Origin of the sequence: Halorubrum sodomense, assembly GCF_900111935.1 — an archaeon.
Classification (GTDB): Archaea; Halobacteriota; Halobacteria; order Halobacteriales; family Haloferacaceae; genus Halorubrum; species Halorubrum sodomense.
In genome coordinates this window covers 1-56,752 of sequence record NZ_FOYN01000002.1, presented here as the reverse complement: position 1 = coordinate 56,752, position 56,752 = coordinate 1, and the positions used below count along the sequence as shown (strand labels likewise).

At 69.9% G+C, this 56,752-nt stretch carries 53 protein-coding genes, 3 tRNA genes and 1 rRNA gene (1 of these 57 cut by a window edge); 35 read left to right on the top strand and 22 right to left on the bottom strand.

From position 1 onward, the window contains the following. Both BM286_RS05280 and BM286_RS05275 read left to right on the top strand, forming a co-directional pair. On the top strand, positions 1–146 hold the 3' portion of the coding sequence (locus tag BM286_RS05280) for an HIT family protein (RefSeq protein WP_092920550.1). 286 nt of this gene lie to the left of the window's left edge; only the last 146 of its 432 coding nucleotides appear in the window; its start codon lies beyond the left edge, outside the window; the stop codon is at positions 144–146. A gap of 77 nt (positions 147–223) precedes the next feature. Next, complete coding sequence (locus BM286_RS05275; RefSeq protein WP_092920549.1) at positions 224–1,069, top strand: P-loop NTPase family protein; 846 nt, start codon at positions 224–226, stop codon at positions 1,067–1,069. 47 nt (positions 1,070–1,116) lie between these two features. On the opposite strand, the gene BM286_RS05270 is transcribed toward BM286_RS05275, so the two are convergent. Beyond that, a complete protein-coding gene (locus tag BM286_RS05270; protein ID WP_092920548.1) occupies positions 1,117–1,638 on the bottom strand; it encodes a DUF7858 family protein in 522 nt (173 codons plus the stop codon). A gap of 163 nt (positions 1,639–1,801) precedes the next feature. Here BM286_RS05270 and BM286_RS05265 point away from each other — a divergent pair, with 163 nt between their 5' ends. After that, complete coding sequence (locus BM286_RS05265) at positions 1,802–2,788, top strand: transcription initiation factor IIB (RefSeq protein ID WP_092920547.1); 987 nt, start codon at positions 1,802–1,804, stop codon at positions 2,786–2,788. A gap of 23 nt (positions 2,789–2,811) precedes the next feature. Here the strand turns inward: BM286_RS05265 and BM286_RS05260 are convergent, their stop codons facing one another. Continuing rightward, complete coding sequence (locus BM286_RS05260; RefSeq protein WP_092920546.1) at positions 2,812–3,801, bottom strand: arsenic resistance protein; 990 nt, start codon at positions 3,799–3,801, stop codon at positions 2,812–2,814. A gap of 361 nt (positions 3,802–4,162) precedes the next feature. Beyond that, positions 4,163–5,008 carry an HFX_2341 family transcriptional regulator domain-containing protein gene (locus BM286_RS05255; protein ID WP_092920545.1) on the bottom strand — a complete coding sequence of 282 codons (846 nt, stop codon included), beginning with the start codon at positions 5,006–5,008 and terminating at the stop codon, positions 4,163–4,165. 128 nt (positions 5,009–5,136) lie between these two features. Between BM286_RS05255 and BM286_RS05250 the strand changes: the two genes are divergently transcribed. From BM286_RS05250 to BM286_RS05225, 6 genes are all read left to right on the top strand, one after another. Continuing rightward, positions 5,137–6,792: a GTPBP1 family GTP-binding protein gene (locus BM286_RS05250; protein WP_092920544.1), complete on the top strand. Its 1,656-nt coding sequence runs from the start codon at positions 5,137–5,139 to the stop codon at positions 6,790–6,792. Between the two features lie 292 nt (positions 6,793–7,084). Next, complete coding sequence (locus BM286_RS05245; RefSeq protein ID WP_092920543.1) at positions 7,085–8,725, top strand: ABC transporter substrate-binding protein; 1,641 nt, start codon at positions 7,085–7,087, stop codon at positions 8,723–8,725. 249 nt (positions 8,726–8,974) lie between these two features. Then, positions 8,975–9,970, top strand: a complete 996-nt coding sequence (locus tag BM286_RS05240; protein WP_255510254.1) for an ABC transporter permease — start codon at positions 8,975–8,977, stop codon at positions 9,968–9,970. Further along, positions 9,970–10,959 carry an ABC transporter permease gene (locus tag BM286_RS05235; RefSeq protein WP_092920541.1) on the top strand — a complete coding sequence of 330 codons (990 nt, stop codon included), beginning with the start codon at positions 9,970–9,972 and terminating at the stop codon, positions 10,957–10,959. The genes BM286_RS05240 and BM286_RS05235 overlap by 1 nt, the downstream gene beginning before the upstream one ends. A gap of 1 nt (position 10,960) precedes the next feature. Continuing rightward, entirely contained in the window at positions 10,961–12,082 is a 1,122-nt protein-coding gene (locus BM286_RS05230; protein ID WP_092920540.1) for an ABC transporter ATP-binding protein, read from the top strand. After that, on the top strand, positions 12,079–13,437 hold the full coding sequence (locus BM286_RS05225) for an ABC transporter ATP-binding protein (protein ID WP_092920539.1): 1,359 nt from the start codon (positions 12,079–12,081) through the stop codon (positions 13,435–13,437). Before BM286_RS05230 ends, BM286_RS05225 begins: the two co-directional genes overlap by 4 nt. A 66-nt stretch (positions 13,438–13,503) precedes the next feature. Here the strand turns inward: BM286_RS05225 and BM286_RS05220 are convergent, their stop codons facing one another. Together BM286_RS05220 and BM286_RS05215 are read right to left on the bottom strand one after the other, a co-directional pair. Further along, positions 13,504–14,001, bottom strand: a complete 498-nt coding sequence (locus BM286_RS05220; protein ID WP_092920538.1) for a hypothetical protein — start codon at positions 13,999–14,001, stop codon at positions 13,504–13,506. A 69-nt stretch (positions 14,002–14,070) separates the two neighbouring features. Continuing rightward, the gene (locus tag BM286_RS05215) at positions 14,071–14,472 is read right to left on the bottom strand and encodes a dihydroneopterin aldolase family protein (RefSeq protein ID WP_092920537.1); all 402 of its coding nucleotides are present in this window, start codon (positions 14,470–14,472) and stop codon (positions 14,071–14,073) included. A gap of 105 nt (positions 14,473–14,577) precedes the next feature. On the opposite strand from BM286_RS05215, the gene BM286_RS05210 reads away from it, so the two are divergent. From BM286_RS05210 to BM286_RS05170, 10 genes are all read left to right on the top strand, one after another. Next, entirely contained in the window at positions 14,578–15,921 is a 1,344-nt protein-coding gene (locus tag BM286_RS05210) for an amidohydrolase (RefSeq protein ID WP_092920536.1), read from the top strand. A gap of 736 nt (positions 15,922–16,657) precedes the next feature. After that, the gene (locus BM286_RS05205; protein WP_092921303.1) at positions 16,658–17,752 is read left to right on the top strand and encodes a hypothetical protein; all 1,095 of its coding nucleotides are present in this window, start codon (positions 16,658–16,660) and stop codon (positions 17,750–17,752) included. Between the two features lie 142 nt (positions 17,753–17,894). After that, positions 17,895–19,184, top strand: coding sequence for an adenosylhomocysteinase (locus BM286_RS05200; protein WP_092920535.1), 1,290 nt, complete (start codon positions 17,895–17,897; stop codon positions 19,182–19,184). A gap of 52 nt (positions 19,185–19,236) precedes the next feature. Continuing rightward, positions 19,237–19,479 carry an antitoxin VapB family protein gene (locus BM286_RS05195; RefSeq protein WP_092920534.1) on the top strand — a complete coding sequence of 81 codons (243 nt, stop codon included), beginning with the start codon at positions 19,237–19,239 and terminating at the stop codon, positions 19,477–19,479. A gap of 1 nt (position 19,480) precedes the next feature. Continuing rightward, positions 19,481–19,870 (top strand): type II toxin-antitoxin system VapC family toxin, encoded by a 390-nt coding sequence (locus BM286_RS05190; RefSeq protein ID WP_092920533.1) that lies wholly within the window; start codon positions 19,481–19,483, stop codon positions 19,868–19,870. Between the two features lie 141 nt (positions 19,871–20,011). Continuing rightward, the gene (locus tag BM286_RS15480) at positions 20,012–20,161 is read left to right on the top strand and encodes a hypothetical protein (RefSeq protein ID WP_167603324.1); all 150 of its coding nucleotides are present in this window, start codon (positions 20,012–20,014) and stop codon (positions 20,159–20,161) included. Between the two features lie 87 nt (positions 20,162–20,248). After that, complete coding sequence (gene nucS / locus BM286_RS05185; protein WP_092920532.1) at positions 20,249–21,031, top strand: endonuclease NucS; 783 nt, start codon at positions 20,249–20,251, stop codon at positions 21,029–21,031. A 157-nt stretch (positions 21,032–21,188) separates the two neighbouring features. Further along, positions 21,189–21,719: a 50S ribosomal protein L16 gene (locus tag BM286_RS05180; protein WP_092920531.1), complete on the top strand. Its 531-nt coding sequence runs from the start codon at positions 21,189–21,191 to the stop codon at positions 21,717–21,719. Between the two features lie 133 nt (positions 21,720–21,852). Beyond that, complete coding sequence (locus BM286_RS05175; RefSeq protein WP_092920530.1) at positions 21,853–23,907, top strand: DEAD/DEAH box helicase; 2,055 nt, start codon at positions 21,853–21,855, stop codon at positions 23,905–23,907. A gap of 71 nt (positions 23,908–23,978) precedes the next feature. After that, a tRNA-Pro gene (locus BM286_RS05170) sits at positions 23,979–24,049 on the top strand. 402 nt (positions 24,050–24,451) lie between these two features. On the opposite strand, the gene BM286_RS05165 is transcribed toward BM286_RS05170, so the two are convergent. Then, the gene (locus BM286_RS05165) at positions 24,452–25,648 is read right to left on the bottom strand and encodes a DNA cytosine methyltransferase (protein ID WP_092920529.1); all 1,197 of its coding nucleotides are present in this window, start codon (positions 25,646–25,648) and stop codon (positions 24,452–24,454) included. Positions 25,649–25,772: 124 nt separating this feature from the next. Further along, positions 25,773–26,399, bottom strand: a complete 627-nt coding sequence (locus BM286_RS05160) for a beta-class carbonic anhydrase (RefSeq protein ID WP_092920528.1) — start codon at positions 26,397–26,399, stop codon at positions 25,773–25,775. Positions 26,400–26,606: 207 nt separating this feature from the next. On the opposite strand from BM286_RS05160, the gene BM286_RS05155 reads away from it, so the two are divergent. Next, a tRNA-Phe gene (locus BM286_RS05155) sits at positions 26,607–26,680 on the top strand. A 226-nt stretch (positions 26,681–26,906) separates the two neighbouring features. Here the strand turns inward: BM286_RS05155 and BM286_RS05150 are convergent. From BM286_RS05150 to BM286_RS05140, 4 genes are all read right to left on the bottom strand, one after another. Then, positions 26,907–27,413, bottom strand: coding sequence for a metal-dependent hydrolase (locus tag BM286_RS05150; RefSeq protein ID WP_092920527.1), 507 nt, complete (start codon positions 27,411–27,413; stop codon positions 26,907–26,909). A 25-nt stretch (positions 27,414–27,438) separates the two neighbouring features. Then, positions 27,439–27,744: a zinc ribbon domain-containing protein gene (locus BM286_RS05145; protein WP_092920526.1), complete on the bottom strand. Its 306-nt coding sequence runs from the start codon at positions 27,742–27,744 to the stop codon at positions 27,439–27,441. Between the two features lie 109 nt (positions 27,745–27,853). Continuing rightward, positions 27,854–28,021, bottom strand: a complete 168-nt coding sequence (locus BM286_RS15475; RefSeq protein ID WP_167603322.1) for a hypothetical protein — start codon at positions 28,019–28,021, stop codon at positions 27,854–27,856. Beyond that, positions 28,018–28,620 carry a hypothetical protein gene (locus BM286_RS05140; protein WP_092920525.1) on the bottom strand — a complete coding sequence of 201 codons (603 nt, stop codon included), beginning with the start codon at positions 28,618–28,620 and terminating at the stop codon, positions 28,018–28,020. Before BM286_RS05140 ends, BM286_RS15475 begins: the two co-directional genes overlap by 4 nt. 185 nt (positions 28,621–28,805) lie before the next feature. Between BM286_RS05140 and BM286_RS05135 the strand changes: the two genes are divergently transcribed. Continuing rightward, the gene (locus BM286_RS05135) at positions 28,806–29,000 is read left to right on the top strand and encodes a cold-shock protein (protein WP_004599158.1); all 195 of its coding nucleotides are present in this window, start codon (positions 28,806–28,808) and stop codon (positions 28,998–29,000) included. A 270-nt stretch (positions 29,001–29,270) separates the two neighbouring features. Here the strand turns inward: BM286_RS05135 and BM286_RS05130 are convergent, their stop codons facing one another. Next, complete coding sequence (locus BM286_RS05130; protein WP_092920524.1) at positions 29,271–29,585, bottom strand: 2Fe-2S iron-sulfur cluster-binding protein; 315 nt, start codon at positions 29,583–29,585, stop codon at positions 29,271–29,273. A gap of 160 nt (positions 29,586–29,745) precedes the next feature. Between BM286_RS05130 and BM286_RS05125 the strand changes: the two genes are divergently transcribed. From BM286_RS05125 to BM286_RS05110, 4 genes are all read left to right on the top strand, one after another. Continuing rightward, complete coding sequence (locus tag BM286_RS05125; RefSeq protein WP_092920523.1) at positions 29,746–30,825, top strand: DUF7093 family protein; 1,080 nt, start codon at positions 29,746–29,748, stop codon at positions 30,823–30,825. A gap of 90 nt (positions 30,826–30,915) precedes the next feature. Beyond that, positions 30,916–31,299, top strand: a complete 384-nt coding sequence (locus BM286_RS05120) for a DUF5611 family protein (protein WP_092920522.1) — start codon at positions 30,916–30,918, stop codon at positions 31,297–31,299. Positions 31,300–31,501: 202 nt separating this feature from the next. After that, positions 31,502–31,960 (top strand): universal stress protein, encoded by a 459-nt coding sequence (locus BM286_RS05115; protein WP_092920521.1) that lies wholly within the window; start codon positions 31,502–31,504, stop codon positions 31,958–31,960. Positions 31,961–32,136: 176 nt separating this feature from the next. After that, positions 32,137–33,114 carry an ROK family protein gene (locus BM286_RS05110; protein ID WP_092920520.1) on the top strand — a complete coding sequence of 326 codons (978 nt, stop codon included), beginning with the start codon at positions 32,137–32,139 and terminating at the stop codon, positions 33,112–33,114. 51 nt (positions 33,115–33,165) lie between these two features. Here BM286_RS05110 and BM286_RS05105 read toward each other — a convergent pair whose 3' ends face one another. Beyond that, positions 33,166–34,173 (bottom strand): PrsW family intramembrane metalloprotease, encoded by a 1,008-nt coding sequence (locus tag BM286_RS05105; protein WP_092920519.1) that lies wholly within the window; start codon positions 34,171–34,173, stop codon positions 33,166–33,168. Positions 34,174–34,295: 122 nt separating this feature from the next. Between BM286_RS05105 and BM286_RS05100 the strand changes: the two genes are divergently transcribed. The 3 genes from BM286_RS05100 (at position 34,296) to BM286_RS05090 (ending at position 40,275) form a co-directional block, all read left to right on the top strand. Beyond that, a complete protein-coding gene (locus BM286_RS05100) occupies positions 34,296–34,688 on the top strand; it encodes a DUF7532 family protein (RefSeq protein ID WP_092920518.1) in 393 nt (130 codons plus the stop codon). 2 nt (positions 34,689–34,690) lie between these two features. Further along, positions 34,691–36,211 (top strand): DUF402 domain-containing protein, encoded by a 1,521-nt coding sequence (locus BM286_RS05095; protein WP_092920517.1) that lies wholly within the window; start codon positions 34,691–34,693, stop codon positions 36,209–36,211. Between the two features lie 188 nt (positions 36,212–36,399). Next, positions 36,400–40,275: a glycoside hydrolase family 97 catalytic domain-containing protein gene (locus tag BM286_RS05090; protein WP_092921301.1), complete on the top strand. Its 3,876-nt coding sequence runs from the start codon at positions 36,400–36,402 to the stop codon at positions 40,273–40,275. Positions 40,276–40,314: 39 nt separating this feature from the next. On the opposite strand, the gene BM286_RS05085 is transcribed toward BM286_RS05090, so the two are convergent. The 3 genes from BM286_RS05085 to BM286_RS05075 all read right to left on the bottom strand — a co-directional run bounded on the left by BM286_RS05085 (position 40,315) and on the right by BM286_RS05075 (position 41,817). Beyond that, on the bottom strand, positions 40,315–40,650 hold the full coding sequence (locus tag BM286_RS05085) for a NifU family protein (RefSeq protein ID WP_092920516.1): 336 nt from the start codon (positions 40,648–40,650) through the stop codon (positions 40,315–40,317). Between the two features lie 135 nt (positions 40,651–40,785). Continuing rightward, positions 40,786–41,124, bottom strand: coding sequence for a hypothetical protein (locus tag BM286_RS05080; protein WP_092920515.1), 339 nt, complete (start codon positions 41,122–41,124; stop codon positions 40,786–40,788). An 84-nt stretch (positions 41,125–41,208) separates the two neighbouring features. Further along, the gene (locus BM286_RS05075; protein WP_092920514.1) at positions 41,209–41,817 is read right to left on the bottom strand and encodes a 2Fe-2S iron-sulfur cluster-binding protein; all 609 of its coding nucleotides are present in this window, start codon (positions 41,815–41,817) and stop codon (positions 41,209–41,211) included. A 135-nt stretch (positions 41,818–41,952) separates the two neighbouring features. Here BM286_RS05075 and BM286_RS05070 point away from each other — a divergent pair, with 135 nt between their 5' ends. Both BM286_RS05070 and BM286_RS05065 read left to right on the top strand, forming a co-directional pair. Further along, positions 41,953–42,435, top strand: coding sequence for an RNA-binding protein (locus tag BM286_RS05070; RefSeq protein ID WP_092920513.1), 483 nt, complete (start codon positions 41,953–41,955; stop codon positions 42,433–42,435). 431 nt (positions 42,436–42,866) lie between these two features. Continuing rightward, positions 42,867–43,718, top strand: coding sequence for an endonuclease/exonuclease/phosphatase family protein (locus tag BM286_RS05065; RefSeq protein ID WP_092920512.1), 852 nt, complete (start codon positions 42,867–42,869; stop codon positions 43,716–43,718). 10 nt (positions 43,719–43,728) lie between these two features. Here the strand turns inward: BM286_RS05065 and BM286_RS05060 are convergent, their stop codons facing one another. Further along, positions 43,729–44,487, bottom strand: a complete 759-nt coding sequence (locus BM286_RS05060) for a DUF1028 domain-containing protein (RefSeq protein ID WP_092920511.1) — start codon at positions 44,485–44,487, stop codon at positions 43,729–43,731. A 474-nt stretch (positions 44,488–44,961) separates the two neighbouring features. Between BM286_RS05060 and BM286_RS05055 the strand changes: the two genes are divergently transcribed. The 5 genes from BM286_RS05055 (at position 44,962) to BM286_RS05035 (ending at position 53,669) form a co-directional block, all read left to right on the top strand. Continuing rightward, positions 44,962–47,037 carry a PrkA family serine protein kinase gene (locus BM286_RS05055; RefSeq protein ID WP_092920510.1) on the top strand — a complete coding sequence of 692 codons (2,076 nt, stop codon included), beginning with the start codon at positions 44,962–44,964 and terminating at the stop codon, positions 47,035–47,037. A gap of 1 nt (position 47,038) precedes the next feature. Continuing rightward, the gene (locus tag BM286_RS05050) at positions 47,039–49,441 is read left to right on the top strand and encodes a kinase anchor protein (protein WP_092920509.1); all 2,403 of its coding nucleotides are present in this window, start codon (positions 47,039–47,041) and stop codon (positions 49,439–49,441) included. After that, positions 49,432–50,808 (top strand): DUF444 family protein, encoded by a 1,377-nt coding sequence (locus BM286_RS05045; RefSeq protein ID WP_092920508.1) that lies wholly within the window; start codon positions 49,432–49,434, stop codon positions 50,806–50,808. Before BM286_RS05050 ends, BM286_RS05045 begins: the two co-directional genes overlap by 10 nt. Next, positions 50,805–52,877: a SpoVR family protein gene (locus tag BM286_RS05040; protein ID WP_092920507.1), complete on the top strand. Its 2,073-nt coding sequence runs from the start codon at positions 50,805–50,807 to the stop codon at positions 52,875–52,877. Before BM286_RS05045 ends, BM286_RS05040 begins: the two co-directional genes overlap by 4 nt. Positions 52,878–52,955: 78 nt before the next feature. Beyond that, positions 52,956–53,669 carry a hypothetical protein gene (locus BM286_RS05035; protein WP_092920506.1) on the top strand — a complete coding sequence of 238 codons (714 nt, stop codon included), beginning with the start codon at positions 52,956–52,958 and terminating at the stop codon, positions 53,667–53,669. 40 nt (positions 53,670–53,709) lie between these two features. On the opposite strand, the gene BM286_RS05030 is transcribed toward BM286_RS05035, so the two are convergent. The 5 genes from BM286_RS05030 to rrf form a co-directional block, all read right to left on the bottom strand. Further along, complete coding sequence (locus tag BM286_RS05030; RefSeq protein WP_092920505.1) at positions 53,710–54,426, bottom strand: alpha/beta hydrolase; 717 nt, start codon at positions 54,424–54,426, stop codon at positions 53,710–53,712. Between the two features lies 1 nt (position 54,427). Next, the gene (locus tag BM286_RS05025) at positions 54,428–55,042 is read right to left on the bottom strand and encodes a VOC family protein (RefSeq protein WP_092920504.1); all 615 of its coding nucleotides are present in this window, start codon (positions 55,040–55,042) and stop codon (positions 54,428–54,430) included. Positions 55,043–55,265: 223 nt separating this feature from the next. Beyond that, on the bottom strand, positions 55,266–56,108 hold the full coding sequence (locus tag BM286_RS05020) for a hypothetical protein (RefSeq protein WP_092921299.1): 843 nt from the start codon (positions 56,106–56,108) through the stop codon (positions 55,266–55,268). Between the two features lie 107 nt (positions 56,109–56,215). Further along, a tRNA-Cys gene (locus BM286_RS05015) sits at positions 56,216–56,291 on the bottom strand. Between the two features lie 125 nt (positions 56,292–56,416). Continuing rightward, positions 56,417–56,538, bottom strand: a 5S ribosomal RNA gene (gene rrf / locus BM286_RS05010). Between the last annotated feature and the right edge of the window lie 214 nt (positions 56,539–56,752).

Sequence of the window (56,752 nt, the reverse complement as noted above, 5' to 3'; positions counted from 1 at the left end):
TCCCGCACGTCCACGTCCACGTCGTCCCGCGTTTCGAGGGCGACGGCGGCGCGCCGATCCACGCGGTGGCGGGCGAGCGGCCGGACCTCTCCGACGACGAACTCGACGCCGTCGCCGACGAGGTCGCGGCCGCGATAGACGGGTAGGAACGCGACGGAGCCGCGCACCCCGCCCGCCGTTCCGCTTCGGTCTTTTTAAGAACCGGCTCCGGCGACGCGGGAACATGCAGGCGACGACGCTCGCGTTGATCGGAGCGGCCGGCGGCGTGGGAACGACGCGGACCGCGGTCGAGTTGGCGGCGATGGGCGCGCGCGACGGGCGGCGCGTCGCCGTCGTCGACGCCGCGTTCACGACGCAGGGGCTCTCCGAGTACGTGGCCGGGCGGGTCGAGCCGGACCTCACCGCGCTCCTCACCGACGACCCGGACGCGGCGCTCTCGGCGGCGGCGTACCCCCTCATCGGGGCGGGCGACGCCGCCCGGCGTTCCGGATCCGCCGGGGCGGGCGGCGAACGGGACGTGAACGGCGACCCGGACCTCCCGGGACGCGTCGACGCAGTGCCGGCTCGGGCGCCCTTCGAGCGCGTCGCCCGGGCGAAGACGGCGGAGGCCGCTCGGAAGTTAGCGGGCCGGATCGACGAGGCAGCGACGACGTACGACGCGGTGGTCGTCGACGCGGCGCCGGCCGGGTCGAACGAGGCGGTCGCGGCCGCGACGAGCGTCGACCGCGCGGTCGCGGTCCGACCGGCCACGGTCCACGGACGCGACGCGGCCCAGCGGCTCCGGGGGCGGATCGCCGACGTGGGCGGGAGCCTCGACTCGACGCTCGCGGTCGATCGACCCGGAACCGCGGGGTCGGGCGACGCCGTCGACCGCGACGACACGGACGGCGGCGGTTCCGGGGCCGTCCGCGTTCCGGCCACCGATCCCGAGGTGGCGGCCGCACCGACCGCGGCGAAGGGGGACGACGCGTACGCGCGGGCGATCGCGGCCGCCTACGAGGCGGCGTTCGACACGTCGCTCGGCGTGGAGTTCCCGGACCCGGGACTCGTCGATCGGGTCACGCCCTGAGAGCGCGGCTCGCGGCTCGGGAGCCGCGTCCGAAGTGGTACCGGAACTCAACGAAACCCGTCGGTGGAGCCGAGCGCGTCGCCGAGAGGGCCGCCGTCTCCCGGTCCGTCCCCGAGCGGTGCCGACCCGGCGACCTGCGCGTCGACCGCCTCCGCGACGGGGTCGACGGGGTCGTGCGTCTCGACGTACGTGGCCAGCGCGAAGTCGGCCTCGTCGCCGCCGGTGAGTTCGACGGCCTCGCTGCGCGAGGTCCGGCCCGCGAGCCAGTCGCGGACGACGCCGCGACCGGTCGGTGAGAGCGGGCAGACCCCCGCGACGCCGCACCGGTGGAGCGTCTTCGCGGCCGTCATCGGGGTGACGCCCGCCTCCCGCGCCGCGTCGCCGACGGTCCGGCCGGCCGTGTAGGCGTCGACGAGGGTGGCGGTCGCTTCGGGCGTACACGGGAGCGACTCCGCGTGGGCCGACAGGCGATCGACGAGCGGCGTCTCCGTGTCGTCCGCGAGGGCGACCCCGCGATCGCGCTGACGCGAGGTCACCTCGACCCCGGCCGCGATCTCCGACAGCGTCATGCGATCCGGTGGTTCGCACGGATGGTTAAAACCACCGTACTGCGGCGAGGTCGAACGCCGGATCACCGACCGATAATCGGTCGGTTCGAGCGCCGCGATCGGGGCGATCGACCCCCGATTCACCCGGGTTTAAGTAAGGCATCGGGCCGGAGTTCGACGTGTGATGAGTGAGGCACGTTCGACCCGAACCCGTTCGCCCCGGACCGAGACCGACGACGTCGCGACCGCCGACCGCGCCGCGACCGCCGACCGCGCCGCAGCCGCGGACGCGACCGAGGCCGGTCGGGCCGAGGCCGACCGCGAGACGTGTCCGGAGTGCGGCGGCCGCACGCGGGTCGATAGCTCGGAGCGCGTCTGTACCGACTGCGGCCTCGTCGTCGACGCCGACCGGATCGACCACGGCCCGGAGTGGCGGTCGTTCGACGACGACGACGCGGACCCGAAGCGCACCGGCGCGCCCCTGACGCGCTCGCGGCACGACCGCGGTCTCTCGACGGAGATCGGCCGCTCGACGAAGGTGAAGGGGCGCAAGCGCCGGCGGCTCGCCCGGATGCGGACCCAGCACAACCGCGCGCAGATCTCGACGAAGCGCGACCGAAACAAGGTGTACGCGTACACCGAGATCCGGCGGCTCACCGGCGTCATGGGGCTTCCCGACAGCGTCCGCGACGCCGCCTGCGCGCTGTTCGACTCCGCGCAAGACGAGAGCCTGCTCCGCGGGCGCTCGCTGGAGGGGTTCGCCGCGGCCTGCGTCTACGTCGCCTGCCGCACCGCCGACGTGGCCCGCACCGTCGGCGAGGTGTGCGCCGAGGCGAAGGCGACCGAGGCCGAACACCGGGCCGCCTTCGACGCGATGAACCGCGAGCTCGGCCTCCCGATCGCGCCGAGCGGCCCCGCGGAGTACCTCCCGCGGTTCGCCAGCGACCTCGACTGCGACCCGGCCGTCGAGCGCCGGGCGGGCGAGCTGGCCGAGCGCGCCGTCGAGGAGGGGATCGCGAACGGCCGCAACCCGGTCGGCGTCGCCGCCGCCTGCCTCTACACCGCGGCCCGCGAACTGGGCGCCGAGTGTACCCAACAGGAGGCGGCCGACGCCGCCGACGTGACGCCGGTGACCGTCCGCCGGACGTACGTCGACCTGACGGAGGAGTGAGCGGGCGGCGCGGAATCGCGGCGCTACCGGTCGGTCGACGGCTCGTCGAGGCGAGCCGTCCACCGCTCTCTCACCGCGAGGTGTCCCTGTGCGATGACCCCCAACAGCGGGAGCTCCAGCAGCGGCCCGATGACGAGCGCGAGCGGGATCAGCGGCTCGTTCGGGAACGCGACGACGGCGATTGCGAGCGCGGTCGGGGAGTTCCGCGAGAGGATCGTGTTATTGAAACAGACCAGTTCGCCGTACGAGAAGGAGAGCGAGCGCCCGACGAGGAACCCGACCGCGAGGTTGATCGCGTAGAACAGCGCGACGGGGATCGCCATCAGCGCAAGCAGCCGCGGGTTCTCGACGATCACGTCTCCCTGCGACGCGAACATCGCCCCGATGGCCAGCGCGAGGAAGCCGACCTGGACCGGGCCCATCCGGGGCAGGAACCGGTCTCGGAGCCACGTCTCGCCCTTCGTGCGGGTGAGTCCCCACCGGGCGAAGGCGCCGACGGTGAGGGGAACGACCAGCACGAGGAGGACACTCTCGGCGAGCAGCGCGAGCGGCAGGTCGACGAGCGTCCCGGCGAACGCGTAGAGGTACACCGGCAGCAACACCAGTTGGAGGACGAGGTTGTACGGCAACACGGAGGCGGCAAGCGGTACGTCGCCGTCGGCGACGTCGGTGAACACGAGGTACCAGTCCGTACACGGCGTCACGAGGAGCATGATGAGTCCGACCCAGAGCGCGGGCTGGTTCCGGAGGAAGAGGGCACCGAGCCCCACGGCGAGCAGAGGGCTCCAGACGAAGTTGACCAGCAGGCTCGACCCGACGACGCGGCGGTTGCCGAACGCTTCCCGCAGCCGAGAGAGGGGGATCCCGACGAACGCGGCGAACAGCATCACCATCAGGAACGGGACGATGAGCCGGTCGGCGACGGGGGCGACGCGGTCGATCTGGCCGGCGGCGAGGCCGACCGCGACGGCGGTGAGGACGAGCATCGACTGGTGTTTCTCGACGGGATTCATCGCCTCGTCTCGGTACTGCGCCGGCGACGTGCTAAGGCTGTGGGTCGGCGTCAGAAGGGGGAGAAAACGACGGCGGCCCCGTCGTTTCGTGACGATCCGTCGGGCGGGCGCGGCGGCGTCAGCGGGGACCGATCGCCGCGAGAGGGGGCCGCGGCGACCGGGATCTGATAGCGGACAGGCGGTGTGGAGGGCAGGGAGGGCGCCCCGACCGCCCGGCGGGCGTCACGCACCTGAATCGAGGTGCGGGGGATAGTTCTACGTTAGCCGTCGACAGTACGGACGGACCGAACAACACGTTCGAATCGGACGGATCGCGATTTGCGTGTCGACCGCTCACCGCTCGGCGATCGAGCGAAGCCCCCTACTCGGCAATCTTGTGCTTGAACGCGAAGAAGACCCGGCGGCCGGTCTCCGTGAGCCGGACGGTGTCGGAGCGTCCGATGTCCTCCAGTTCGACGTAGCCGCGCTCGCGCAGCGGCGAGAGCACGTGCGTCTCCAGCGCGCGGTACTTCGCCGTCCGGCTCTCGCCCGCCTCGCGGAGGAAAGAGAGGTCGCGCTCGCGCGCCCACTCGATCAAGTTCCACTTGTCGGTGGTGCGGTTCTCCTCGGAGCGTTCGTGAAGCCGACCGAGGACGGCGACCTGGTCGGTCGTGGGCGCGTCCATCGGGTAGATGGGCAGGTCGACGGTGCGCTCGACGCCCTCGGTGAGCGGTTCCTCGCGCCGGTCGTGGCGGTGGCGCTCTGGCTCGACGCTGTACGGGCGCGCGCCGACGATCATACAGGCCAGCGCGACGCCGACCGCGGCGATCCGCGGCCCGGTCGAGACGTTCCCGAAGAGGCGGTCGCCGTCCTCGGCGCTCGCCCGGTGACGGGCGGCGACCGTGGTCGTCACGCCGAGCACGTCGTACACGTCCGCGAGCGCGACGGGGATCGGTCGGACCGCGGCGAACTCGGCGGCGGTCGTCCACGCCTCGCGCTGGTAGTCGGTGAGCCCGCCGGGATCGATTCGGGTGTCTGCGGGGTCGGCGGCGCCGGCCGCCTCGAAGTCCACGTCGCCGCGGGCCCCGTCGCGGTCGGGGGCGTCGACGAGCAGGTACGCGACGTCGGCGCCGTGGCGACGGAGGGGCTCGACGATGCGGTCGCGCTCGTAGCCGAGCGGGACCACGTGGACGCGGCGTTCGGCGACGCTGGGGACCGAGGTGTCCATACCGGCGTTGTTCGCGGCGCCCGATTAAATAGTCCGCCGGAGCGCTCCCGAGGAGCCGCGAGCGATCACGAGTCGTGGGGTCACGTACCACGAAAACCGTTAAGCCCGGCTGTCGCCTATGAAGGGACATGAGCGCGGACCGGTCCGCCCTCCGGCGGGCCATCGAGCGCGGCGAGCGGGACGGCGGCGCCATCGAGTTCAAGGAGCGACTGACCCGCGAGGTCCACCTGGCCGACGGGCGCATGGAGTCGCTCGTGGCCCAGCTCCGCCACCGCGTCCTCTCCGGCGACGGCGAGGCGACCTACGTCCTCGGCGTCACCGACGACGGGGGGTTGGCCGGCGTCTCCCCCGACGCCTTCTCCGAGACGATGGACGTGCTCTCGCTGCTGGCAGACGAGGCAGACGCCCACATCGCGGACGTCGAGACGTGGAGCGCCGGCTCCGGCGGCGACGCCGACGAGGCCGGGCTCGTCGGGCTCGCGACGCTCCGCGACGGCGGCGTGTTCGAGGCCGACGAGGACCACCTCGTTGTCGGCACCGCGGGCCACGTCGACCACGGGAAGTCGACGCTGGTGGGGACGCTGGTCACCGGCCGCGCCGACGACGGGCAGGGCGGCACGCGCGGCTTCCTCGACGTCCAGCCCCACGAGGTCGAGCGCGGCCTCTCGGCCGACCTCTCGTACGCGGTGTACGGATTCGCGGACGACGCGGACGAACCGGTTCGGATGGACAACCCGCACCGGAAGTCCGACCGCGCCGGGGTCGTCGAGACGGCCGACCGGCTCGTCTCGTTCGTCGACACCGTCGGTCACGAGCCGTGGCTCCGGACGACGATCCGCGGGCTCGTCGGGCAGAAGCTCGACTACGGGCTCCTCGTCGTCGCCGCCGACGACGGGCCGACGACGACGACCCGGGAACACCTCGGGATCCTCCTGGCGACGGAGCTGCCGACCATCGTCGCGATCACGAAGGCGGACGCCGTGAGCGACGACCGGCTCGCGGCGGTCGAGCGCGACGTGGAGTCGATGCTCCGCGACGCCGGACAGACCCCGCTCCTGGTCGACCGGCACGGCGTCGACACCGCGGTCGCGGAGGTCGGGGACGGCGTCGTCCCCCTGTTGCGGACCAGCGCGGTGACGAAGGCGGGGATCGAGACGCTGGACCGCCTGTTCGAGCGCCTGCCGAAGCGCGCGACGCCGGACCGCGAGACGTTCCGGATGTACGTCGACCGCAGCTACAAGGTGACGGGCGTGGGCGCGGTCGCGTCCGGCACGGTGAACTCGGGGACCGTCGAGACGGGCGACGAACTCCTGCTCGGCCCCATGCCCGACGGGTCCTTCCGCGAGGTGGAGGCCCGGTCGATCGAGATGCACTACCACCGGGTGGACAGGGCGACCGCCGGGCGGATCGTCGGCATCGCGCTGAAGGGCGTCGACGAGGCGGAGATCGAGCGGGGGATGGCCTTGGTGCCCCGCGACAGCGAGCCGAATCCGGTCCGCGAGTTCGACGCCGAGGTGATGGTGCTCAACCATCCGACTCGGATCCAGGAGGGGTACGAACCGGTGGTCCACCTCGAGACCGTCTCCGAGGCGGCCGCGTTCTTCCCGGAGGACGGGCGGCTGCTCCCGGGGGACACGGGCGACGCGCGCGTCCGGTTCAAGTTCCGACCGTACCTGATCGAAGCGGGGCAGCGCTTCGTCTTCCGCGAGGGATCGAGCAAGGGGGTCGGGACCGTGACGGACGTCGGAGAGGCCGGAGGCGGAGCGTCGCCCGCCGATCGCTAGCTCCGGTCGAGTGACGCCGGGGGCGACCGCGCCGTGGCAGCTCTCGAACGGAGACGCGAGACGGTCCCCCGGAGAGACGCGAGACGGTTCCCCGGAGAGACGCGAGACGTCGCTGTCACCCTCGCGTGCGAGAATGCCGTTCCACCGTCGAGCGCCGGCGTATTCGAGTGTTTCCGCCGATTCGGCGGTAGTAGCGCGGATTCGTACTGAGAAGAGGGCACACAGCGAACAGATCCGACCGTACGGACACGCCGACCCAAAAGCTTATCTAGTGAAAACAAGAGTTGCCTGTATGCGTCGACAACCCACACAACGCATTTCGCGACGAAAGGTCCTCGCCGGCGGGGCGGCCGGCACCTCCCTCCTGCTCGCCGGGTGTACCGGCGGCGGGGACGGCAACGGCTCCGGCGGCGGCAACGGTTCCAGCGGCGGCAACGGCTCCGACGGCGGCGGCGGCGACGGCGGAACCCCCTCGACGCTGTACTTCGCGCAAGCGAAGGGCCCGCTCGACATGGACCCGGTCATCATGAACGACGTGCCGTCCGCGCAGATCGCCGGGCGGATATTCGACGGCCTCTACGAGTACGGCGACGGCGTCAACCTGGAGCCGAAGATCGCCGCGGACATGCCGACGGTCGAGCGCGACGGGACGCGGTACATCGTCCCGATCCGCGAGGACGCCGAGTTCCAGAACGGCGATCCGGTCACCGCGGAAGACGTCGTCCACACGATGATGGCGCCGATCGAAGAAGAGACCGCGAACGCCTCCGAGGTGAACATGATCGACACCGCGGAGGCGATCGACGAGACCACCGCGCAGTTCGATCTCAAGTATCCGTACGGCGCGTTCACGATCGCCATGGCGCGGAACGTCGTCAACGCCTCCGTACGTCAGGAGGACGTCGACGCGTACAACCAGGACCCGGTCACCTCGGGGCCGTTCCAGCTCGTCGAGTGGGAGCCCGAGAACTTCGCGACGCTGGAGCGGTGGGACGACTACTGGGACAGCGAGAGCCTCCCGGAGCTCGGCGGGATCGAGTTCCAGCCGATCGTGGAGCAGACGACGCGGGTCACCGAACTGGAGACGGGGAACGTCGACATCATCGAGAGCATCCCCCCGCAGCTGTACGAGACGGTCCAGAGCAACCAGAGCGCCAGCATCACCGAGGAGCCCGGCGTCGGATACTTCTACCTCGCGTTCAACTGCGCCGAAGGGCCGACGTCCGACCCGCTCGTTCGGGAGGCGGTCGACTACTGCGTCTCGATGGACCAGGCGGTCGAGAGCTTCGTCACGCCGGCCGGCGTGCGGCAGTACAGCCCGTACCCCTCCTCGATCAGCGAGGAGTGGAACTTCCCCGTCGACGAGTGGTCGAGTATCCCCCACGATCAGAACCTCGAGGAGGCGCAGGCGCTGTTCGAGGAGGCCGGAGTCCCGATGGACTACGACTGGCGGATCATCGTGCCGCCGGACAACAAGCGCGAGCAGATCGGTATCTCGATCGGCGACGGGCTCCAGAACGCCGGCTTCGAAAACGTCCAGGTCCAGCGCCTCGACTGGGGGACGTTCCTCGACGCGTACCTCACCGGCAACGAGGAGGACTACAACATGTACACGCTCGGTTGGTCGGGTAGCCCGGACCCGGACACGTTCGCGTACAACCTGCTGAGCCAGGAGACGAACGGCGTCACCAACGGGACGTTCCACGAGTACGACGAGGCCTCCCAGAAGCTGACGCAGGCCCGCGAGTCCGCCGACCGCGAGGAGCGTCGGCAGCTCTACATCGACGCGACGACGACGCTGCTCGAAGGTCGCGTCCACCTCCCGGCGTACAACCTGAACAACTCCTACGGCGTCCGCAACGTCGTGGAGGGCTTCGAAGCGCACCCGATCTCGACGGAGCTCCAGATGACCGACGTCACGGTGTCCCGATAACCCGGCGACGGGATAGAACGCCGTCGGCTCGCGTTCTATCGAACGGTCGCGGCGCGAGAACGACGGAACGACGCTCGAAAACGACGGACCGCGACGCGGAGACGGCCGCGCGCGTTCCGAACGCGAGCCCGTCGGGAGCCGGTCGACGCGTTCGGCGGCCCTCCGCGGTCACCGTCTTGATGCGCCGGCGGGAACGGAACGGATAAGCGACGGCAAAAACCGAACCGAAACAACGAGGAATCCACGACAGTGAGTTTACTTCGGTACACACTCAGACGATTCGCACAGGCGATACCCGTACTGATAGGTATCGTGACGATAACGTTTTTCCTGGCGAACCAGATCCCCGGCGATCCGGTCGAAATCATGCTGGGACCGACGCCGGGACAGGAACAGGTGGAGGCGATCCGGGCCCAGTACGGCCTCGACCGGCCGCTGTACCAGCGGTACCTCTCGTACCTCACCAGCGTCGCGACGGGCGATCTCGGGCTCAGCATCTACTACGACCGCCCCGTCCTCGAGATGATCATGCTCCGGCTGCCGGTGACGCTGCTGCTCATGCTGTCCGCGTTCGCGTTCGCGATCGTCACCGCGATTCCGCTCGGCGTCATCTCGGCCAAGCGGCGGAACGAGCCGGCGGACCACATCTCCCGGATCATCTCGCTGATCGGCGTCTCCACCCCGTCGTTCTGGATCGGGTTGGTGTTGATCATCGTCTTCGCGTTCTACCTCGGGTGGTTCCCCGCACGCGGACTCGTCCTGCCGTGGGCGGATCCGACGGACGTTCGCGGGGCGGCGACGCAGATCGAGGTGATCCGCCAGTCGGCACACCACCTCTTCTTGCCGATGATCGGGCTCGGGACGCTCCAGATGGCACAGATCACGCGGATCGAGCGCTCGTCGATGGTCGACTCGCTCCAGGGCGAGTACGTGAAGCTCGCCCGGGCGTACGGCGTGCCCGAGTCGACGATCGTCCGCAAGCACGCGTTCCAGGTCGCGCAGCTCCCGGTGATCACCATCATCGGCCTCGGGCTGTCGACCGCGCTCGGCGGCGCCGTCCTCACGGAGACCGTCTTCGGAATCCAGGGGATGGGGAGACTGATCATCACGGCGATTCAAAACCAGGACTACCAGCTGATCATGGGGACGACGCTCGTGTTCGGGTTCGTCTACGTGATCGGCGTGATCATCACGGACATCATGTACGGCTACCTCGATCCGCGAGTTACCTACGGTGACGAGTAATGTCGACCAACAGCGCAACTTCGGACGACGACACCCCGAACGGCGGCGACGAGAGCGGCGGCGGGCCCGACGAGGTCGAGGCCCGCGTCGGGCTTCGATACACGCTGAAACAGGTTCGACAGGACACGACGGCGCGGGTCGGGTCATATATCGTCGGGTTCATGACCCTGGTCGCGATCTTCGCGGCGTTCGACTACTACGTCCTCAATTACGCGATCGCGGAAGCGGTACTGTACAACCCCGAGGCCGACCCGGAGCAGGTCCGGCGGCTGCTCCCCCCTGTCGGCATGGAGAACCAGTTCGGTGAGGGCGTGATCGAACACCCGCTGGGCACCGACCACCGGGGTCGAGACCTGCTCTCCCGGACCATCTACGGGACGCGGATCGCGATGACGGTCGGGTTCCTCGCAACCGCGATCGGCCTCGGCGGCGGCACCGTCATCGGCGCGGTCTCCGGCTACTACGGCGGCTGGATCGACGACGTGCTCCAGCGGGTGACGGAGACGATCTACGCGATTCCGTTCCTCGTCTTGGTCATCGCGTTCATGACCGCGTTCGGGCGGAACCTCACGTTCGCGATGATCGGCGTCGGGATCACGGCCGTCCCCGTGTTCAACCGACTCATCCGGTCTCGCGTCGTCTCCATCCGCGAGGAGGACTACATCGAGGCCGCGCGGGCCGCCGGGGTGAAAGACAGAAACATCATCTTCCAGCATATCATCCCGAACAGCTTCGCGCCGGTGCTGGTCCAGGCGACGCTTCAGGTCGGGGTGAGCATCCTCATCGTGGCCGGCCTCTCGTTCCTCGGGTTCGGCGCACAGCCGCCGACGCCGTCGTGGGGACAGATGCTGTCGGCCTCGCGGGCGTACATGCTTCCCGCGCCGACGTTCAGTATCTTCCCCGGAATCGCTATTCTGATCACCGTCATCGGCTTCAACATTCTCGGCGACGGTCTACAGGACGCGCTCGACCCGCGGATAAACAACTGATATGACTGAACCACTACTCAGCGTACGCGATCTCAAGACACAGTTCTTCACCGAAGACGGGACGGTCCGCGCGGTCGACGGGATTTCCTTCGACGTGTACGAGGGAGAGATCGTCGGGCTCGTCGGAGAGTCGGGCGCCGGAAAGTCCGTCGCGACCTCCAGTATCCTCCGGCTCGTCGACAGCCCTGGCGAGATTGTCGGCGGCGAAATCGAGTTCAAAGGAGAGACGATCTTCGGGCTCGAGGAGGACGACGCCGGCGAGTTGCGCCCCCGCGACGAGATGCTCTCCGAGTCGGAGATGCGCGAGCGGATCCGCGGCCGGGAGATCGCGATCATCTTCCAGGACCCGATGGAGTCGTTGAACCCCGTGTTCACCGTCGGGGGGCAGCTCCGGGAGTTCATCGAGATCAACCGCGACCTCGGCGCGGACGAGGCGAAGGAGGAGGCGATCGACATGCTCAGAGAGGTCGGGATCCCGGCGCCCGAGTCGCGGTACGACGAGTACCCGCACCAGTTCTCCGGCGGGATGCGACAGCGCGTGCTGATCGCGATGGCGCTCGCCTGCGAGCCGGACCTGATCATCGCCGACGAGCCGACGACCGCGCTCGACGTCACCGTCGAAGGCGAGATCCTCGAGATGGTGACTGAGCTCCAGGAGAAGTACGACACGTCGTTCATCTGGGTCACCCACGACATGAGCGTCGTCGCGGAGATCTGCGACCGGGTCAACGTGATGTACCTCGGCGAGATCATCGAGCAGGCCGAGGTGGACGACCTGTTCTACGACACGAAACACCCGTACACGTCGGCGCTGCTCGACTCGATGCCCCGGCCCGACAGGACGGTCGACGAGCTCAGGCCGATCCAGGGGGTGATGCCGGAGGCGATCAATCCGCCCGCCGGCTGTCGGTTCCACTCGCGCTGTCCCGAGGCGCGGGAGGTGTGCCGCGAAGTCCACCCGGAGCTACGGGACCTGAGCGAGGAGGGCGAGCCCGTACACACGGCGGCGTGCGTGAAACACGACGCGTTCGACGTGGGGTACGACGAGAGCCGGTCGATCGAGACGCAGGCCACCGGCGGGTTCTCCGCCGGCCTCACCGAGACCGGAGGTGAGGCGGAATGAGCGAGGTCGGCCCGCCGGAGTCGGACTCCGAGGCGCTGTTACAGGTCCGCGACCTCTGCAAGTACTTCGACAACGAGAGCGGGCTGCTCGCCGGCGTCCAGCTCGACGACGAGTTCCCGTACGTCTCGCGGTCGGCCTCCGACGTCCGCGCCGTCGACGGCGTGAGCTTCGACATCAAGGAGGGCGAGACCCTCGGGCTCGTGGGCGAGTCCGGCTGCGGGAAGTCGACGCTCGCGCGAACCGTCCTCCGGCTGCTCGAACCGACGAGCGGGAGCGTCTACTTCCAGGGCGAGGACCTCGCGGCGCTCTCCGGCGAGCCGCTGCGGCGGAAGCGGAAGGACATGCAGATGATCTTCCAGGACCCGCAGTCGTCGCTCGACCCGCGGATGAAGGTCGGGCCGATAGTCGAAGAGCCGATGAAGGCTCACGGGATGCTCGACGAGGAGGGACGGGAAGCGCGCGCGAAGGAGCTGTTAGAGAAGGTCGGACTCGACCCGCAACACTACAACCGATACCCGCACGCGTTCTCCGGCGGGCAGCGCCAGCGGGTGAACCTCGCGCGGGCGCTGTCGGTGAACCCCGACTTCATCGTCTGCGACGAGCCGGTGAGCGCCCTCGACGTGTCCATCCAGGCGCAGGTGCTCAACACGATGGAGGAGCTCCAGGAGGAGTTCGACCTGACGTACCTGTTCATCGCGCACGACCTGAGCGTCATCCGCCACATCTCCGACCGGGTGGCGGTGATGTACCTCGGGAACCTCGTCGAACTGGCCGACAAAGAGGAGCTGTTCGAGAACCCGAAACACCCGTACACGGAGGCGCTGCTCGACGCCATTCCGGTTCCGGACCCGAGAAGCGGCGGACGGAAGGAGCTGCTGTCCGGCGACGTCCCCTCCCCGATCGATCCGCCCTCCGGCTGTCGGTTCCGGACGCGGTGCCCGAGGCTGATCCAGCCGGAGTCGTACGACATGCCCGAGGACACCTGGCGGAACGTCGTGAAGTTCCAGCGCGCGGTCAAGCGCCGGGCGTTCGAGGAGACCGATCCGGACGCCCTTCGGAACCGGTACTTCGACGGCGCGGTACCGGGCGGCGACGCGGGCACCCTGCTCGACGAGGCGCTCGGTCACATCGAGCGCGACGAGTGGGACGACGCGGAGGGGATCCTCACCGAGCGGTTCGCGGACGAGAGCGTCTGCGCGACCACGGACCCCGCGTACGAGGTGGAGTCCGATCGGAGCGACGGCCGCCACTACGCGGCGTGCCACTTGCGTCGCGACGAGGCGATCGCGGCAGCCGTCGACGAGGCCGCGTTGGACGGCGCGGCGCGTCCCGGTCGACCCGAAGCGGACGACTGACCGCGCTACCGCGTTCGAAGTTCGACGGAGCCGGGCCCCCGACCGCGACGGGTCGGGCTCCGGCGACTACCGGATCCGTATCTGCGTGGCGGCCTCGTAGCGTTCGTCGCCGTCGGGAACCGGCACGAACGCCGAAATCGTGTGTTCCCCGGGATCGGCCCGGACCGACCGGTCGAGCCCGTCGCCGTCGGTGCGGCGGAACCGACCGTTCCACGTAGCGGTCGCCCGCTTCGTCTCGCCGGCTCGGAGCGACAGCGCCGACTCCTCGGGGCGCACGTAGAGCCGCTCGTCGGTGGCCTCCAAGACGCCGTCGACCGCCCATCCCCACGAGCGGCGCGTCGACGTGGGGACCTCGATGGGAACCGGGAGGCGGTTGCGGATCGTGACGGTGATCTCGACCGGCTCGTCGGGCGCGTACTCGGCGGCGTCCGTGCTGACGGCCACCGCTATCGCTCGCCGCGCAACCGATCGCGGCACCACGCGACCGAGGGCGTTCGAGAGGTAGTTCTTCGTCTCGTCGAAGCCGGTGCGGTCCGTCTGACTGTCGTGGCGTCTGTCGACCATGTGCGTCTCTGAACGCGGGAAATCGGTGGTGTCGGCCGCCGTTCGGCTCGGAGTACGGGTGTCGCGGTACTAAGCGTTCGGGTCGCCGTCGGGCGACGGGTCGGCGCCGCCGGAACGCGACGGCTCCCCGTCGTCGACCACTTCGACCAGTTCCATCAGGGGATATCCCTCAGTCATCGCCATCCGCGTGCGCACCGTGACGCCCTCGTACTCGATCCGCATCCGAACGTCCATCAGCGAGCCGGTGAGCTCGGTGTAGCCGTTCTCGTGGTCGACCGCGTCGGCCACGCGGTCGTCGTGGACCGTCACGTCGACCGCCTCGCAGTACGGTTGGTTCTCGATCGCCGCCGCCATCGCGGCCTCTAGGCTCCGCGCACTCTCCGGGCTGACGGGCGTGCCGGCGAACTGGTGGTACAGCGAGCCGAACTTGATCCCCGCCTCGAAACACGCCTGCTGGGCGTCGGTTGCCATGGCGGAACGCGGCCGCGGGCGGGCAAGAAGGTTCGGACGGCGGACGGGGCGAGAGGAGCAACGGCGAACCGAAGGCGTTTGGTGCGGCGGGAGACACGGTGAACTATGACTCACCTCCGCGTCACCGGCGGTCGAGTGCTCCGACCCGGCGGTCGCGTCGAGCGGGCGGACATCGCGGTCGACCGGCACGAGGGAACGATCCGGGCCGTGGGGTCGCCGGACGAGGTCGACGAGGCGGTCGGCGGGGACGTCGACGAGTCGGTCGGCGGAGCGGCCGCCGAGACGCTCGACGCCGCCGGCGGGATCGTGATCCCGGGCCTCGTCAACGCGCACACGCACGTCGCGATGACGCTGCTCCGCGGGTACGCCGACGACAAGCCGCTCGACCCGTGGCTCCGGGAGGACATCTGGCCGGCGGAGGCCGAACTGACGCCCGCCGACGTCGAGGCGGGCGCCGAACTCGGCGCGCTGGAGATGATCCGATCGGGGACGACCGCCTTCGCGGACATGTACTTCGCGATGGACCGCGTCGCCGACGTCGTCGACCGCGCGGGGCTGCGCGCGCGGCTCGGGCACGGCGTCGTCACGGTCGGGAAGGACGAGGCCGACGCTCGGGCGGACGTCGAGGAGAGCCTCGCGGTCGCCCGCGAGCTCGACGGCGCCGCGGACGGCCGGATCCGTACCGCGTTCATGCCGCACTCGCTGACGACGGTCGAGGAGGAGTACCTGCGCGAGGGCGTCGCGGAGGCGCGCGAGGCGGGCGTCCCGATCCACCTCCACGCGAACGAGACGACGGACGAGGTCGACCCGATCGTCGACGAGCGCGGGGAGCGACCGATCGCGTACGCCGCCGAGGTCGACGCGCTCGGCCCGGACGATTTCTTCGCGCACGGCGTTCACGTCGACGACTCCGAGATCGACCGGCTCGGGGACGCCGGGACAGCGGTCGTCCACTGCCCGGCCTCGAACATGAAGCTCGCCAGCGGGATGGCGCCGGTCCGGCGCCTGCGCGAGGCGGGCGTGACGGTCGCGCTCGGCACCGACGGGGCGGCCTCGAACAACGACCTCGACGTGTTCGACGAGATGCGCGACGCCGCGATGCTCGGGAAACTGGCCGCGGACGACGCGAGCGCGGTCCCCGCGGCGGCCGCCGTGGAGATGGCGACGAGAGCCGGCGCCGACGCCCTCGGGCTCCCCGGCGGCCGGATCGAGGCTGGCGCGGCGGCCGACCTCGCCGTCGTCGACCTCGACGCGCCGCATCTGACGCCCGTCCACGACCCGGTCTCGCACCTCGCGTACGCGGCCCGCGGGAGCGACGTGCGCCACACGGTCTGCGACGGCGAGGTCCTGATGCGCGACCGCGAGGTGCTGACGCTCGACGCCGAGGCGGTCCAGGAGCGCGCCGCGGCCGCCGCGAGCGACCTCGTCGACCGCGTCGGATCGGCGTAGCGCGCAGCGCGAGCGCGAGCGCGATCGAACGCGACGCGCAAAGCCGACCCACGTAGGCAGTATTTAAATAGAGAAGCTGAGTCTGACGTACTTTTTATAAAGGAACCGCGGTGGTGCGTGCCTGCGAGGCCGCCTCGCGGCCGAGCCGCGAGGGACCGGAGGTTCCTCTGGAAGCCGGCGCGAAGCGCCGGCGACAGCACCGCGCGAGGGACGCCGTGAGCGACGGGCGACCGAAGAGAGCCCGGAGCGAACGGCGAGGCTGGGGAGGTGTGAGGCGCTGTGCTGTGCGGGGCGGGACTCAAAGGGGCAGTCGCGAGGACGAAGCTCGGCGACGCAAGCACCGCAGGGAGCGAGTGAAACGAGCGACTGAGGAGCGCAGCGAGCCGCGCGAGTCCTCGCGGCTGGGGCTTTGGAGGTGTTCGCTGTCGATCCGCTATCAACCGTTTATAAGCGAACGGCTGGGGCTTTGGAGGTCATCGCCGCGAAACGGTCGCCTGCCTATAAACGAGAGAACACAACTCGGTCGAGCGCGACACTCCCAGAGACGTATCGCGCGCGAGCGATGACCGACCCGCGTCCGGGGTCGAAACCGGGTTCGATCGAGGGCGAAACCGCCGCCAGACCCCGATCAACCAAAACAAACGTCTCAGCGCCGTTAACCCGGATACAAACCGGATTAAACCGCGTTAAGCGAGTCCGCTTTTTATACGGTAACAGGGAGTGGACCCGAGTGGACATGAGTGAACGCACGACAGCCATCCTACTGATCGCGGTCGTCGCGCTGGGCGCGATGACCGGCGTCGCGGCCGCCGACGGCCACCTCGGAGTGGGCGTCGAGCAGGACGCGGACGGGACAGCGACGGTCACGGTGACCGAGAACGACACCGCCGTCGAGAACGCCACGGTCGTCGTGAGCGTCGTCGACGAAGACGGCGATGAGAACGCGTCGTACGCGGGAGCGGGCGAGTACCAGACGGACGCCAACGGCACCGTCGACCTGCCCGCGCCCGAGGGGGACGTGACGGTCGCAGTCACGGCCGCCGACGGTGACGACACCGCCTCGACGACGGTCGAACTCGAGGCGCCCGACGGCCTCGAACTGGAGGTCGACGACACCGACGAGGAACCGGTCGTCACGGTGACGGACGACGACGAGCCGGTCGAGAACGCCTCGGTCGTCGTCGCGCTCGCCGGCGACGCGGACGAGAACGCGTCGTACGCGGGCACGGGCGAGTACGAGACGGACGCCAACGGCACGGTGACGCTGCCCGCCGCCGAGGAGGACGTGACGGTCGAGATCACCGCCGCGTCCGAGAACGAGAGCGTCTCCGAGACGGTCGATCTGACCGTCGAAGAGGAGGACGACGAGTCCGAAGCGGGAACGCCGTTCGGCCAGCTCGTCCGGGAGTTCATCGAGGGCCTCGAGGACCGCGAGGGCGGCATCGGCAGCGCGGTCTCCGACTTCGTGACGGAGAACAACCCCGGTAACGCCCCGGACCACGCGGGCGGCCCCGGCGGCCCCGACGAGGCCGACGATGACGACGACGCCGAAAACGAGACCGACGCGCCCGGCAACGCGCCCGACCACGCCGGTCCCGACGGCGAGGAGGACGGCGAGCGCGGCCCGCCGGCCCACGCCGGCCCGGGCGGTGACGACGCGGACGACGCGGACGTGGACGACGACGCGGAGGAGAACGAAACCGAGGCAGACGACGCGGAAGCGGACGAAGCTGAAGCGGACGACGCGGAAGACGACGATGACGATGAGGACGACGACGAAGACGACGACGGCGGCCCGCCGGACCACGCCGGCGGCCCCGGCGGTAACTGACGACTCGAATCGGTCGGGGAACTGACGACTCGAACCGAGCTCCGAACTGACGGCCCGAACCGGCCGTCCCTCGAACGACGCGGATTTCTTTTCGCGGCCCGGTGTCGGCAGGGTTTAGTGCGCCGTGAGCGAACCGAGTAGTATGAGCGAAACCGCGTATCCGCCGGTGTCACAGCACCTCTCGGACGTCGAGGCGGCCCGAGAGGAGGGGCGCCGGAAGATGGACTGGGCGCTCCAGCACATGCCGATCTTGAACGCGCTCCGCGAGGAGTTCGTCGACGAGCAGCCGCTCGCCGGCGAGACGATCGCGATGGCGATGCACGTCGAGGCGAAGACGGCGAACCTCGTCGAGCTGTTGGCCGAGGGCGGCGCCGAGGTCGCGATCACCGGCTGTAACCCGCTCTCGACGCACGACGACGTGTCGGCCGCGCTCGACGCCCACGAGTCGATCGCCTCCTACGCCGTGCGGGGCGTCGACGACGAGGAGTACTACGACGCGATGCACGCCTGCATCGCCCACGGGCCTACCATCACCGTCGACGACGGGATGGACATGGTGAAGCTCGTCCACGAGGAGTATCCCGACCTCGTCGACTCCATCGTCGGCGGCGCCGAGGAGACGACGACCGGCGTCGACCGCCTGCGCGCGATGGACGCCGACGGCGAGCTCGGCTACCCCGTCTTCGCCGTCAACGACACGCCGATGAAGCAGCTGTTCGACAACGTCCACGGCACGGGCGAGTCGTCGCTCGCGACCATCGCGATGACGACGAACCTCTCGTGGGCCGGGAAGAACGTCGTCGTCGGCGGCTACGGCCAGTGCGGCAAGGGCGTCGCGAAGAAGGCCTCCGGCCAGAACGCGAACGTCATCGTCTGCGAGGTCGACCCCCGCAAGGCGCTCGAGGCGCACATGGAGGGGTACGAGGTCCTCCCCATGACGGAGGCCGCGAAGAAGGGCGACGTGTTCATCACGACGACGGGCAACCGCGACGTGATCACCCGCGAGCACTTCGAGGAGATGGACGACGGCGTCCTCCTGGCGAACGCCGGCCACTTCGACGTGGAGGTGAACCTCGACCACCTCGACGACCTCGCCGTCGACCGCTACGAGGTCCGCGACGGCGTCGAGGGGTTCGAGATGCCCGACGGCCGCGTGCTGAACGTCATCGCGGAGGGCCGGCTCGTCAACCTCGCGGCGCCCATCTCCCTCGGCCACCCGGTCGAGGTGATGGACCAGAGCTTCGGCGTCCAGGCGGTCGTCGTGCGCGAGCTCGCGGCGAACGGCGAGAGCTACGAGCCCGGCGTCCACGACGTGCCCGACGAGCTCGACCGCGAGGTCGCGGACATCAAGCTCGCCGCCGAGGGCGTCGAGTACGACGAGCTCACCGACGAGCAGCGCGAGTACATGGGGAGCTGGGAGCACGGGACGTAGGCGGGCAGCGGCGATCCCTGAGAAAAGCCTTTGTGAGTCTGCATACAACCGTATGTATACGTCGAAAAGCATCCGCCTCTCCGAGGAGGCATACGATCGGCTCGCCGCCCACAAGCGGGAGGACGAGACGTTCTCCGGCGTCGTTCTCTGGCTCGCCGGCGAGCGATCGCTGCTGGAGCTCGCGGGCGTTCTGAGCGACGACGAAGCCGACGCGCTCCGTGAAGCTGTCGAGGAGCGACGCGATCGACGCGCCGCCGAGCTAGAGGACACCGCCGACCGGCTTCGAGAGGCGTAGCGTGCTGCCGGACACGTCGTTCCTCATCGACTTGATGAATGGTGACGAGGACGCCGTGGAAAAGGCTCGGGAACTGGAGACGGAACTGATCCAGCAGCGCATCTCCTCGATGACGCTGTTCGAACTGTACTACGGTATCGCCCGAGCGACCGAGTCAGAGGACGAACGTAAAAAGGTCGAGAATATTCTCGCCTCGAAGCCGGTCCATCCGGCCGACACCGCCGTCATGCGGAAGGCCGGCCGACTCGCAGGTGAGCTACAGAACGAAGGGACCCCTGTGGGCGACGGCGACGTGATCATCGCCGCCACCGCCGAGGTCGTCGACGAACCGGTCCTAACCCGAAACGTCGACGACTTCGAGCGACTAGACGTCGAGATCGAACGCTACTGAACACGAGTTCGCCGGCGATTACGTTTCGATTTCGACGGCTGCCAGAGCGAAAGAGTACCGCGGCGACCTTTCACGACAAGAGTGAACCGACCGCCCCGCCGCCTTCGACCCGCTTTTGTGCCGCGCGGCCGTAGCGGTCTCATGAACCTCACCGCGGTGTTACACGCCGGATTCGCCGTCTCGGTCCTGGCCGGAATCCTCGTCTCGGACACGACGCTCCGCGTCGCCGCCTTCGCGCTCGGGGCGGTCCTCTTCGTCGCCGGTATCGTCGTCTCGCGGCGCGGCGACTGAGCCGAGCGGACGCGCCGCCGGTCCGGACCGAGCGGCTGCGGCCGCCGGCGCACACCCTTTTTCAGCCGCGACCGCCTACGAACCGCAGTGACAGTCACGAGCGTCCACGACCCGAGTCACCGCGAGGCCCTCTGGGAGCTCGAGGACGCCTTCGAGCGCGGCGACCTCGTCAGCGTCTTCGGCACCTGTACGGTCTCCTACGAGGGCCGCGCCGCCTCGGACCTCGGCGCCGGCGACCGGCTGCTCGTGTTGAAACCCGACGGCGCCGCCTTGGTCCACACCGACGAGGGGCGCCAGCCGGTCAACTGGCAGCCGCCGGGGTCCCAGCACCGCGCCGCGGTACGCGACGGGCGGCTCCGCGTTGTCTCGACCAGAAGCAACCCCGACGAGACGCTGACGGTCCGCTTTTCGGACGTTCACCAGCTCTCCGCGATGGCCGTGACGGGGGGGCGCGACCTCACCCTTCACGGCAGCGAGGAGGACCTCCGGACCCGGATTCTGGAACGACCCGGCCTCGTCGAGCCGGGGTTCGAACCCCGCGAGACGGAACGCCCCTCCAACGCCGGGCCGATGGACGTCTTCGGCGTCGACGCCGACGGGACGCCGGTCGTCGTCGAACTGAAGCGGCGCCGAGTCGGACCGGACGCGGTCGGACAGCTGGCTCGGTACGTGCGAGCGCTCGAGGAGGAGCTGGGGATCGAGGAGGCCGCCGACGATAACGGCGGCACGGGCGACGGGGACCGCGACCCCGACGACGCGCCGGGCGTCCGGGGGATTCTCGTCGCGCCGTCGGTCACCGACCGGGCCGCGGAACGGCTCGCGGACCGCGGGTTCGACCACGTCGCGCTCGACCCGACGCCGGCGGAGTGAACCGAGCGTCGTGTCAACGCGCGCCGGGGTCGGAACGGTGTGTCAACGCACGCCGCGATCCGACCGGACGTCGACGCTGACGGCCGCGGAGCCGATGAAAGCGCCTCGCTATCGAAGGCTTTATCGCCGCAGCACCGGCTACATCGGACAAGTAGCCATGTCTGACAAACCCGCCTCTATGTATCGGACGATCGACAAGCCGTCGTACACCCGCCGCGAGTACATCACGGGCATTCCCGGCTCGAAGATCGCCCAGCACAACATGGGCGACCTCTCCGCGGAGCCGGACGACTACCCCGTCAAGATCAGCCTCCGCGTCGAGGAGGAGCTCCAGGTCCGACACGGCTCGCTGGAGAGCGCGCGCCTCTCGGCGAACCGCCACCTGATCAAGGAGCTCGGCGAGGGCAACTACAAGATGACCCTCCGCAAGTTCCCCCACCAGGTCATCCGAGAGAACAAGCAGGCGACCGGGGCCGGCGCGGACCGCGTCTCCGACGGGATGCGTCAGGCGTTCGGCAAGCCGGTCGGCACCGCCGCGCGGCTCAACAAGGACGACGTCGTCTTCACGGCGTACTGCGACGTCGAGCAGGCGTCCGTCGTGAAGGAGGCGTTCCGCCGCGCGTACAACAAGCTCTCCCCGCCGTGCCGGATCACGGTCGACCGCGGCGAGAAGCTGCTCGTCTCGTAGCGACCGACTTCCCCGTCCGTAAGGCGGTTCTTCTCCGTGCGGTCGCGTCGGGTAGCCGCCGGAGCGCACGAGGGACACGCTCTCGGCCCCCGAGCCGAACACCTGAAATACCTCGCTCGCGTACCGAACGGCAGTGTCACAGCAGTTGGCCGAGGTCGAGACGCTGTTCCTCCACGAGTCGCGGAGCGACTACACCGTCGTCGCGAACCGCGACGGCAAGCGCGTGCTCCGCGGGCGGCTCGAACTCAAGGACACCTCCGCGGGTCCGCGGCCGGGGAAGTTCCGGGTGATCCGCGACGGCGAGGACCACCCCCGCCAGCCGGACGAGTTCGTCGACCTCGCCCGTGCGGCCGGCCGGATCCGCATCTCCGAGCAGACCGCTCCCGAGAACCGGGCGCGGCTGAAGGAGATGCTCGACGGCTATCAGCTGGAGGCGACGGCGGTCCGGACCTGCCGGCGCTGCGCGAGCGACGGGCGGTACGGCCCCATCACGAGCGAGGACGCGATCGAACACAACGGCGAGCTGATCTGCCGGGACTGCGCCCGCCGGGAACTGGAACGAGAACTGTCGTACAAGGGCGATTTCACCGGCGCGGCCGAGGAGCGCTTAGAGGAGCTGCTGTACGAGTCGGGCGACTTGGACCGGATCGTGAGCCTCCTCCAGGGCGGGCTCGACCCGGACCTCACGAAGTACGACGAGGTGTCCGCGAACGTCGACGACGTCTCGCCCGTTCGGACCGAGGACTTGGATCTCCATCCGGACCTGTCCGCGCACCTCCAAGGCCGGTTCGAGGAGCTGCTCCCGGTCCAGAGCCTCTCCGTGCGGAACGGGCTCCTCGACGGCGACGACCAGCTGGTCGTGAGCGCCACGGCGACCGGGAAGACGCTCGTCGGCGAGCTGACCGGGATCGACCGCGCGCTGAAGGGGAACGGGAAGCTGCTCTTCTTGGTCCCGCTCGTCGCCCTCGCCAACCAGAAGCACGAGGACTTCGAGGACCGCTACGGCGACGTACTCGACGTCTCCATCCGCGTCGGCTCCTCGCGGGTGAACGACGACGGCAACCGCTTCGACCCGAACGCCGACGTAATCGTCGGCACCTACGAGGGGATCGACCACGCGCTCCGGACCGGCAAGGACCTCGGCGACGTCGGCACCGTCGTCATCGACGAGGTCCACACGCTGAAGGAGGGCGAGCGCGGCCACCGCCTCGACGGGCTCATCTCCCGGCTGAAGTACTACAGCGAGAACCGGATGGAGACGCACGAGGCGTACGACGGCACCCAGTTCGTCTACCTCTCGGCGACGGTCGGGAACCCCGAGTGGCTCGCGGAGAAGCTCCGGGCGACGCTGATCGAGTACGAGGAGCGCCCCGTTCCGATCGAGCGCCACGTCACCTTCGCTGACGGGCGCGAGAAGGCGCAGATCGCCGACAAGCTCGTCAAGCGGGAGTTCGACACGAAGTCGTCGAAGGGGTACCGCGGGCAGACGATCATCTTCACCAACTCCCGGCGGCGCTGCCACGAGATCAGCCGCAAGCTCCGGTACGACTCCGCGCCGTACCACGCCGGACTCGACTACGGGCGCCGGAAGAAGGTCGAGCGCATGTTCGGGAACCAGGACCTCTCGGCGGTCGTCACCACCGCGGCGCTGGCGGCCGGCGTCGACTTCCCCGCCTCGCAGGTGATCTTCGACTCGCTGGCAATGGGGATCGAGTGGCTCTCGGTCCAGGAGTTCTCGCAGATGCTCGGCCGGGCCGGGCGCCCGGACTACCACGACCGCGGCCGCGTCTACCTCCTCGTCGAGCCCGACGGCGTCTACCACGGCTCGATGGACCGCACGGAGGACGAGGTGGCGTTCACCCTCTTAAAAGGCGAGATGGAGGACGTGGCGACCCACTACGACGAGACCGCGGCCGCGGAGGAGACGCTCGCGAACGTCGTCGTCGCCGGCAAGAAGGCGAAGCGCCTCAACGACCGCATGATCGGCGAGGTCCCTACCAAGCACGCGCTCGGGAAGCTGCTGGAGTGGAACTTCATCGACGGCTTCGAGCCCACGCCGCTCGGCCGCGGCGTCACGAGGCACTTCCTCGCGCCCGACGAGGCGTTTTTCATCCTCGACGCGGTCCGGAAGGGAACCGACCCCTACGACATCGTCGCGGACCTCGAACTTCGCGACGACGAGGAGTGAGCGCTCCCGGCCGACCGCGGCGCGGAGCGCAACGAAACCCTTTAGCGGCTCTTCGGGGTACGTACGGGTGCGGGGCCGTGGGGTAGTGGTATCCTCGCTGCCTTGGGTGCAGTGGACCTGAGTTCGACTCTCAGCGGCCCCATCCTGCTGTTGCGAACAGTCCGTGAGCAGCGGCGACTATTTATAAATAAAGAGGCGGCGGCGCGTGCCGACGAGCGCCCGGAGGGCGCGATGTCGCACGCGCGAGGGAGTCGGCCGACCGGAGCGAAGCGGAGGGAGGCCGACGAGGCTGGGGAGGTGTGAGGTGCGGTGCGGTTGCTGTGGGGGTGGGACTCAAAGGGGCAGCCGGGAGGCGGGCGCAGGCGACGTAAGCACCGCAAGGAGCGAGCAGCGCGAGCGACTGAGGAGCACAGCGAGCGTGCGCCCGCCTCCCGGCTGGGGCTTTGGCGGTGTTCGCCACCGATCTACCAGCGACTATTTATAAGCAAGTTGCTGGAACAGTGGAATCCTTCGCCGCATCGCCAATCACTACTTAAAAAGGATCTCAGGCCAAGTCAGTCAGCGACTGCTGCTCGTACACGTCGGGGTCGGCGGGCGGCGCGTCGCGGACCTCGGGGAAGTACTCCAAGAGCTGATTCGCCAACTCCTCGCCGAGCCGGACCGGGACCGCGTTGCCGATCTGTTTCATGACGTCGGTCTTCGTCCCCTCGAAGACGAACTCGTCGGGGAACGTCTGGAGCCGCGCCATCTCGCGGGGCGTGAGGTAGCGGTCCTCGGTCGGGTGGATGAAGACGTTCGTGCTCACCGTCAACGAGGGCTCGCCGGGGTCGAGCCGGCGAAGGTACGTCCCGTAGCGCTTGACGATCTCCGGCTCGTGGGGACAGGTGTCGGTGTCCTCGCAGTCGCACTGGTACTTCTTCGTCTTCAGGCGGTCGGGGAGGTCGCGGTAGTAGCCGCCCGGCGGGACGTGGCGGATGCGTTCGAGCGTCTTCTCGCCGGTGTCCGCGTACGTCATGTTCGGGAGGTCATCGGTCGCGTCCGCGAGCGCCGCGCCGGCGGTGCGCCACTGTCCCTCGGGCGTCGTCGGCTCCGGGAAGCGGATCGGCACGTCGCGGTCGGTGCCCATGAAGAAGATCCGGCGGCGCTTCTGGGGGACGCCGTACTGCTCGGCCTCCAGCACCCGGTACTCGCACTTGTAGCCCTGCGCCGCGAACTCCTCGACGATGAGGTCCTTCACGTACCGGTCGTCGCTGGTCTGGCGGTTGATCAGGTCGCGGACGTTCTCCATCAACACCAGCTGCGGTTCGAGGACGGAGACGACCCGGAGAAACTCCTCGAAGAGCGTGTTCCGGCGGTCCTTCTCCATCTCGTCGAGCTCGATCTGCTCGTTGTTGAGCCGGCTGAACCCCTGACAGGGGGGCCCGCCGATCACCACGTCGATCCCCTCGTGGTCGTAGCCGGCCCGTTCGACCGCGGCGCGGACCGCCGGGGCGTCGAGCTCGCGGACGTCCTCCTCGACGAACTCGGTGTCGGGGAAGTTGCGGCGGTACGTCTGCGCGGCCGGCTCCCACTGGTCGCTCCCGAGCGCGACGTCGAAGCCGGCCCGTTCGAAGCCTAAATCGAGGCCGCCGCAGCCGGAGAAGAAGCCGGCGACGACCGGGGCGTCGTCGCCGGACGCGGTCGCGCCGTCCGCGTCGCTCGCGGCGTCCGACTCGGAGACGGCGTCGCCGTCAGCGTCCATCGGCACCACCTCGTCCGAAGAGGGGCGCGCGTGCTCGATCCATTTGCCACTCGGTTCGCCGCGGGCGCATAAAAACGTCTCACCTCGGGCGGCGCGTCGCCCGCGCGCCGTCAGCCGGCGGCGGTCAGGCCCGCCGCTCGCTGATCGCTTCGGCGATACGCTCGTCGGGGCGGCGGAGCTCGCCGGACTCGACCTCGTAGACGTAGCCGGAGACGGTCGTGTCGTCGGGGATGAACGCGGACTCGCGGAGGTACTCGACCTGCGCGGCGCAGGCCGCGTCGATGTCGTCGGTCATCTTCACCCAATCGAGGAGGTCGGCGTCGCCGATGGTCAGCTCCGGGAGGGACGGGTCGAGGTCGGCGGCGTCGAGGTCGCCGGCCTGCGCCGCGAGGCCGTCGCGGATCGCCTCGTCGGGGGCGCTCATCATGCCGCAGTCGGTGTGGTTGATCACGACGATCTCGTCGGTGTCGAAGAAGTTCGTCGTGAGCGCGGCCGACCGGATCACGTCGTCGGTCACCTTGCCGCCCGCGTTGCGGAACACCTGCGCGTCGCCGAGGTCGATGCCGAGCGCCTCCTCTACGGGGATGCGCTCGTCCATACAGGCGACGACGAGGAGGTTCTCGTCGGTCGGAATACCCTTCCGGCGGCGGCGCGCCCAGTCGTCGCGCGCGTCGACCGCGGCGTCGAGCGTCTCGTGGTGGGCGTCGTGGTCGGCGTGATCGGCGTTACCGTCGTGGTCGTGCGATGGCATCGACGGATCGGAGGGCCGCGAGAAACGGGGCGGTTGCGGAAACAACGATCCGCGCCGTGGCTTCGGATCGGCGGCGATATCCGCCGATATCGAGGGGTAATCCGGACCGAGGGAACCCGGATCCGAGTGACGCGAGCGCGACGAGAGGGGTCTACCCGTGGCCTTTCGAAATCCTTTTGTCTCGAATCGGCGTTGGTGCGAGTGCGAGCCGCCTTAGCTCAGACTGGGAGAGCACTCGACTGAAGATCGAGCTGTCCCCCGTTCAAATCGGGGAGGCGGCATATTTCGAGACGGTGAGCGGCGCGAGTCGTCGAGAGAACGACGCCGAGCCGATTTGAGCAGACGAGTCGTAAGCCCGAGCAGGGCGAGGGCGAGGGCGAGCGTCTCGGCGAGTTCAAGTCGGGGAGGCGACGTCTGTTCTCCACACGAACGGCATTCGTGAGCCCTGGCTGAAGGTCGAGCTGTTCCCCGTCCCCGCGAACGACGGCCGTCGACGCCGCGGCGGATTCAATCGTCGCCTCGCGACGAGGTGACCCGCCGCGCGAGGGGATCGAGCGCGTCCGTCCGCCAGAGCGCCCACAGCGACCCCGTCCACAGGAGCAGGGTCGGCACCGGTGAGTGGCCCGTCGTCGGAAGCGCGACGCCGACGACCCGGTCCGAGAGCGGCGACAGCGGCGGGATCCCCTCGGGCGTGGTGACGTCGATGAGGAGGTGCGAGCAGTAGGCGACGGCGACCGTCGCGCCCGCGGCGCGGTGACTCCCGCGGGCGTCGACCGCGTACCAGACGGCGGTCGCGGCCGCGGCGAGCGCGAGGAGCGCCGGCAGCGAGTGCGTGATCCCGCGGTGGACGAACGGCGGACCGAGCGCGGCCGGGAAGAGGAAATCGGCGTCGGCGGCGAGTCCCGCGAGCGCGCCGACGCCCGGCCGGTCGAACAGGGTCCCCCCGAGCGCGGCGCCGACGAGGGCGTGTGTCGCGAACGCGGTCGCGAGGAACGCGGCGGAAACGAGCGTCACGGACCCGGCTTTCCCGCGACGGGGCTTAATCGTTGGTCACCCGTTCCGGCCCCAGCGGCGCCGCGCACTCGCGACAGAAGGTGAACGCCGCGTCGTTCTCCGCGCCGCACTGCGGGCAGGTCGACGGCGTCTCCCCGGCGGCGTCCGGGTCCGGCGGGTCGCGATCGTAGACGGGGTCCTCGGTGTACCGCTCGAGCTTTCCCTCGCGCCGCTTACGGCTGCGCTCGCGGCCCTCTCGGAATATCGCGACGAGGGCCCGAGCTCCGACCCCCAGCGCGACGAGCAGCAGCGCGCCGGTCGCGACGAGGTAGACCGTGCCGACGCCGAGCATGAGGAATACTACGCGCCGGAGACGTAGATACTGTGGGGTGCCAACACGGGGCGCGAGCGGAGGGCGGCTCCCGGGGGACGAGCCTCGGCCCTGGGCGGCCGACCGCGGCTCACTCGTCGCCGACGAAGACGGTCGCGAGGCGGTCGCCGCAATGCGGGCAGTTCAGCGTCTGCCACGTGTCGGGGTCGAGGTCGCCGAACGGCTTCGACCGGCGGGCGTCCGCGACGGCGACGCTCGCGCCGCACGTCTCGCAGTCGTAGGTGTCCGCGTCGGTCATTCTCCGAGCGAGTACAGCGCGGTCGCCGCGAGGATGCCCGCGGTCTGCCCGGCGCCGACGAGCGCGATTCCCGCGGCGGTTCCGGTCGGTGAGCCCGCGAGCGCGGCGACGACGGCGCCCGCGACCGAACACGCGGCGGCGACGTGGTGGACGACCGAGCGCGGGACCGCCGGGTCGCGCAGGCCCGTGTAGACGAACGCGGGCGCGGGCAGCAGCATCCAGCCGTAGAGGGCGACGGCGAGGAGCGCGTCGGGCGGAAGCGAGGCCGCGAGCGCCGGAACGGTCCCGTCGCGCGCGAGGAACCCGGCGACGCCCGCGAGCGTGACCGGCGTGCCCGCGAGGATGGCCAGCTTCCACGCGCGCAGGACGCCCGTCGCCATGTCGCGCCACGAGGCGACGACGAAGGCGACGAGCAGGGCGCTCATGACGACGTGGGCGACGAACAGCGCGTGCGCGGAGACGACGCCGAGGACCGCCGCGCCGGCGACGCCCCACGCCGCCGGGACCAGCAGGGCGGGACCGTTCTCGCGGAGCGTCAGGCCGGGGCCGCTCGCCCGATGCGCGTGAGACACACGTCCCGTTTTCGCGGCCGGAGACATAAACGTCGGCGTCGGACGGGGCACCGGAGAATCCGACGTATCGGTCGATCCTGTACCGAGAATCCGTCGTGCGGTCAGCGCGTGGCTGTCGAATCTGGGTTCTTCGAAAACGAACGTCTATAGAGAGACGTGGTAACTGTACACTCGCAATTCTTATCCACGGTCGGCGCCTCTCTCGACACGCAATGGCGACCGGAAAGGTTGATTTCTTCAACGACACTGGCGGCTACGGATTTATCGAGACTGACGACGCGGACGACGACGTGTTCTTCCACATGGAAGACGTCGGCGGCCCGGACCTCGAAGAGGGTCAGGAGCTCGAGTTCGACATCGAGTCCTCCGAGAAGGGCCCCCGCGCGACGAACGTCGTTCGGCAGTAAGCCAATCCGAAGAGTGGGTCGGTCCGGCTGACGCCGAACGCGACTCTGACACACGGTATCAAGCGTTTTCGTCCGCGTCGCGGGCTCGCGTCCGCCGCGGTCGTATTTTACTCCCGATCAGCGTTCCGCTCGTCGCTTCCGTTCGACCAGCGTTCCGCTCGTCGGTCGGGCGTCGCTCGCGGAGAGGGAGAAACGGTAGGAGCGGTGCGCCCGGCGGAAGCGGCGCGTTCGACGGAAGTGGCGCGTTCGACGGAAGTGGCGCGTCGGGGCTCAGATGTGCTGCCCGAAGAGCCCGCGGCCCTTCGTCACCTCGACGTCGCCCTCGACTTTCGTCTGGCAGGCGAGGCGGACGTCGTGGCTGGGGTGGTGCGGCGGGAGCCAGAGGCGGGCGCGCTCCTTCTTGCCCGGCTCGCTGACCTCGCCCTCGACCTGGACCGCACAGGACCCGCACGACCCGGCGCCGCGGCAGTTGAGCGTCTCCATCTTGCCGTTGTAGACGGAGAGGCCGGCCTCCCTGAGCACGTCGCGCAGGTTGGCGCCCTTCTCGCACTCGATTTCCTCGCCTTTGTAGGATACGGTAGGCATGGTGAGGTACGGTACGCGACCGATCCACAAAGAGTCTGTGTCATCGGGGCGCGCGACCGAAGTCGGACGCGGTGAGCGCGTCGCCCCGCGATACCGGTCGTGCGCCGAGCGTCGGACGCCGACGGGGCGTTTTTTACCCTCGGCACCGCAGGGTGGCACAATGGGACTCAGGTGTCTGCTCGGACACGACTTCGGCGAACCCGAACTCCAGCGGGAACGCGAGGAGGAGGGCGACGAGGTCGTCACGACCGTCAAGGAGGTGAAGACCTGCGCTCGCTGCGGCGAGACGCAGATCGTCAGCGAGAATACCGAGGTGACGACGATGGAGCAACTGGCCGACGAGGCCGCCGCGAGCGAGGCCGAAGGAGTCGATTCGGCGGGCGGTTCCGACCGCGGGACCGACGCGGGACCGGCCGGGACTCCGGGCGAGGCCGCCGCCGCGGACGGCGAGGAGGCGGTCGCGGACGCCGACGTGGCGCCGAGGCGGGGCGACGCTGACGACGGCGCGACCGGCGGCGAAGGCGTGACGCTCGACGAGGAGCCGGGAGCCGGAACCGACGACGCGGTGATCCTGGACGACGGGCCCGCGGCCGACGCGGAGGCCGGTGCGACGGACGCCGAACCGGCGACAGGAGACGCCGACTCGCCGGCGGCCCCGGCGGATCGGCCGAACGCCGCGGGCGACTCGGAGCCGGACGGCGCGTCGAGCCCGAGGGACGGGGACGCGGCGGCGGGCGGCGAGGAACCCGACGCGGAGAGCGACGACGGGGTCATCCTCGACGAGGACGACGACGCGCCCGACGACCGGGAGCGGGGCGCGTGGCCGGCGGTCGACGAGGACGACCCCGACGGCGACGAACGGACGGCCTGGCCCGATCACGGCGGCGAAGACGAGGGATTCAGCGCGGCGGTCGGCGAGGGCGGCGACGCCGGCGTCGAGTTCGGCGGCGGGCTCACTCCGGAGGCCGCGGAGCAGGGCGAGACGGAGACGGAGGCGGAGACGGAGTACGTCGAGGCGCCCGAAGACGGGGAGACCGCGGTGTTCGACACTGGCGGGGAGGGCGAGACGGGGATCACCCGCGGCGAGAGCCCCGAGCTGGAGACGATGGGCGACGACGGACCGACGGAGTACTACTGTCCCGAGTGCGGGATGGTCCGGGCCGCGGACGGGAGCTCGATGCGCGCGGGCGACATCTGTCCGGAGTGTAAGCGCGGGTACGTCGACGAGCGGCCCCGGTAGACGGACGGAAAAGAGCGCCGCGTCGGCGGTCGAACCCGCCGAGCGGCCGTGACGAAACTGGTTTACGCCGGCCTGTCGAACGGTCGCGGCATGAAAGAGTACAAGATGCGTCGCGGCGAGCATCTGGACGACCGCATGCCCGACCTGAAGGGCTCCGTCGAGGAGTACTTCGGCGAGGTCTCCGACACGGAGGAGTGGGAGGGCCACGAGCTGTACGTCGTCGAGGACCCCGACAACCCGGTGTTCGAGCGAATCGTCGCGGGCGCCGCCGAGTACGGAAGCAAGAAGGACAAGCTGGCGGTCCACTTCGAGGAGCGGCCCGCCGAGGACGTCATCGCCGAGGGGAACGCCGACGCCGCCGCGGACGCCGTCGACGCGAAGAACGAGTTTCTACTGGAGGCGACCGGCCGCGACGCGAAGTCGCGTCGCGACTCGCTGAAGCGCGAAGTGGAAGACGACGCGCCCGATTACTGATCGATTTCTGCGGCGGTCGCGTCCGGCTCCGTCCGACCGAGAGCGACGCACAGCACCGGCAGCGTCCCGCTCGTCCGACGGACGTCGTCGGAGACCGTCGCGTCGCCGCCCCCGAGAGTATCAGGATCGATCGAGAAAATGTTTATTCAAATCTGAGTTAAAACTCCGGTAGGCTTAAGCCGGCCGGGAGCGAAAGGGAAGTATGAGCATCGAGACAGTAGTGCTTGCGGTCGGCACGGAAGACGAGAAGCGAACCGAACAGCTCGCACGGGAGGCCATCGCGATCGCCGAACCCGCGGACGCGGAGATCGTCTTGACGCACGTGTTCGACAGAGAGGAGTTCGACGAGACCCGCGCGAACCTCGGCTTCGACGAGGGGAGCGAAGGGGCGACCCCCGACGCGGTGGCGGAGCGACACAAGACCACCCGAGCGCTCTCGAAGGCGCTCTCCGCGGCGGGCGTGCGGCACTCGGTGCGGGGCGCGGTCGGCGACCTCGCGGACGAGGTCGTCGAGACCGCGGACAGCGTCAAGGCCGACCGCGTCGTCGTCGGCGGACGGCGGCGCTCTCCGACCGGGAAGGCCGTGTTCGGTAGCGTCGCACAGGAAGTCATGCTCTCGGCGCCGTGCCCGGTGACGTTCGTGCGCGAAATCGCCTCCTGACATCCTCCGACGGCGAAACGGGGAAGTCCGAAGGTCCGTCGTCCTCCCGTCTCTGAAGGGAACTTTTGTCTCGCTACCGCAGAGACCCGATTCGGGGGGAAACCGGTCCGTTTGTTCCCCTTGCTGGACCGCCTGAAGCGTCCCGCTTAAGTGAGACGGGTCCGCGCTTACACCCGATGTACTACGTGGGCGCCGATCTCGGGGCGACGAACGTCCGGGCGGTCGTCGGCGACGAGACCGCTGCGATCCTCGGCTCCGCGTCGAGAAACACTCCGCGGGGACCGAACGGCATCGCCGTCACGGAGGCCGTGTTGGAGGTGATCCGGAAGGCCTGTACCGACGCGGGGATCGCGCCGAGCGAGGCGGTCGCGGCCGGCGTCGGCTCGATCGGCCCGCTCGACCTGGCGGAGGGAGTGGTCAACGGACCGGCGAACCTCCCCGATACCGTCGAGCGCATTCCGCTCGTCGGCCCGGTCGGTCGGCTACTCGACACCGACGAGGTGTACCTTCACAACGACACCATCGCGGGCGTCATCGGCGAGCGGTTCCACTCCGAGCGCAACCCCGACGACATGGTGTATCTCACCATCTCCTCCGGAATCGGCGCGGGCGTCGCCGTCGACGGCAACGTGCTCTCGGGGTGGGACGGCAACGCCGGGGAGGTCGGCCACATGACCGTCGACCCGCACGGCTTCATGACTTGCGGCTGCGGCCTCGACGGGCACTGGGAGGGGTACTGCTCGGGGAACAACATCCCGAGCTACGCCCGCGAACTCCACGCCGAGGACCCGATCGAGACGAGTCTACCGGTCGAGGACCCCGAATTCTCCGCGGTCGACGTGTTCGAGGCGGCGGGCGAGGACACCTTCGCCGACCACGTGATCGACCAGCTCGCCCACTGGAACGCGATGGGGATCGCGAACATTATCCACGCGTACGCCCCGCTGGTCGTGAGCGTCGGCGGCGCGGTCGCGCTCAACAACCCCGAGCGGGTCCTCGATCCGATCCGGAAGAAGCTGCCGGAGATGGTGTTCATCAACGTTCCGGAGGTGCGGCTCACCGACCTCGGCGACGAGGTCGTCGTGAAGGGCGCCCTCGCGAGCGCGTTGACGGGCGGAACCGGCGACCGCTCGCGGGTGGAGGCCGCCCCCTGACGGCGGACGGGCCGACCGAGTCGGGACCGCACCGCGAGCCGGACCGGCGGACTACGGCTCGAACTCGTCGAGGTCGGGCTCCATGTCGGGGTCGACCGCGTCGCGCGTGTCGAGGTACGCGTCCCGGTACCGCCAGATCTTTCGGAGGAGGACGTAGCCGAACGCCCCCTGAAAGGCGAGGACGAAGCCGAACAGCGCGACGATTTGCGAGAGGCCGAACAGCTGCGAGGCGATTCCCGTCACCGGGCCGACGAGCGTGTTGTACAGCGCGTGGATCGCCGCCGCGATGACGAGTCCCTTGACGATGATGGGGCCCCGGTTCTCGGGGTTGAACTTCGCGAGCCCGAGGTAGTAGCCCGCGAACGCGGAGTAGACGACGTGGCCGGGCCCCGCGAGCGCCCGGAGGGCCGCGATGCCGTCGCCCGCGCCGAGCGCTGCGATCCCGACCGTCAGTTCCGCCATGTCGACGTTCTGAGCGATGTACACGAAGTTCTCGATGACGACGAATCCGAGTCCCGCGATGGCGCCGTAGATGGCACCGTCGATGACGGCGTCGAACCGGTCGTCGTTGTACGCGTACAGTCGCACCGCGAGCAGCTTCACCGACTCCTCTATCGGGCCGACGACGACGAAGAAGAACACGACGATCCCGAGGAAGCCGAACGGCTGGAAGTACGGCTGGAGCACGCTGTTCAGTATCGCTGCGAACGTCGCGGTGAGGATCGACAGCAGGAACGTCGCCACCAGTAGCGACAGCGGTTCGGCCGTCGTGACGTCCGAGACGTACACGTATGCGGCCAGACCCAGCGCGGGGACGACGGAGAGGCCGAGGAGGATCGCGATGGCCGGATCGAAGAGCAGCCCCAGCCCGAACGATCCGAGGATGGCGAGGAGCCCGACGAAGGCGACGAGGATGACGCCGGCCTTCGCGGAGCGCGTGAGCAGCCAGTACAGCGCGACCGACAGCCCGTCGAGGGAGGTCCGCTCCTCCCAGGTCGCGACGTCGTAGAGGTCGCGGTCGTCGGCCCGGGACGCGATCGGGTCCTCGTCGGATGGCATAGGGATCGTTTGCCTCCCCGGTGACTTAACTAATTGGCGCAAGCGAGCGATTCACCGGGGGAAAGCGGGCCGCGCCGCGGCGCGGCCGACAGCGTTGAAACGGCGGCGGCCGAAGGCGGGGTATGCACTTCGACGCACGGACCCAGCGAGCCCTCCGCGAGGCCGGGCTGGACGCCGACGCGATAACCGACGCCTCGGACCGAGTTGCCGAACTCGTCGCCCGCGACGCCGACCGGCTTCGGGCGTTCTTCGACGGGGACGGACCCGCCTACTCGGACATGGAGATGGCCCACAGCGCGGAGTCGGTCCAAGAGCACGCGACCGCCGACGTCGACCTGTTCACCCACGGGAGCGACCTCCGCGGCTACCTCTCGCTCGACGGGTGGGGCGTCCCGGTCGAGGGCGGGCGGATCCTCCGGGAGGACGACGGCGGCGACCCGGTCGTCGTCGAACTCACCCTCGGTGACACGGTGAACGACCGGGTCCGGTTCGCGCGCGAGCGCGAGGCCCTGTGACGATGACCCGGGTTCGCGTCCGCGGCATCTACGCGACGGCGCTCACCGCGCGGCTCCTCGACGCCGGCCACGAGGTCGTCGACGCCTCGCCGCCGATCCGCCGGCGCTTCGACGCCGAGTTCCCGAAGGAGCCGCCCGACGTGCGGATCGCGACGAGCAGCGACCGGCAGGGCGTCGGGGCGAGCGGCGACCCGGACGCGGTCGACGCGGTCCGGGCCCTCCTGACCGACGCGGGCCGCGACGCGCTCGCGTGGCCGGATCCCACGCCGCCCGGCGCCGTCCTCGACGGGGAGGTGACCGAGACGCTCGGCGGGGGCGCCGTCGTCGACCTCCGAGCCGGCGACGGCCGAGCCGACGGCGACGGCGGCGACGCGGCGGGCACGCCCCCGTGGGGCGCCGAGGGGTACCTCCCGTACGGCGACGTCGACGCCCGGGTGGAGACGGGGGATTCGGTCCGCGTTCAGGTCCGCGAGTCGGCGGCGCCGTGGACCGACCGCCGCCCCGAACTCGCCGGGGAGCTGCGGGTCGGCGGCGACCTCGTCGCCCTCGAACCGGGATCCGGAACGCGGGTCGACGTCCGGGACGACGAGGCCGCGAGGGAGCTGTCCGGGATGATCGACCTGCTCGGTCTCGAACCGCCGGCGGGGTGGCGGGCGGTGTGGCGACCCCCGTCCGTCGACGCCGACACGGCGGCGCTGACCGCGGGCCTCGACGCCGCGGTCGACGCCGCCGAGGAGCTGTGCGCGACGGTCGGGCCGGCCGACGGCGAGAGCGACGGAGGGGCCGACGGCGAGGGCGGACTCGGCGTCCTCGACGACCGAAGCCGCCTCCGTGACGCGCCGATCGCCGCGCCGAACGTCGGCGTCTGGGCCTGGTTCGGGCGGGAGAGCCGGTTCGGGCTCGACGACGCGCGCCGGACCGCGACCGCGACGATGCCGGGCCACCATCGCGTGAAGGCCGGTTCGGCGGACGCCTCGGCGGGCGTGGACCTCGCGGAGGCCCTCTGTGACCCCGACCCCGAGGCCGAGTTCCCCTTCGCGGTCGTGACCGACGCGTTCGGTCCGCGGGAGGGCGACGCGCTCCGGATCGACCACGGGAAGCCGGACGGTCGCCTTATCACTCTCGGCGAGGGGACGGTGACGGGGGTCGACCCCGACGGGACCGTCACCGTCGAGCGCGAGATGACCGGCGGCGGGACCTACGACGGACTGGGCGTCGCCCGCGAGGCCGGCGACGTCGCCGAGACGAGCCTGAAGGAGGGCCGGTGGTGGTATCCGACGACGTACTGGGGACGCGACGGGACCGTCCGCGGGACGTACGTCAACGTCTGTACGCCGGTGGAGGTGTTCCCCGACGCGGCCCGGTACGTGGACCTCCACGTCGACGTGGTGAAACGCCCGGACGGCACGGTCGAACGCGTCGACGACGACGTCTTAGACGAGTCGGTCGCGGGGGGAGACACTCCCGAGCCGCTCGCCGAAAAGGCCCGGAGCGTCGCGTCAGCGCTGGAAAACGCGCTGTAAGGCGGCCGGAGCACAGAGGGTCCCGGCCCGGGCACGGCGACGTGTCGACTCGGTCGTTTCGAAATCCGATCACTTCGCTGCGTTACAATAACATTATTATTCATGGGAGACACGGTGGGGACGGAATGCGTGAGAAACAATCACAGCAGACGTTCAATGAGACGACACGACGGGGGTTCCTCGGAAGCGTGGGGGCGCTGGTGGCCGCGGCCGCGTACTCGGGGAGCGTCGCGGCCGACGACGCCGCGCAAATAGCCAACGACGCGGACGACCCGGTCCAGACGGTGGCGTCGCCCGACGGATCGATCGCGGTCACGGTCGACGTCAGGGACGGGGTGCCGACCTACGAGGTCGCGCGCGGCGGGACGACGTACGTCGGGCCGTCGACGATCGGATTCGACTTCAAAAATCAGGCGGCGTTCGGCGCAAGCGCCGGGGGGTCGGCCGGTCCGGTGGCCGTCACGGGCACCGAGCGCGAGTCGACGACCGAGGAGTGGGACCCGGTGTGGGGCGCCTACGAGTCGGTGTCGGCGGAGTACAACGCCCTGAGCGTCGGTCTCGCGGACGCCGCGGAGAGCGGATCCGGCGGCTCCGGGGCGGACAGCGCGGACGGGTCCCGGAGCGCGACCCTTCAGCTCCGCGTCTTCGACGACGGTATCGGGTTCCGGACGGTCCTCGGAGAGGGGTTCGCGAGCAACTCGGAGCGGGCGGTGGTCGCCTCGGAGAACACCGGCGTCGACTTCGCGGACGACTACGACGCCTGGTGGATCAGAAACGCGGTGACGAACCCGCGGTTCGAACAGGAGTACGCCGAGACGCCGCTGTCGGAGATTCCCGCCGGAAGCGAGCCGCGACGGCCGAACGGCACCGAGATGCGCAGCGGGGCGCACACGCCGCTTACCGTGGACGCGGGCGACGCGTACCTGAGCGTTCACGAGGCGAACCTCGACGACTACGCGGCCGCGACGCTGGCGCCGCGGAGCGACGACGGCGGGACGGCGTTCGCGACCGAGCTCACGCCGCTGCCGGACGGCACGAGGGCCTCCCTCGAACTCCCGGCGGCGACGCCGTGGCGGACGGTCCAGGTCGTCGAGCGCCCGGGCGAACTGATCGAGTCGCAGCTCGTGCCGCTGCTCTCCGACTCGCTCGACGAGGACGCGCTGCCGACGGTCGGTGGCGAGCCCGACACCGACTGGATCGAGCCCCGCAAGTACGTCGGCATCTGGTGGACGATGATCGCCGGCCAGGCGAACTGGGAGTACAAGACCGACGACGAGGTGGCGGCCGGGGGCGGGAACCCGGCCGCGTACATCCACGGCGCTCGGACCGAGCGGATGAAGCGGTACATGCGGTTCGCGAGCGAGAACGGGCTCGACAGCGTGCTCGTCGAGGGGTGGAACCAGGGCTGGAGCACCTATCCCGGGGACGGCTCCGGCTTCGAGTTCGGCGTCGACGACTCCTACCCCGACTTCGACGTGCCCGAGGTGACCGACTTCGGCGCGTCGCTGCCGGACCCCGTCGAGATGACGATCCACAACGAGACCGCGGGGAACCTCCCGCAGTACGAGTCCGCGATCCTCGACGAGGACGTGTTCGCGGGGTACGAGGCCGAGGGGATCAACTCGATCAAGAACGGGTACGTCTCCGACCGGGGACTCGGCATCGACGGTGACGGCTCCGAGCCGACCCACAACCAGCACAACCAACTCGCGGTGAACCACCATCGCCTGGTGATCCGGAACGCCGCGGCGGACCGGCAGCTCTTAGAGATCCACGAGGGGATCAAGCCGACCGGCGAGATCCGCACCTACCCGAACGTGGCGAACCGCGAGGTGGTGAAGGCGCAGGAGTACGACGGGTTCGGCCAGCTCGGCTCCAACGTCGGCCGCGACCACCACGTCACGCTGCCGTTCACGCGAAACCTCGCGGGCCCGGTGAGCTTCCAGCCGGGGATCTTCGACATCACCTTCAACGACGACCGCGGCGGCCAGATCCAGACGACGCGCGCGAAGCAGCTCGCGATGTACCCGACGTACCTCAGCGGCCTCCAGATGGCGGCCGACCGGATCGAGGGGTACGTCGACGAGACGTTCGCGGTCGGTGAGGCGCTCCAAGCCGCCGCCGGCGAACTCGACGGGCTGGTCACCAGCGACAGCTGGCGCGACGCGTTCGGGACCAACTACGTCGCGGTCGATCCCAACCGCGCGCCGAGCGGGTCGTCGGTGTCGTTCACGGTCGAGGACGTGCCGAGCGCCGGGACGTACGACCTCCACCTCCGATACGCGAGCGACGCGGAGGAGAACGCACAGCGGGTGAAAAACGCCGGCACGCCGCGGGCGACGCTGCGCGTCAACGACGAGACCGGAACGATCGAGCCCGACTTCACCGACTACTGGGACGACTGGCAGGTGTTCACGACGCCGGTCGAACTCGACGCGGGCGACAACGAAATCGCGATCGAGCTCGACTACGCGCAGGGCGAGAGCGGCTTCACCGGCGACGTCGGCGGCTTCAACCTCAACACCGTCGCCGTCACCGAGTCCGGCGAGCCGTCGCCGGTCCCGGCCGAGTACGAGGGGTACGAGCCCGACAGCGAGAACTTCGACGCCGAGCCCGAGTTCGCCTTCATCGAGTCGGTCCCGGCGGCCGGCTGGGACGAGACGCGCGTGGTCGGCGCCGCGATCGGCGACTACCTCGCGATCGCCCGTCGGCACGGCGACGAGTGGTACGTCGGCGCCATGACGAACGGCGACGGCCGCGCGGTCGACGTGCCGCTCGACTTCCTCGCGCCCGGCAACTCGGGGAACGCACCCGGGAACTCCGGCGACGCGCCCGGACGCGGAAAGGGGCGGGGCAAGGGCCGCGGCAACGGCCGTGGAAACGGAAACGGCCGCGGCAACGGCCGAAACGGCCCGAAGTACGTCGCTGAGATCTACTCGGACGCGGTCGGCACCGGTGTCGACCGCGACCCGACCGGCGTCCGCATCGACGAGGCGGTCGTCGACCCGTCGACCACACTTCTCGCGTCGACGGCGCCGAGCGGCGGGACGGCGGTCCGGTTACGTCCTGCACGGGGCCGCGAGATCAACCGGCTGCCCGAGTACAAGCGGCCGGAGCAGGAGTTCTCGGTGACGGTCCCCGAGGAGGCAGTGTTCGGGGAACCGTTCATCTCGGCGACCGGCTCCAACGACGCCGCGTTCGTCGGCGGGACCACGGTCGACATCTTCGTCGACGGTGAGTTCGAGGCGGCCGGTAACGTGCGGCTGCCGCCGAACGCGACGGACGAGACGGTCGACCTCGGCTTCAGCATCTCGGAGTTCGACACCTTCGACATCGTCGTCCGCGATGCGGACAGCGGGGAGGAACTCGCGTCCGACACCGTCGAAATCGTCCCCGGAGACCTCGTCGCCGAGCTGACGGACCCCGCCGGCGACGACGACGGCCCGGGCGGGTACACGGAGCCGACGGACAGTGCGTTCCAAGACGGGGCCTTCGACCTCCGGGCGTTCCGCGTGTTCGAGACCGACGAGGCGTACCGCTTCGCCTTCGAAGTGGAGAACCTCTACGACGCGTTCGGTAGCGGCGTGTTCTCGCCGCAGTACTTCCTCGTGTACCTGCGCGATCCCGAAGCAAGCGACGGGCGAACGAGCGCGCTCGACGATCTTGAACTCACCGCGGAGTTCGCACAACCGTGGCAGTACCGGGTCGACGCGAGCGGGTTCGGTAAAGGGATCACCGACGCGAACGGACAGAACGTCGGGACTCCGGAATTGTTCACCAGTTTCGAGTCAAACACGGCCGTGATCTCGATACCGAAGTCGGTGGTCGGCAACGACGATCTCACGGAGTGGGAGGTGCTCCCGATCGTCGGTTCGGAAGATGTGGGGGACTTACGACCGGTCGAGATCGATGCGGGTGCGTTCGTCTTCGGCGGCGCCAAGGAGGGCGCGGCCGACAACGCACCACGCGTGATCGACATGATCACGCCCGAGGGCGTCTCGCAGTCCGACGCGCTCGACTACGGGCCGAACTCGCTCGCGTCGCTGCCGTTCACGCCGCTGTAGAGAGAAGAGAAGCGACGGACGCCCTCCGGCCCGCCCGATTCAGAAGTGGTTCGCGGACTCGGTCTCGTGTTTCAGCTCGCCGCCGCGGCCGCCCTCGACGGTCGAGGCGCCGTTGTCACCGGAGGAGGCGGTTCGCACGGTGACGTTGTCGACCTCCTCGAAGTCCATGATGAGGTCGCGGCGGATGTTGTCGGCGGTGATGTTCGAGATGCCGCACCCGGAGCAGGTGCCGCCGAGTTCGACGACGACCTCGCCGGTCTCGGGGTCCGCCTCGCGCACGACGCTCGTGCCGCCGTGCATCTGGATGATCGGCATCTGTCCGACCATCCACCGCTCGACCCGGTCCGCGAGGCTCTCGTCGCTCTCGTCGCTCATTGCCCGTCCTTCGTCGCCGACGGTATGGAAAGTTGCGGTTTAGGAGCGGTAAAACAGATCGAAAGGAACTGTGTCATCGTCGATGAGACGGAACGAGCCCGCGAGGGCCGCGGCTCCGTCGCCGTCGTCGAGCGACTACCGCTCCGGCTCGTCGCTCCGGTCGGCGGAGTCGCCGGACTGGCTCGGGAGCCGGGTCGGGTCGGCCGCGTCGTCGCCGTTCATCGAGTCGTCGCGTTCGAGCAGGTACAGCAGCGGGCCGAGCGCGGTCAACACGAGGACGCCGGGCAGCGGCGCGTCGGGGACGAGGACCAGCGTGACGAGGCTCGCGCCGCCGGTGAGGACGACGAGCGCGGCCCAGGTCGCCGGGGAGCCGAGGTCGACGCCGACGCGGACCGCGTCGCGGTAGACGGCCGCGGCGATCAGCGCGACGGCGACGCCCCCGCCGCCGGCGACGAGCGCCGTGGTGACGGACATACGAGCGGTTGGAGCGAGACGCGAAAAAGGGTGTCGCGAGCGAACGCGACGGGAAAACGAGACGAGGCGGCGAAAGCGGGAGGACTACGGCGCCTCGCCGGTCTCGATGCTGAAGGAGTCGCGCGGGTAGGCGACGCAGGTGAGCGTGTAGCCGTCGTCGATCTCGGCCTCCTCGAGCATCTGCTGGTTGTCGTGCTCGACGAAGTCCTCGCTCGGCCCGTCCGTGATCTGACCGGCACAGGAGACGCACTGGCCCTGGCGGCAGGCGTACGGGAGGTCCCACCCCTCGTCTTCGCCCTGTTCGAGGATGGGCTGGTCGTTCGAGAGCTCGACCGTCTCGCCCTGCTTGACGAACTCGACCTCGAAGTACTCCACCTCGTCTTCGGGGATGTCGCCCGGGCCGGAGCCGGCGGTGCCGCCCTCTTCGAGCTCGCCCTCCTCGCCCTCGGCACCGCCGGCCGGGATGGCGCCGCCACCCCCGCCGCCGCCGCCGACCGCGCGGTTGCCCGGTTCGGGGAACTCGGTCTCCGGAACGGCGGACGCTCGGTGTTCGAGCACGTCCTCTGAAATGTCGGTCGTGGGTTCCCAGCCCGTTCCCTTCACCGAGGTGACGAGGACGATGAGCAGCGTCGCAATCGCCCCGAGAACGATCGCGGGCGGGTTCGCGACGTTCGCAATGAGCGGGTTGAGCATACGAACCGATATGGAGAGGTGGCATAAGGCCGTTTTGATCGGTCCAACCGCGTGGGAGCCCGGACGGCGGGGGCCGGCGGACGGGGGACGCCGCGGAGCGGTCCATTTATCGGCCGAGCGGTCGACGGGACGGGCATGGAAGTGAAATCCCGGCACCACCTCCGGAGCGACGAGATCACGGCGATCCGCGAGGCGGTCGCCGACCACCTCGGGGTCGACATCGACGGGGACACCTTCGAGTTCGTGGAGTTCGTCGACGCCGGCTACGAGCTCGTCTTGGTCGACGGCGACCCCGCCGTCTTCTACGTCGACGACGACGAGCCGTTTCTCACGGTCCGCGGCGCGAACGACTTCGACCCGGAGGCGGGCGTCGTCACCGTCGACGCGGGCGCAATCTCGTTCGTCTCGGACGGGGCCGACGTGATGCGTCCCGGTATCGTCGAGGCCGATCCGGAGATCCGCGAGGGCGAGCTGGTCGTCGTCGCCGAGGAGACGCACGGCAAGGTGCTGGCCGTCGGTCGCGCGCTGGTCGACGGCGACGAGATGGCCGGCGACAGCGGGAAGGTCGTCGATTCGATTCACCACGTCGGCGACGACCTCTACGAGTTCTCGGTGTGAGCGCGAGCGGTGCCGGCGACGACGCTATTTGTAAATAGAACTGCGGTGGCGTCGCCGGCGGCTCTGCCGCCGGCTGTAAGAGGCGCGTCGCGCCTCCCTGCGTGCCTGCGAGCGGCCGGAGCGAAGCGAAGGCCGCGAGACAGCACGCGCGAGGGAGTCGGGCGCGACGAGGGCGACCGAAGGGAGCCCGAAGGACGCGCCCAACGAGGCTGGGGAGGCGTGAGGTGCCGTGCGGGGCGGGACTCGAAGGGGCGGTTCTCGGGAACGGTATTGGTCACGTATCGCCTCCCAACTGGGGATTCGGCGGTGTTCGCTGCCGATCCGCACGCACCCGCTTATAAATAATCGGCATCAGACCCACCGACCACGACGCGAGCGAACGCGCGATCGCTCCGCGTCTTTTAATCGCCTCGCCCGCGATTTCCGACGTAATGACCGGGATCCGGGTGTTAAGCTACAACGTCCGCTACGCCAACCGCGGCGACCACCACGACGCCTGGCACGACCGCCGGGACGCCGTCGGGCGACTCGTCCGGTTCCACCGCCCCGACGTCGCCGCGTTCCAGGAGCCGCTCCCCGAGCAGCGCGAGGACCTCCGCGAGCGGCTCCCGGCGTACGAGTTCGCCGGACGCGGCCGCGAGGCCGGCGGCGAGGGCGAGGGGTGCCCGATCGCGGTCCGGAGCGAGCGCTGGGAGGTCGTCGAGGGCGACACGTTCTGGCTCTCCGAGACGCCCGACGAGCCCTCGACCGGCTGGGACGCCGCCTACCCCCGGATCGCGACGTGGGCCCGGGTGCGCGCCGTCGACGGCGACGCCGCGCTCCGCGTCGTCAACACGCACTTCGACCACGTGAGCGCCCGCGCGCGACGCGAGTCCGCCCGGCTGCTTCGCGATCGGATTCCGGGAGCGGCGACCGCCGGAAACGACGAGGCCGACGGGTCGACCCCGATCGTCCTCGTGGGCGACCTCAACTGTACGCCGGGGTCGGATCCGCACCGAATCCTCGTCGGCGACGACTCCGGAGCCGACGACGACGACGCTCCCGGAAACCCGACTGCCGACGACGGCCTCTCGCTCCGCGACGCCGCGGCCGCCGCCGACCTCCGACACGGCCCGGGGACGAGCCTCACCGACTTCGCCCGCCTCATCGACGACCGGCGGATCGATCACGCCCTGGTCTCGCCCGGGGTGTCGGTCGAGGCGTTCGCGACCCTCGCGGACCGGGACGACCGCGGCCGGTACCCGTCCGACCACCTGCCGATCCTCGCGCGGCTGTCGGTGTAGCGAGGGAACGCTACTCGCCGTCGCTCGCTCCCGCGTCGCCGGCGTCGGCGTCGGTGTCGTCCGCCTCGTCGTCGGTCTCCGCCTCGTCTTCCTCCTCCGCGTACTTCTCCAAAATCGTCTCGTAGCCGCGCTTCGCGGTCTCGTACGTCTCGCGGAGGTCGGCCACCGGCGTCTCGCTCGCGTCGACCCGGAGGTCGTCATAGTACGGGTCGTCGGCCTCCTCCTCGGTGTTCCGCACGAGCAGCGCCGCGGACTGGACCTCGAGGTCCTCGCGCTTGTCGCCGCCCGCCGCGTGCCCGGCCGCGAGCGCGTCGATCAGCCGCTCGGCGAGCGGCGCGTCGCCGTGGGCGTCGGACTCGTAGGCGGCCGCGGTGTCTGCGATCACGTCCTCGCCCGTCAGGAGGTTGCCCGCGACGGTGTAGTTCTGTCCCTCCCGGTGGCCGTACCAGTCGTTACACTCGTCGCCGGAGAACGCGAACGTCCCGTCGGCGTCGACGCCGTGAAGCTGGCGCTGGGCGCTCCCCTCGTCGGCGTTGAGGAGGGCCTCCAGCGCGTCGTCGACCGCGAGGCCGTCGTCGAGATACTCGATCCCCTTCCGCCCCAACTCGACGTTGACGAGCGACTGGGTCGCCACCGCGCCGTCCGAGGAGGCGAACGGACAGAGCGTCCCGACGCCCGGCAGTCGAGTGGTCACCGCAACGCCGAACCGGATCTGGTCGTCGCCGCCCTCGTCGGTGTACCGCTCGCGAACGCAGATGCTGAACGTCACACGCGCACTGGGCGGGCGTCGGGCAAAAGGGTGGGTTCCGGGGGCGAGCTTTCCGGTTCTCCGACGGGGAGACCGGACGGCGCGCCGTCCGGGCGATGTATGGCCCCGACGGCGCGCACCGCGGTCGGCGCGCGCGAGCGATCCGCGGGGGTCGCGGGCCGCCCCGCGCCGTGGATCTCACGGGGCAGTCATAAGACCGGCCGACGGACCGTCAGCGAACCGGGCGGATCCGGTGAGGGCGACGGCGCCGCCCGTCCGTGACGCGTGTCAACTGGCGACACGCTTATCCGTGGCAATCCCCGGCACATATATAGCCTCGGATACGGGCGAGGCGACCACAGGCACCGACGCGCACTCCGACGATGCGCCGCTCGCGGCTCGACGAGCTGTTGACACGCGCACGGAGAGCGGCGGCTCTGACCGTCGCGACGGGCGCCGGCGACGTCGCCACCCCCTCCGAGCGAACGTGATACGATGGCAGACCGACACACGCTCGAACGGCTCAGCGAGGAGTACCGGACGGCGGTCCCCGACGACCTCAGAGCGGCGCGCTCGTTCGACTGGTACCTCGACGCGCTGTACGACGACCCCGAGATCGCGCGGAACGCGCACCAGCGCGTCGCGGACATGTTCGACCACTACGGGACCCACTACGACGAGGAGCGCGGCGTCGTCGAGTACGCGCTCGCCGCGGAGGACCCGCTCCACGACGGCGAGAACGTCTTCTACGGCCGCGAGGTCCACGAGGCGATCCACGAGTTCGTCAACAAGGTGAAGTCCGGGGCCCGCGGGCTCGGCCCCGAGAAGCGGATCAAGCTCCTGCTCGGTCCGGTCGGCTCCGGCAAGTCACACTTCGACTGGCTCGTGCGCCGCTACTTCGAGGCGTACACCCGCGAGGACGCCGGCCGGATGTACACCTTCCGCTGGGTCGACCTCTGTTCGGTGATCGACGACCAGGACCCGGACGACGACGCCGTCCGCTCGCCGATGAGCCAGGACCCGCTCGTCCTCCTCCCGAAGCCGCAGCGGCAGGCGGTGATCGACGACCTCAACGAGCGGCTCGACGCCCCCTACACGCTCCGGAACGACCAGCACCCCGACCCGGCATCGGAGTTCTACCTGAACGAGCTGCTCGCGCACTACGACGACGACTTGGAGCGCGTGCTCGACGAGCACGTCGAGGTCGTCCGGCTCATCGCAGACGAGAACCGCCGCGAGTGCATCGAGACGTTCGAGCCGAAGGACAAGAAGAACCAGGACGAGACCGAGCTCACCGGCGACGTCAACTACGCGAAGCTCGCCGTCTACGGCGAGTCCGACCCGCGGGCGTTCGACTACGCCGGCGCGTTCTGCAACGCGAACCGCGGCCTCTTCTCCGGCGAGGAGCTGTTGAAGCTCCAGCGGGAGTTCCTCTACGACTTCCTCCACGCCTCCCAGGAGTCGACGATCAAGCCGAAGAACAACCCGCGGATCGACATCGACCAGGTGATCGTCGGGCGGACGAACATGCCGGAGTATCGCGAGAAGACCGGCGACGAGAAGATGGAGGCGTTCAACGACCGCACCAAGCGGATCGACTACCCGTACGTGTTGGAGTACGAGGCGGAGGCGAAGATCTACGAGAAGATGCTCGCGAACGCGGACGTACCGAACGTCCACGTCGAGCCGCACGCCCTGGAGATGGCGGGCCTCTTCGGCGTGCTCACTCGCTTAGAGGAGCCGACCGACGAGACGGTGACGCTCGTGGAGAAGGCGAAGGCGTACAACGGCGAGCTGGAAGACGAGGAGATCGACCGACGGAAGCTCCGCGAGGACGCCGCCGAGTCCGCCGACGTCGGCGAGGGGATGGACGGCATCTCCGCGCGGTTCGTCGGCGACGAGATAGCCGAGGCGATCATGGACGCCACCCACCGCGAGCGGGGGTACCTCTCGCCGTTGTCCGTCTTCGATCACTTCGAGGCGAACCTCGGAGGCCACGGATCGATCGCCGCCGAGGACCTCGACCGCTACGAGCGCCTCCTCGACCGCGTCCGCGAGGAGTACCGCGAGCGCGCCATCGAGGACGTGCGCCACGCGTTGGCGTACGATGTGGACGAGCTCCGCCGACAGGGCGAGAAGTACATGGACCACGTGATGGCGTACATCGACGACGACACCGTCGACGACGAGCTGACCGGGAGAGAGACCGAGCCGGACGAGACGTTCCTGCGCGCGGTCGAAGAGCAGCTCGACATCCCCTCCGACCGCAAGGACGACTTCCGACAGGAGGTGTCGAACTGGATCTCGCGGCGCGCCCGCGAGGGACGCGGCTTCGACCCCCAGGAGAACGACCGGCTCCGGCGCGCCCTGGAGCGAAAGCTCTGGGAGGACAAGAAACACAACATCAACTTCTCGGCGCTGGTGTCCGCGACCGACCTCGACGACGAGGACCGGAGCGCGTGGGTCTCGGCGTTGGTCGACCGCGGCTACTCCGAGGACGGCGCCGCCGAGGTGTTGGAGTACGCGGGCGCGGCGGTCGCGCGCTCGGAGATAGAGGACGGCGAGGACTGAGATGAACGACCGCACCCGATCCGACGGTGAGGGGTTCCTCGACGCGGCCGACGAGGCGCTCAGGGGGGCGTACGACCCGCCGATGAGCCTCGCCGCCTACGTCGATCGCGTGTTAGAGCACCCGACCGCGGCCGCCTCCGGCGCGGGGTACGTCCTCGCCGCCGTCGAGTCGTTCGGGACCCGCGAGGTCCGCGAGCGGGGCGAGACGCTCGACCGGTACCGCTTCTTCGACGACCCGGCGAACGACGGCGAACACGCCGTCCTCGGCAACACCCGCGCGCTCAACGCGTTCGTCGACGACCTGCGCGCGGCCGCGACCGGGCGGGGCGGCGACGAGACGATAGTGTGGATCGACGGGCCGACCGCGACCGGGAAGTCGGAGTTCAAGCGGTGCCTGGTCAACGGCCTCCGGGCGTTCTCGAAGACCGACGCCGGCCGGCGGTACACCGTCGAGTGGAACGTCGCGGGCGCCGGGGGCGGCGTCGGCGGGGGCGGCGCCGCGCCGGCGTCGCTCTCGTACGGCGACGGCGGGGACGCCGGAGAGTGGTACCGCAGCCCGGTCCAGTCGCATCCGCTGTCGGTGTTCCCCGAGGCGGTCCGGGAGTCGATCGCCGACGCGGTCGACGGCGACGCGTACCCGATCGCCGCCGACGTGGAGCTCGACCCGTTCAGCCGCGAGGCGTACGACCACCTGGAGTCGGCCTACCGCGAGCGCGGGCGCCGCGACCTCTTCTCGGCGATCACCGACCGGGACCACCTCCGGGTGACGAGTTACGTGGTCGACGTCGGCCAGGGGATCGGCGTCCTCCACGCCGAGGACGACGGGACGCCGAAGGAGCGGCTCGTCGGCTCGTGGATGGGCGGCATGCTCCGCGAGCTCGACTCGCGCGGCCGGAAGAACCCGCAGGCGTTCAGCTACGACGGCGTGCTCTCGCAGGGGAACGGCGTCGCCACCGTCGTCGAGGACGCGAGCCAACACGCCGACCTGCTCCGGCGGCTGCTCAACGTCCCCGACGAGCGGCGCGTGAAGCTCGACAAGGGGATCGGGATGGACGTGGACACCCAGCTGATCGTCATCTCGAACCCCGACCTCGACGCGGAGCTAGACCGGCACGCCGAGCGCGGCGACGCCGACCCGCTGAAGGCGCTGAAGCGCCGGCTCTCGAAACACGAGTTCCGCTACCTCACGAACCGCCGGTTGGAGGCGCGGCTGCTCCGCCGGGAGATCGCCGGGGCCACCGCGGTCGAGGAGGACGCCGACGGAGCCGGCGGCGACCGCGGGAGCGACGCGGACGACGACGCCCGGGGCCCGGGCGCCGCGCCGCTGTCGATCGAGGTCCGGGAGTCCGACGGGAGCCTCGTCGAGCGCGAGCTCGCGCCGCACGCGGTCGGGGCCGCGGCGCTGTACGCGGTCGTCACGCGGCTCGACGGGGACGACCTCCCCGGCGACCTCGACCTGGTCGAGACCGCGGAGCTGTACGAGACCGGCGAGGTCCGGCGCGGCGACGACGCGGTGACCGTCGACGACGTCGACCTCGCCGCGGGGGACGGACGCAACGGGATCCCGGTCACCTACGCCCGCGACGCGGTCGCCGACCTGCTCGCGACGACCGCCGACCGGAGCCACCCCGACCTCCCCGTCGAGCGCGTCGTCACCCCGACCGACGTGCTCGACGCGATGGCGGACGGGCTGGCCGACGCGCCCCTCTTCTCGCGGGCCGAGGCCGCGGAGTTCGAGGGGCGGCGCGGACCGGTCGCGGAGCGGATCCGCGAGCGGCAGCGCGAGGACGTGATCGACGCGGTGCTGGCCGAGGAGACCGTCCCGACGGAGACGGTCGCGGAGTACGTCGAGCACGTGTACGCGTGGGACGAGGACGACCCGACTGAGCGCGACCGCGAAGACGAGGCGCCGGACCCGCTCGCGATGAAGGTGTTCGAGACGGAGACGCTCGGGCGGTTCGACGAGCGCGACTACCGCGGGACCGACCCGACCCGCGACGTCGAGCGCTTCCGGCGCGAGCGGGTGATCCGCGGGCTCACGCGGTACGCGTGGCGCAACCGCGGCGAGGAGTTCAGCGTCGACGAGGTCGACCTCGGGGAGGTGCCCGAGCTGGAGGCGGTGATCGACGCGAACGACCTCGCCGACGTGAAGCGCCGGTTCCCCGACCTCGACCCCGCCGCGTGGCCCGACCCGCCAGCCGACACCGAGACGGAACGGGTGAAGGCGGAGACGATAGCCCGCCTGTGCGAGCGCGGGTACAGCCGCGCGTCCGCGGAGCTGACGAGCCGCGCCGTGATGGAGGACGTACGCGAGGAGTGGCCCGACGTCGACGCCGGCCGCGCCGGCGACGAGGGACCGAACGGCGGCGCCGACCGGAACGGGGGTGGTGACCCGTGGGACTGACCGAGGACCGCGAGCGGTTCCGCGAGGTGGGCGAGAGCCGCCGCGAGGACCTCGCGGAGTTCATCAGCCGCGGCGACCTCGGCGGCTCCGACGCCGAGCGGATCCGGATCCCGATCAAGGTCGTCGACCTCCCCGCGTTCGAGTACGACCAGCGCGCCGCCGGCGGGGTGGGGCAGGGCGGCGACGGGCAGCCGCAGCCCGGTCAGCCGGTCGAGCCCGAACCGGACGACGGCGACGAAGCGGGCGACCCGGGCGAGGAGGGCGGCGACCACGAGTACTACGAGATGGACCCCGAGGAGTTCGCCCGCGAGCTCGACGAGGCGCTCGGGCTCGACCTCGAACCGAAGGGCAAGCGGGTCGTCGAGGAGGTGGAGGGCGACTTCACCGACACCGCCCGCGCGGGGCCGCGGGGCACCCTCGACGTCGACGAGTTCTTCAAGCGCGGGCTGAAGCGCCACCTCGCGACCGACTTCGACGAGGCGTACGTCCGGGAGGGGCTGTTCGTCGACGGCGCCGACGTCGACGACGTCTTCGCGTGGGCGCGCGGGAAGGGGATCCCCGTCTCGCGGGCGTGGATCGCCGACGCGGCCGCGACCCTCGAAGACGAGCGGGGCGAGCCGGTCGCGGCGCTCGACCGCTGGGAGAGCTTCGACGCGCTCGACGCCGAACTCGACCGCGAGCCCGTCACCCACCGTATCCGCCGGGAGGGGCTCGAGAGCGTCCCGTTCCGCCGGGAGGACGAGCGGTTCCGCCACCCGGAGGTGATCGAGAAGCGCGAGCGCAACGTCGTCGTGATCAACGTCCGCGACGCCTCCGGCTCGATGCGCGAGACGAAACGCGAGCTCGTCGAGCGCGTGTTCACCCCGATGGACTGGTACCTGACCGGGAAGTACGACGCCGCCGAGTTCCGGTACGTCGTCCACGACGCGGAGGCGTGGGAGGTCGACCGCGAGGAGTTCTTCGGGGTCCAGTCGGGCGGGGGCACCCGTATCTCCAGCGCGTACGACCTCGCCGAGGAGATCCTCGAGGAGTACCCGTACTCGGAGTGGAACCGGTACGTGTTCGCCGCGGGCGACTCCGAGAACGCCGGCAGCGACACGACGAACAACGTGATCCCGACGATGGAGTCTATCGACGCCAACCTCCAGGCGTACGTCGAGACCCAGCCCGGCGACGGCGCGGCGAACGCCCGCCACGCCGACGAGGTCGAGGAGGCGTTCGGCGACGCCGACGACGTGGCGGTCGCGCGCGTCACCGAGCCGGACGACGTCACGGACGCCATCTACGAGATACTCAGTACCGAGTCGGCCGAGGGGGCGGACGCCGGCGGGGCCGCCCGCCGGACCGACGGAGGTGGGAGCCGATGAGGGACGACCGGATCGAGGCGAAACGCGAGGCGGAGGCGCTCGACGAGCCGGCCCGCGAGGCCCGCGAGCTCGCGGAGCGGCTCGGGCTGGAGCCGTACCCCGTGCGGTACTGGGTGGTCGACCACGACCAGATGAACGAGCTGATCGCCTACGGCGGGTTCCAGCGGCGCTACCCGCACTGGCGGTGGGGGATGAACTACGAGCGGCAGTCGAAGTTGGACCGCCACGGGCTCGGGAAGGCGTTCGAGATCGTCAACAACGACGACCCGGCGCACGCGTTCCTCCAGGAGTCGAACTCGGCCGCCGACCAGAAGGCCGTCATCACTCACGTCGAGGCGCACGCGGACTTCTTCGCGAACAACGAGTGGTTCGGGCTGTACGCCGACCGCGGGGAGGACGGCCCGAACGCGGCGGCGCGACTGGAGCGCAACGCCGACCGGATCGCGGCGATCGCGAGGCGGGCCGAGGTCGATCGCGACGAGGTGGAGCGCCTGATCGACGCCGTGACCGCGTTAGAGGACACGATCGACCAGCACAGCCCGGTCGACGCCGCCCGGTCGGTCGAGGAGCCGGGGGTCGCCGCGGACGTGAGCGACGGCGACGAGGACCCGCTCGCGGCGATCGAAGCGCGGATCGACGACCTCGACCTCTCCGAGGAGGTGCGCCGCGACGTGTTCGACGACAAGTGGCTCGAATCGAGGGGCGAGGGGATTGAGCCGGAGGAACCGCGCCCGGACGTGCTCGCGTTCCTACGCGATCACGGGAAGCGGTACGACCCGGAGAGCGGGAAGGCGGTCGACCGCGAGCCGTGGGAGACGACCGTCATCGACGCGATCCGCGAGGAGGCGTACTACTTCGCCGGGCAGAAGCAGACGAAGGTGATGAACGAGGGGTGGGCGACCTACTGGGAGTCGATCATGATGGGCGGCGAGGGGTTCGCCGGCCCCGACGAATTCCTCACGTACGCCGACCACATGTCGCGGGTGCTCGGCTCGTCCGGACTCAACCCCTACAAGCTCGGCTTCGAGCTGTGGACGCACGTGGAGCTGCGGGCGGCGCGCCGGGAGGTGCTCGACAAGCTGCTCCGCGTCGAGGGGGTGACGCCGGAGAACTTCCACTCGCGGGTCGACCTCGACGAGGTCGCGGACCTGCTCGAACCGGACCCGGCGATCGCGGGCGCCGGGCCGGCGACGCTCGACGAGCTCGCCGACCTCGCCGCCGCGGGCGATCCGCGCGTCGACGCCGAGGCGGTTGACCGGGCGCTGTCCGTCCGGAACGAGTCCGGCGGCGACGCCCCGAGCGACGGTGGGGACGAGATCGACGTCGAGCGGTACCCGTGGAAGCTGCTCACGCGCGAGGGGCTCGCCGAACGCCACTACGTCCTCTCGCGGCCGGAGCACCGCGGCGCGCTCCGGAACGTCTCCCGGGAGGCGCTCGAAGAGCAGGCGCGGTACCTGTTCGACGTCGACCGGTACGAGACGGTCGCGGCGGCGATCGACGACGTCGACCGCGCGGCCGGCTGGGAGCGCATGTTCGAGGTGCGCGAGAGCCACAACGACGTGACGTTCGTCGACGCGTTCCTCACCGACGAGTTCGTCCGGGAGGGGAACTACTTCACCTACGAGTACAGCCGAGCCGCCGAGGAGCACCGCGTCGCCAGCGTCGACGCCGACGACGTGCGGAAGAAGCTGCTCCTCCGGTTCACGAACTTCGGGAAGCCGACGATCGTCGTGCTGGACGGGAACTTCCGGAACCGGGGCGAGCTGCTCTTAGGCCACCGGTACAACGGGGTCGCGCTCGACGAAGAGCGCGCAACGGCGACGCTGAAGCGCGTCTTCGAGCTGTGGGGCCGGCCGGTGAACCTGGCGACGATTCGCGTCGAGTACGACGACGGAGCCGTCCGGCGCGCGAAGCGCCGCGGCGAGGAGCCCGAGGGCACCGAGGTCGGCGTGCGGTTCCAGTACGACGGCGGCGAGGTGACCGAACACGACCTCAACGAGGCGATCGAAGAGCGCATCGCCGCCGACGAGGTCGACTACGACACCAAGCCCGACGACTGGCTGGCGTGAGGCGCGAAACCGCCGACGGATTCGGCCGCCTCGGCGGTCCGGACCGACACTTATAGCCGTGGAGCGACAACCTCGGGCATGGACGCTCCGGAGACGGAGGGAGGCGAGCGCGAGACCGAACGCGCGGAGACGCTCCCGGAAGGGACGCCGCTCGCCTTCGCGGACCGCGACCCCGCGGCCCTCGACGACGCGACGGAGCTGTACCTGTTAGACCGGCACGCCGTCGGGGACGGCACCGTCCGGGTTCAGCTGATCGACTGGGAACGCGACGGCGACGTCGTCCTGGTCGCGTACGCCCTCCCGACCGGCGAGCGGCGACACGACCGGTACCGGTGGCCGACCGCGGGGCGATACGACGAGAGCGACTTCCTCGCGCTGGTCCGCGGGCTCGGCTATCCCCCGGCCGCTGCCGACCTCGTCGCCGGGGAGTTCGCCCGCGCGCGCAGCGAGAACGGCCGCTGGCGGATCGTCACCGGTCGACGGCCGGGACCGGTCGAGGGCAACGGTGCGGACGCGGGCAGTACCCGCACGGAGCGAGGCCGAAGCGACGGCGACACCGCTCGCGGCGCCGCCCGGCGAGAGACCGTCTCAGGGCTCCGGTCTCGTGTCCGGCGCGTCGACCCGATGGCGACGGGGATCGTCGCGGTGACGCTTTTCGTCCTCGCCGTCGGCCTCCCGGCGTCGCTCGCGACGGTGACGGGGGGCATCTCGGCCGCGCTGACGGCGCTCGGGGGTGCGCTGTTCGTCGGGGCGCTGGCGGCGCTGGGCCTGTCGATCGCCGTAGCGCCGTGACGGCCTCGGTGGGCGGACAGCCGAACCGCGGAAGGAGAGCCTACGACAGCGACGCGACCAGCTCCGACACCGCCGCGACCTCGTCTTCGTTGATCCCGTGGCCCATCCCCTCGTAGATCCGCTCGTCCACGTCGGCGCCGAGCGCCTCCAACACCGCTGTCGTCTCGTGGACTCGCTCCTCGGGAATGTGCGGGTCGACGTCGCTACAGCCGACGAACGCGGACGTGCCGGCGAGCGGGCCCTCGTCGCCGTCCGCCGGCCCGCCCTCGCCGGATTCGACCGCGCCCGCGAGGTAGTCGTCGACGTCGACCGTCTCACCGATCAGGCCGCCGCTGAAGACGGCGAGCCCGCCGTAGCGGGTCGGGTTGCGGGCGACGAACTCGCTCGCGAGACACGCACCCTGCGAGAAGCCGCCGACGAGGACGCCGTCGCGGGCGATCCCGGCGTCGACCGCGCGATCGACCGCCGATCCGACCGCCCGGAGCCCGGAGCTCCGACCGGGCTCGTTGTCCGCGACCGGGGCGAGGAAAGAGTTCGGGTACCAGGTGTTGCCGGCCGCCGCGGGTGCGAGGATCCCGACCTCACGGTCGCCGACCAACTGCTCGCCCAGGTCGACGACGCTGCGAGCGGTCGCGCCGCGGCCGTGGACGAGCACGAGCGCCGCGTCCGCGTCGTCGAGCGACGTTCCGGCCGTGACCAGCGGTTCGTCGCCGTGGGGGTCGTCCCCCGCGTGCGGTCCCGGAGAGCGGTCGGCCATCTCAGACCCCCACGCCGGCGTCGGCGTCCGGCAGGTCGTGTTTGTTCACGGGGAGTCCGAGCTCCTCGAGGGCCCCCTCCATGTGGCGGTCCTGGGCGAAGTCGGCGCCGTCCTCCTCGCGGAGGCGCTGCGCGGTCGCGAGCACTTCGCCCTTACGGTCGTCGGGAATCTCGTACTTGTCGGCCGACAGCTCGATGACGAGCCCGTTGTTGTCCTGGGTGTAAATCGAGTGGAAGATACCCCGGTCGAACACGTTGTACCCCTTCCCGGCCTCCTCGAGGGCCGCCATGATCTCCTCGTACTCGTCGGGTTCGACGCTGAAACACAGGTGGTGGACCGCCCCCGTGTTGACGCGCTGGCCGCGAGCGGACGCCCGGTCGTCGCTCACGAACACCGTGAGTATCCGGCCGTCGCCGGTGTCGAAGAAGAGGTGCGTCTGCGAGGGGTCGTCGAGGTTCGGCTGCCGCAACACGAGCGGCATCCCGAGCAGGTCGCGGTAAAAGGCGAGCGTGTCCTCCTCGTTGCTCCCCCAAACCGTAATGTGGTCGGTCCCGCTGGTGTGGAACGGTGCGTCCGGAAGCTCCGACGTGACCGGAGCCCGATTCTCGTCGCTCATACCGATCCGAAGGCGACCGAGCCGTATAAAATCGAGAGGGACGGGACCGTGACCGGCTGACACCGATGTTATCGGCGCGAGCGTTCGGCACGCTTCGTCGCCGTGCCCCGCGCGCCAGCAGCCGACGAACCACCGGATCGTGCGCTTCCGGTCCTCGTCCAGCGGTCGCAGTCGGTGAAATTTCAGGAAATTAACCCGAACAACGACCCGGGCCGACCGGAAATCAGTACCGCGACGGGATAAACGCCATCCCCGCGAGCAGTACCGAGGACAGCAGCGAGAGGACGAGTACGCGTGAAAGACCGCTGTTGTACTGGTTGAACCGATCCATCTCGGCGACTTGCGCCTCGTACGCCTCGATGTCCGTCGACATCCGAAGCGTCGACGCGTCGGGGAAGTGCGCGATGTAGTCCGTGTCGCCGAGCGTCACGACCGACTCCTGAGCGACGTCGATCGTCTCCGTCTGGGTCGCCTGCCACACGAGAACGGCGCCGTCGGCCGTCACCTCGTCGACGGTGACCGTCTGTCCGTTGTATTCGAGCGTCTCGCCCGTCGCGTACGAGCGTTCCTCGGGCTCGCGGAAGTACTCGTCGACGGGCACCAGCGTCCGCTCACCGGAACCGTCAGTCACCGCGACGTACTCGCCGTCGTCGAGGGTCACCGTCTGATTCTCGGCCGCGTCGTCGGCTTCGAGGATCGCCTGCCGGTCGAGCACCTCAACGAGGGTGAACTCGGTGGCGTTCCCCCCGGGGATCTCGACGCGCCAGTTGCGGTCGCCCACGGCGACCGTCGACCCGTTCGCCCACGTCTCGGACATCTCGGCGGTGTACTCGCGTTCGAGTGTCCCCGAAATCACCGTCGTCGCCGCACCGCCGTGCCCGCCGCCGCCTTCCTGCGTCTCCGAGATATCGGTTACCGTGTACGACTCTCCCCCAACTTCGATCGAATCTCCTTGAGAGACATCGATCTCCGGGTTCTCGAGCGCTATCTCCGGACTATCGGCCGTCGCGGTCAGCGCGCCCGCCACACCCGCGATGGCGAGGAACAGCGCGACGAACACGGCCACAGCGCGTCGTTGCATGGTTCACGCATGGGTCACCCAGTGTTTAACGGTTACTAAGCGGGTCAGTTCACGGGACCGATCACGACTGCCGAGTCCCGAAGAAAATTGAAAGCCAAGGGCCGGATTTGAACCGGCGTTGGGCGGCTCTGCAGGCCGCTGCGTCTGACCGGACTCTGCCACCTTGGCGCCAATCGCACCTACCGCTGTCGAGCGTTTAAGCCTAGCGGTCGGGTGCGGTTGCTCTGTGTATGAAAACAGCCCACGGACGTGCGGTCCGTGGGCTCGGGTGGGAGATCACTCCCGTATGAGTGGGCAGGCGGCGACTCGTGGTTCCCAGAGGATCGCTCACTCCAGTACTTCACGATACGCTGGTGGGCTTAACTTCCGTGTTCGGAATGGGTACGGGTGTTCCCCCACCGCTTTGGCCGCCTTTATGCCGACTCTCGGACTCGAACCGAAACCCTCTCTCGTCGCGCTCTCGAGCGAGGGACGCCTGTGTCGGTCTGGTTCGATACCAACCGTGTATATCGTGCGATCCAGGTACCGCCTGAACTCATGCGAGTCGTGGCGCGTCAGCGCCAATGAATGTGGCTCGGTCTGTTAGTTCTCGTGGGCTTAACACCTCGTTGCCTCGGTGCGTACACCCC

Excerpts from the sequence above, each read along its gene's own strand:
- BM286_RS05275 (WP_092920549.1), top strand. The coding sequence starts at position 224 with ATGCAGGCGACGACGCTCGCGTTGATCGGAGCGGCCGGCGGCGTGGGA.
- BM286_RS05270 (WP_092920548.1), bottom strand. The coding sequence starts at position 1,638 with ATGACGCTGTCGGAGATCGCGGCCGGGGTCGAGGTGACCTCGCGTCAG.
- BM286_RS05265 (WP_092920547.1), top strand. The coding sequence starts at position 1,802 with ATGAGTGAGGCACGTTCGACCCGAACCCGTTCGCCCCGGACCGAGACC.
- BM286_RS05260 (WP_092920546.1), bottom strand. The coding sequence starts at position 3,801 with ATGAATCCCGTCGAGAAACACCAGTCGATGCTCGTCCTCACCGCCGTC.
- BM286_RS05255 (WP_092920545.1), bottom strand. The coding sequence starts at position 5,008 with ATGGACACCTCGGTCCCCAGCGTCGCCGAACGCCGCGTCCACGTGGTC.
- BM286_RS05250 (WP_092920544.1), top strand. The coding sequence starts at position 5,137 with ATGAGCGCGGACCGGTCCGCCCTCCGGCGGGCCATCGAGCGCGGCGAG.
- BM286_RS05245 (WP_092920543.1), top strand. The coding sequence starts at position 7,085 with ATGCGTCGACAACCCACACAACGCATTTCGCGACGAAAGGTCCTCGCC.
- BM286_RS05235 (WP_092920541.1), top strand. The coding sequence starts at position 9,970 with ATGTCGACCAACAGCGCAACTTCGGACGACGACACCCCGAACGGCGGC.
- BM286_RS05230 (WP_092920540.1), top strand. The coding sequence starts at position 10,961 with ATGACTGAACCACTACTCAGCGTACGCGATCTCAAGACACAGTTCTTC.
- BM286_RS05225 (WP_092920539.1), top strand. The coding sequence starts at position 12,079 with ATGAGCGAGGTCGGCCCGCCGGAGTCGGACTCCGAGGCGCTGTTACAG.
- BM286_RS05220 (WP_092920538.1), bottom strand. The coding sequence starts at position 14,001 with ATGGTCGACAGACGCCACGACAGTCAGACGGACCGCACCGGCTTCGAC.
- BM286_RS05215 (WP_092920537.1), bottom strand. The coding sequence starts at position 14,472 with ATGGCAACCGACGCCCAGCAGGCGTGTTTCGAGGCGGGGATCAAGTTC.
- BM286_RS05210 (WP_092920536.1), top strand. The coding sequence starts at position 14,578 with ATGACTCACCTCCGCGTCACCGGCGGTCGAGTGCTCCGACCCGGCGGT.
- BM286_RS05205 (WP_092921303.1), top strand. The coding sequence starts at position 16,658 with ATGAGTGAACGCACGACAGCCATCCTACTGATCGCGGTCGTCGCGCTG.
- BM286_RS05200 (WP_092920535.1), top strand. The coding sequence starts at position 17,895 with ATGAGCGAAACCGCGTATCCGCCGGTGTCACAGCACCTCTCGGACGTC.
- BM286_RS05195 (WP_092920534.1), top strand. The coding sequence starts at position 19,237 with ATGTATACGTCGAAAAGCATCCGCCTCTCCGAGGAGGCATACGATCGG.
- BM286_RS15480 (WP_167603324.1), top strand. The coding sequence starts at position 20,012 with ATGAACCTCACCGCGGTGTTACACGCCGGATTCGCCGTCTCGGTCCTG.
- BM286_RS05180 (WP_092920531.1), top strand. The coding sequence starts at position 21,189 with ATGTCTGACAAACCCGCCTCTATGTATCGGACGATCGACAAGCCGTCG.
- BM286_RS05165 (WP_092920529.1), bottom strand. The coding sequence starts at position 25,648 with ATGGACGCTGACGGCGACGCCGTCTCCGAGTCGGACGCCGCGAGCGAC.
- BM286_RS05160 (WP_092920528.1), bottom strand. The coding sequence starts at position 26,399 with ATGCCATCGCACGACCACGACGGTAACGCCGATCACGCCGACCACGAC.
- BM286_RS05145 (WP_092920526.1), bottom strand. The coding sequence starts at position 27,744 with ATGCTCGGCGTCGGCACGGTCTACCTCGTCGCGACCGGCGCGCTGCTG.
- BM286_RS15475 (WP_167603322.1), bottom strand. The coding sequence starts at position 28,021 with ATGACCGACGCGGACACCTACGACTGCGAGACGTGCGGCGCGAGCGTC.
- BM286_RS05140 (WP_092920525.1), bottom strand. The coding sequence starts at position 28,620 with ATGTCTCCGGCCGCGAAAACGGGACGTGTGTCTCACGCGCATCGGGCG.
- BM286_RS05135 (WP_004599158.1), top strand. The coding sequence starts at position 28,806 with ATGGCGACCGGAAAGGTTGATTTCTTCAACGACACTGGCGGCTACGGA.
- BM286_RS05130 (WP_092920524.1), bottom strand. The coding sequence starts at position 29,585 with ATGCCTACCGTATCCTACAAAGGCGAGGAAATCGAGTGCGAGAAGGGC.
- BM286_RS05125 (WP_092920523.1), top strand. The coding sequence starts at position 29,746 with ATGGGACTCAGGTGTCTGCTCGGACACGACTTCGGCGAACCCGAACTC.
- BM286_RS05120 (WP_092920522.1), top strand. The coding sequence starts at position 30,916 with ATGAAAGAGTACAAGATGCGTCGCGGCGAGCATCTGGACGACCGCATG.
- BM286_RS05115 (WP_092920521.1), top strand. The coding sequence starts at position 31,502 with ATGAGCATCGAGACAGTAGTGCTTGCGGTCGGCACGGAAGACGAGAAG.
- BM286_RS05110 (WP_092920520.1), top strand. The coding sequence starts at position 32,137 with ATGTACTACGTGGGCGCCGATCTCGGGGCGACGAACGTCCGGGCGGTC.
- BM286_RS05105 (WP_092920519.1), bottom strand. The coding sequence starts at position 34,173 with ATGCCATCCGACGAGGACCCGATCGCGTCCCGGGCCGACGACCGCGAC.
- BM286_RS05100 (WP_092920518.1), top strand. The coding sequence starts at position 34,296 with ATGCACTTCGACGCACGGACCCAGCGAGCCCTCCGCGAGGCCGGGCTG.
- BM286_RS05095 (WP_092920517.1), top strand. The coding sequence starts at position 34,691 with ATGACCCGGGTTCGCGTCCGCGGCATCTACGCGACGGCGCTCACCGCG.
- BM286_RS05085 (WP_092920516.1), bottom strand. The coding sequence starts at position 40,650 with ATGAGCGACGAGAGCGACGAGAGCCTCGCGGACCGGGTCGAGCGGTGG.
- BM286_RS05080 (WP_092920515.1), bottom strand. The coding sequence starts at position 41,124 with ATGTCCGTCACCACGGCGCTCGTCGCCGGCGGCGGGGGCGTCGCCGTC.
- BM286_RS05075 (WP_092920514.1), bottom strand. The coding sequence starts at position 41,817 with ATGCTCAACCCGCTCATTGCGAACGTCGCGAACCCGCCCGCGATCGTT.
- BM286_RS05070 (WP_092920513.1), top strand. The coding sequence starts at position 41,953 with ATGGAAGTGAAATCCCGGCACCACCTCCGGAGCGACGAGATCACGGCG.
- BM286_RS05065 (WP_092920512.1), top strand. The coding sequence starts at position 42,867 with ATGACCGGGATCCGGGTGTTAAGCTACAACGTCCGCTACGCCAACCGC.
- BM286_RS05055 (WP_092920510.1), top strand. The coding sequence starts at position 44,962 with ATGGCAGACCGACACACGCTCGAACGGCTCAGCGAGGAGTACCGGACG.
- BM286_RS05050 (WP_092920509.1), top strand. The coding sequence starts at position 47,039 with ATGAACGACCGCACCCGATCCGACGGTGAGGGGTTCCTCGACGCGGCC.
- BM286_RS05040 (WP_092920507.1), top strand. The coding sequence starts at position 50,805 with ATGAGGGACGACCGGATCGAGGCGAAACGCGAGGCGGAGGCGCTCGAC.
- BM286_RS05035 (WP_092920506.1), top strand. The coding sequence starts at position 52,956 with ATGGACGCTCCGGAGACGGAGGGAGGCGAGCGCGAGACCGAACGCGCG.
- BM286_RS05030 (WP_092920505.1), bottom strand. The coding sequence starts at position 54,426 with ATGGCCGACCGCTCTCCGGGACCGCACGCGGGGGACGACCCCCACGGC.
- BM286_RS05025 (WP_092920504.1), bottom strand. The coding sequence starts at position 55,042 with ATGAGCGACGAGAATCGGGCTCCGGTCACGTCGGAGCTTCCGGACGCA.